Origin of the sequence: Corynebacterium sp. MSK041, from assembly GCF_030232265.1 — a bacterium.
Taxonomy (GTDB): Bacteria; Actinomycetota; Actinomycetes; order Mycobacteriales; family Mycobacteriaceae; genus Corynebacterium.
On the sequence record NZ_JASPJK010000007.1, the window covers coordinates 57,672 to 113,985 of the forward strand.

56 protein-coding genes and 1 tRNA gene (2 of these 57 only partly in view) are annotated in these 56,314 nt (G+C 61.6%); 30 read left to right on the forward strand and 27 right to left on the reverse strand.

Going from position 1 to position 56,314, the window contains the following annotated elements; genetic code table 11:
- Window positions 1-1,009 carry the 3' portion of an aspartate aminotransferase type Ic gene (locus tag QP968_RS07065; RefSeq protein ID WP_284855712.1) on the forward strand. The gene continues 263 nt to the left of window position 1, outside the view, so the window shows 1,009 of its 1,272 coding nt (coding positions 264-1,272); its start codon lies beyond the left edge, outside the window; it ends in the stop codon at window positions 1,007-1,009.
- On the forward strand, window positions 1,009-1,554 hold the full coding sequence (locus tag QP968_RS07070) for a suppressor of fused domain protein (RefSeq protein ID WP_284855714.1): 546 nt from the start codon (window positions 1,009-1,011) through the stop codon (window positions 1,552-1,554). The genes QP968_RS07065 and QP968_RS07070 overlap by 1 nt, the downstream gene beginning before the upstream one ends.
- 14 nt (window positions 1,555-1,568) lie before the next feature.
- On the opposite strand, the gene QP968_RS07075 is transcribed toward QP968_RS07070, so the two are convergent.
- A complete protein-coding gene (locus QP968_RS07075; protein WP_284855715.1) occupies window positions 1,569-2,213 on the reverse strand; it encodes a response regulator transcription factor in 645 nt (214 codons plus the stop codon).
- Complete coding sequence (locus QP968_RS07080; RefSeq protein ID WP_284855716.1) at window positions 2,210-2,887, reverse strand: sensor histidine kinase; 678 nt, start codon at window positions 2,885-2,887, stop codon at window positions 2,210-2,212. Before QP968_RS07080 ends, QP968_RS07075 begins: the two co-directional genes overlap by 4 nt.
- A 91-nt stretch (window positions 2,888-2,978) precedes the next feature.
- On the opposite strand from QP968_RS07080, the gene QP968_RS07085 reads away from it, so the two are divergent.
- Together QP968_RS07085 and QP968_RS07090 are read left to right on the forward strand one after the other, a co-directional pair.
- Window positions 2,979-3,659: an ABC transporter ATP-binding protein gene (locus QP968_RS07085; protein ID WP_284855717.1), complete on the forward strand. Its 681-nt coding sequence runs from the start codon at window positions 2,979-2,981 to the stop codon at window positions 3,657-3,659.
- Window positions 3,656-5,047 carry an FtsX-like permease family protein gene (locus QP968_RS07090; RefSeq protein ID WP_284855718.1) on the forward strand — a complete coding sequence of 464 codons (1,392 nt, stop codon included), beginning with the start codon at window positions 3,656-3,658 and terminating at the stop codon, window positions 5,045-5,047. The genes QP968_RS07085 and QP968_RS07090 overlap by 4 nt, the downstream gene beginning before the upstream one ends.
- A gap of 340 nt (window positions 5,048-5,387) precedes the next feature.
- Here QP968_RS07090 and QP968_RS07100 read toward each other — a convergent pair whose 3' ends face one another.
- Window positions 5,388-5,633 carry a ribbon-helix-helix domain-containing protein gene (locus QP968_RS07100; RefSeq protein ID WP_034665859.1) on the reverse strand — a complete coding sequence of 82 codons (246 nt, stop codon included), beginning with the start codon at window positions 5,631-5,633 and terminating at the stop codon, window positions 5,388-5,390.
- A gap of 93 nt (window positions 5,634-5,726) precedes the next feature.
- On the opposite strand from QP968_RS07100, the gene QP968_RS07105 reads away from it, so the two are divergent.
- The 3 genes from QP968_RS07105 to recR are packed head-to-tail and all read left to right on the forward strand — an operon-like array spanning window position 5,727 to window position 8,993.
- Window positions 5,727-7,880, forward strand: coding sequence for a DNA polymerase III subunit gamma and tau (locus QP968_RS07105; RefSeq protein ID WP_284855720.1), 2,154 nt, complete (start codon window positions 5,727-5,729; stop codon window positions 7,878-7,880).
- Window positions 7,881-7,937: 57 nt separating this feature from the next.
- Complete coding sequence (locus tag QP968_RS07110) at window positions 7,938-8,297, forward strand: YbaB/EbfC family nucleoid-associated protein (protein ID WP_284855721.1); 360 nt, start codon at window positions 7,938-7,940, stop codon at window positions 8,295-8,297.
- A 60-nt stretch (window positions 8,298-8,357) separates the two neighbouring features.
- Complete coding sequence (gene recR, locus QP968_RS07115) at window positions 8,358-8,993, forward strand: recombination mediator RecR (RefSeq protein ID WP_284855722.1); 636 nt, start codon at window positions 8,358-8,360, stop codon at window positions 8,991-8,993.
- A gap of 356 nt (window positions 8,994-9,349) precedes the next feature.
- Here the strand turns inward: recR and QP968_RS07120 are convergent, their stop codons facing one another.
- The 5 genes from QP968_RS07120 to leuA all read right to left on the reverse strand — a co-directional run bounded on the left by QP968_RS07120 (window position 9,350) and on the right by leuA (window position 15,302).
- Complete coding sequence (locus QP968_RS07120) at window positions 9,350-10,072, reverse strand: type 1 glutamine amidotransferase (protein WP_284855723.1); 723 nt, start codon at window positions 10,070-10,072, stop codon at window positions 9,350-9,352.
- Window positions 10,065-11,357 (reverse strand): Mur ligase family protein, encoded by a 1,293-nt coding sequence (locus tag QP968_RS07125; RefSeq protein WP_284855724.1) that lies wholly within the window; start codon window positions 11,355-11,357, stop codon window positions 10,065-10,067. The genes QP968_RS07120 and QP968_RS07125 overlap by 8 nt, the downstream gene beginning before the upstream one ends.
- Window positions 11,358-11,403: 46 nt before the next feature.
- A complete protein-coding gene (locus QP968_RS07130; protein WP_284855725.1) occupies window positions 11,404-12,426 on the reverse strand; it encodes a DNA polymerase III subunit epsilon in 1,023 nt (340 codons plus the stop codon).
- A complete protein-coding gene (locus tag QP968_RS07135) occupies window positions 12,420-13,397 on the reverse strand; it encodes a hypothetical protein (RefSeq protein ID WP_284855726.1) in 978 nt (325 codons plus the stop codon). The genes QP968_RS07130 and QP968_RS07135 overlap by 7 nt, the downstream gene beginning before the upstream one ends.
- Before the next feature lie 66 nt (window positions 13,398-13,463).
- Complete coding sequence (gene leuA, locus QP968_RS07140) at window positions 13,464-15,302, reverse strand: 2-isopropylmalate synthase (RefSeq protein ID WP_284855727.1); 1,839 nt, start codon at window positions 15,300-15,302, stop codon at window positions 13,464-13,466.
- Window positions 15,303-15,668: 366 nt separating this feature from the next.
- On the opposite strand from leuA, the gene QP968_RS07145 reads away from it, so the two are divergent.
- The gene (locus tag QP968_RS07145) at window positions 15,669-16,097 is read left to right on the forward strand and encodes a DUF2871 domain-containing protein (protein ID WP_284855728.1); all 429 of its coding nucleotides are present in this window, start codon (window positions 15,669-15,671) and stop codon (window positions 16,095-16,097) included.
- Window positions 16,098-16,100: 3 nt separating this feature from the next.
- On the opposite strand, the gene QP968_RS07150 is transcribed toward QP968_RS07145, so the two are convergent.
- A complete protein-coding gene (locus tag QP968_RS07150) occupies window positions 16,101-16,958 on the reverse strand; it encodes a DMT family transporter (protein WP_284855770.1) in 858 nt (285 codons plus the stop codon).
- 111 nt (window positions 16,959-17,069) lie between these two features.
- Between QP968_RS07150 and QP968_RS07155 the strand changes: the two genes are divergently transcribed.
- Complete coding sequence (locus QP968_RS07155) at window positions 17,070-18,335, forward strand: aspartate kinase (RefSeq protein WP_284855729.1); 1,266 nt, start codon at window positions 17,070-17,072, stop codon at window positions 18,333-18,335.
- A 40-nt stretch (window positions 18,336-18,375) separates the two neighbouring features.
- Entirely contained in the window at window positions 18,376-19,407 is a 1,032-nt protein-coding gene (locus QP968_RS07160) for an aspartate-semialdehyde dehydrogenase (protein ID WP_284855730.1), read from the forward strand.
- Here the strand turns inward: QP968_RS07160 and QP968_RS07165 are convergent.
- Window positions 19,404-19,946: an RNA polymerase sigma factor gene (locus QP968_RS07165; RefSeq protein WP_284855731.1), complete on the reverse strand. Its 543-nt coding sequence runs from the start codon at window positions 19,944-19,946 to the stop codon at window positions 19,404-19,406. The two genes, QP968_RS07160 and QP968_RS07165, sit on opposite strands and share 4 nt — an antisense overlap.
- 174 nt (window positions 19,947-20,120) lie before the next feature.
- On the opposite strand from QP968_RS07165, the gene QP968_RS07170 reads away from it, so the two are divergent.
- Window positions 20,121-21,683 (forward strand): catalase, encoded by a 1,563-nt coding sequence (locus tag QP968_RS07170; protein WP_284855732.1) that lies wholly within the window; start codon window positions 20,121-20,123, stop codon window positions 21,681-21,683.
- Between the two features lie 279 nt (window positions 21,684-21,962).
- Here QP968_RS07170 and QP968_RS07175 read toward each other — a convergent pair whose 3' ends face one another.
- From QP968_RS07175 to QP968_RS07205, 7 genes are all read right to left on the reverse strand, one after another.
- Window positions 21,963-23,015, reverse strand: a complete 1,053-nt coding sequence (locus tag QP968_RS07175) for an HNH endonuclease signature motif containing protein (protein ID WP_284855733.1) — start codon at window positions 23,013-23,015, stop codon at window positions 21,963-21,965.
- A 188-nt stretch (window positions 23,016-23,203) separates the two neighbouring features.
- Window positions 23,204-23,524, reverse strand: coding sequence for a Na+/H+ antiporter subunit G (locus tag QP968_RS07180; protein ID WP_284855734.1), 321 nt, complete (start codon window positions 23,522-23,524; stop codon window positions 23,204-23,206).
- Window positions 23,524-23,790 (reverse strand): cation:proton antiporter, encoded by a 267-nt coding sequence (locus QP968_RS07185; protein ID WP_284855735.1) that lies wholly within the window; start codon window positions 23,788-23,790, stop codon window positions 23,524-23,526. Before QP968_RS07185 ends, QP968_RS07180 begins: the two co-directional genes overlap by 1 nt.
- A gap of 9 nt (window positions 23,791-23,799) precedes the next feature.
- The gene (locus QP968_RS07190) at window positions 23,800-24,291 is read right to left on the reverse strand and encodes a monovalent cation/H+ antiporter subunit E (RefSeq protein ID WP_284855736.1); all 492 of its coding nucleotides are present in this window, start codon (window positions 24,289-24,291) and stop codon (window positions 23,800-23,802) included.
- Window positions 24,291-25,820, reverse strand: a complete 1,530-nt coding sequence (locus QP968_RS07195) for a monovalent cation/H+ antiporter subunit D family protein (RefSeq protein WP_284855737.1) — start codon at window positions 25,818-25,820, stop codon at window positions 24,291-24,293. Before QP968_RS07195 ends, QP968_RS07190 begins: the two co-directional genes overlap by 1 nt.
- Entirely contained in the window at window positions 25,820-26,209 is a 390-nt protein-coding gene (locus QP968_RS07200) for a cation:proton antiporter subunit C (protein ID WP_284855738.1), read from the reverse strand. Before QP968_RS07200 ends, QP968_RS07195 begins: the two co-directional genes overlap by 1 nt.
- Window positions 26,206-29,139 carry a DUF4040 family protein gene (locus QP968_RS07205; protein WP_284855771.1) on the reverse strand — a complete coding sequence of 978 codons (2,934 nt, stop codon included), beginning with the start codon at window positions 29,137-29,139 and terminating at the stop codon, window positions 26,206-26,208. Before QP968_RS07205 ends, QP968_RS07200 begins: the two co-directional genes overlap by 4 nt.
- A 167-nt stretch (window positions 29,140-29,306) precedes the next feature.
- On the opposite strand from QP968_RS07205, the gene QP968_RS07210 reads away from it, so the two are divergent.
- Entirely contained in the window at window positions 29,307-30,740 is a 1,434-nt protein-coding gene (locus QP968_RS07210; RefSeq protein WP_284855739.1) for a hypothetical protein, read from the forward strand.
- A 303-nt stretch (window positions 30,741-31,043) separates the two neighbouring features.
- On the opposite strand, the gene QP968_RS07215 is transcribed toward QP968_RS07210, so the two are convergent.
- Both QP968_RS07215 and QP968_RS07220 read right to left on the reverse strand, forming a co-directional pair.
- Window positions 31,044-31,120 (reverse strand) — tRNA-Pro (locus QP968_RS07215).
- 88 nt (window positions 31,121-31,208) lie between these two features.
- Window positions 31,209-32,141, reverse strand: a complete 933-nt coding sequence (locus QP968_RS07220) for a metallophosphoesterase (RefSeq protein WP_284855740.1) — start codon at window positions 32,139-32,141, stop codon at window positions 31,209-31,211.
- A gap of 34 nt (window positions 32,142-32,175) precedes the next feature.
- Here QP968_RS07220 and QP968_RS07225 point away from each other — a divergent pair, with 34 nt between their 5' ends.
- Window positions 32,176-32,625, forward strand: a complete 450-nt coding sequence (locus tag QP968_RS07225; protein ID WP_284855741.1) for a GatB/YqeY domain-containing protein — start codon at window positions 32,176-32,178, stop codon at window positions 32,623-32,625.
- Between the two features lie 15 nt (window positions 32,626-32,640).
- Here the strand turns inward: QP968_RS07225 and QP968_RS07230 are convergent, their stop codons facing one another.
- Entirely contained in the window at window positions 32,641-35,019 is a 2,379-nt protein-coding gene (locus QP968_RS07230) for a transglycosylase domain-containing protein (RefSeq protein WP_284855742.1), read from the reverse strand.
- Between the two features lie 307 nt (window positions 35,020-35,326).
- On the opposite strand from QP968_RS07230, the gene QP968_RS07235 reads away from it, so the two are divergent.
- Complete coding sequence (locus QP968_RS07235; RefSeq protein ID WP_284855772.1) at window positions 35,327-35,611, forward strand: WhiB family transcriptional regulator; 285 nt, start codon at window positions 35,327-35,329, stop codon at window positions 35,609-35,611.
- Between the two features lie 10 nt (window positions 35,612-35,621).
- On the opposite strand, the gene QP968_RS07240 is transcribed toward QP968_RS07235, so the two are convergent.
- On the reverse strand, window positions 35,622-37,574 hold the full coding sequence (locus QP968_RS07240; RefSeq protein ID WP_284855743.1) for an exonuclease domain-containing protein: 1,953 nt from the start codon (window positions 37,572-37,574) through the stop codon (window positions 35,622-35,624).
- Between the two features lie 133 nt (window positions 37,575-37,707).
- Between QP968_RS07240 and sp36 the strand changes: the two genes are divergently transcribed.
- Genes sp36 through QP968_RS07255 form a run of 3 tightly spaced genes read left to right on the forward strand, consistent with a single transcriptional unit; the run spans window position 37,708 to window position 39,188 of the window.
- On the forward strand, window positions 37,708-37,860 hold the full coding sequence (gene sp36 / locus QP968_RS07245; RefSeq protein ID WP_170253116.1) for a Sp36 family protein: 153 nt from the start codon (window positions 37,708-37,710) through the stop codon (window positions 37,858-37,860).
- Window positions 37,861-37,863: 3 nt separating this feature from the next.
- Window positions 37,864-38,319, forward strand: coding sequence for a RidA family protein (locus QP968_RS07250; protein WP_284855744.1), 456 nt, complete (start codon window positions 37,864-37,866; stop codon window positions 38,317-38,319).
- Between the two features lie 47 nt (window positions 38,320-38,366).
- Window positions 38,367-39,188: an MBL fold metallo-hydrolase gene (locus QP968_RS07255; RefSeq protein ID WP_284855745.1), complete on the forward strand. Its 822-nt coding sequence runs from the start codon at window positions 38,367-38,369 to the stop codon at window positions 39,186-39,188.
- Between the two features lie 101 nt (window positions 39,189-39,289).
- Here QP968_RS07255 and glxR read toward each other — a convergent pair whose 3' ends face one another.
- Entirely contained in the window at window positions 39,290-39,973 is a 684-nt protein-coding gene (glxR, locus tag QP968_RS07260) for a CRP-like cAMP-activated global transcriptional regulator GlxR (RefSeq protein ID WP_284855746.1), read from the reverse strand.
- 396 nt (window positions 39,974-40,369) lie between these two features.
- Here glxR and nth point away from each other — a divergent pair, with 396 nt between their 5' ends.
- The 4 genes from nth (at window position 40,370) to QP968_RS07280 (ending at window position 43,688) form a co-directional block, all read left to right on the forward strand.
- On the forward strand, window positions 40,370-41,182 hold the full coding sequence (gene nth, locus QP968_RS07265; RefSeq protein WP_284855747.1) for an endonuclease III: 813 nt from the start codon (window positions 40,370-40,372) through the stop codon (window positions 41,180-41,182).
- Window positions 41,179-41,784 (forward strand): TlpA family protein disulfide reductase, encoded by a 606-nt coding sequence (locus tag QP968_RS07270; RefSeq protein WP_284855748.1) that lies wholly within the window; start codon window positions 41,179-41,181, stop codon window positions 41,782-41,784. Before nth ends, QP968_RS07270 begins: the two co-directional genes overlap by 4 nt.
- 107 nt (window positions 41,785-41,891) lie before the next feature.
- On the forward strand, window positions 41,892-42,497 hold the full coding sequence (locus QP968_RS07275) for an NUDIX hydrolase (protein WP_284855749.1): 606 nt from the start codon (window positions 41,892-41,894) through the stop codon (window positions 42,495-42,497).
- The gene (locus QP968_RS07280) at window positions 42,498-43,688 is read left to right on the forward strand and encodes a MarP family serine protease (protein ID WP_284855750.1); all 1,191 of its coding nucleotides are present in this window, start codon (window positions 42,498-42,500) and stop codon (window positions 43,686-43,688) included.
- Here QP968_RS07280 and QP968_RS07285 read toward each other — a convergent pair.
- The 3 genes from QP968_RS07285 to QP968_RS07295 all read right to left on the reverse strand — a co-directional run bounded on the left by QP968_RS07285 (window position 43,685) and on the right by QP968_RS07295 (window position 46,259).
- Window positions 43,685-44,656, reverse strand: coding sequence for an alpha/beta fold hydrolase (locus QP968_RS07285; protein WP_284855751.1), 972 nt, complete (start codon window positions 44,654-44,656; stop codon window positions 43,685-43,687). The two genes, QP968_RS07280 and QP968_RS07285, sit on opposite strands and share 4 nt — an antisense overlap.
- A gap of 87 nt (window positions 44,657-44,743) precedes the next feature.
- Window positions 44,744-45,283 (reverse strand): phage holin family protein, encoded by a 540-nt coding sequence (locus QP968_RS07290; RefSeq protein ID WP_284855752.1) that lies wholly within the window; start codon window positions 45,281-45,283, stop codon window positions 44,744-44,746.
- A gap of 181 nt (window positions 45,284-45,464) precedes the next feature.
- Entirely contained in the window at window positions 45,465-46,259 is a 795-nt protein-coding gene (locus QP968_RS07295) for an HAD family hydrolase (RefSeq protein WP_284855753.1), read from the reverse strand.
- Between the two features lie 465 nt (window positions 46,260-46,724).
- Between QP968_RS07295 and QP968_RS07300 the strand changes: the two genes are divergently transcribed.
- The 7 genes from QP968_RS07300 to QP968_RS07330 all read left to right on the forward strand — a co-directional run bounded on the left by QP968_RS07300 (window position 46,725) and on the right by QP968_RS07330 (window position 51,358).
- A complete protein-coding gene (locus QP968_RS07300) occupies window positions 46,725-47,846 on the forward strand; it encodes a CpaE-like family protein (protein WP_284855754.1) in 1,122 nt (373 codons plus the stop codon).
- Entirely contained in the window at window positions 47,846-49,009 is a 1,164-nt protein-coding gene (locus tag QP968_RS07305; RefSeq protein ID WP_284855755.1) for a TadA family conjugal transfer-associated ATPase, read from the forward strand. Before QP968_RS07300 ends, QP968_RS07305 begins: the two co-directional genes overlap by 1 nt.
- Window positions 49,006-49,779: a type II secretion system F family protein gene (locus QP968_RS07310; RefSeq protein ID WP_284855756.1), complete on the forward strand. Its 774-nt coding sequence runs from the start codon at window positions 49,006-49,008 to the stop codon at window positions 49,777-49,779. The genes QP968_RS07305 and QP968_RS07310 overlap by 4 nt, the downstream gene beginning before the upstream one ends.
- Window positions 49,776-50,408 carry a type II secretion system F family protein gene (locus QP968_RS07315; RefSeq protein WP_284855757.1) on the forward strand — a complete coding sequence of 211 codons (633 nt, stop codon included), beginning with the start codon at window positions 49,776-49,778 and terminating at the stop codon, window positions 50,406-50,408. Before QP968_RS07310 ends, QP968_RS07315 begins: the two co-directional genes overlap by 4 nt.
- 161 nt (window positions 50,409-50,569) lie before the next feature.
- Window positions 50,570-50,737: a DUF4244 domain-containing protein gene (locus QP968_RS07320; RefSeq protein WP_084576506.1), complete on the forward strand. Its 168-nt coding sequence runs from the start codon at window positions 50,570-50,572 to the stop codon at window positions 50,735-50,737.
- A gap of 4 nt (window positions 50,738-50,741) precedes the next feature.
- The gene (locus QP968_RS07325) at window positions 50,742-51,035 is read left to right on the forward strand and encodes a hypothetical protein (protein ID WP_284855758.1); all 294 of its coding nucleotides are present in this window, start codon (window positions 50,742-50,744) and stop codon (window positions 51,033-51,035) included.
- Window positions 51,032-51,358, forward strand: a complete 327-nt coding sequence (locus tag QP968_RS07330) for an Rv3654c family TadE-like protein (RefSeq protein ID WP_284855759.1) — start codon at window positions 51,032-51,034, stop codon at window positions 51,356-51,358. The genes QP968_RS07325 and QP968_RS07330 overlap by 4 nt, the downstream gene beginning before the upstream one ends.
- Window positions 51,359-51,370: 12 nt before the next feature.
- Here QP968_RS07330 and QP968_RS07335 read toward each other — a convergent pair whose 3' ends face one another.
- Complete coding sequence (locus tag QP968_RS07335) at window positions 51,371-53,758, reverse strand: DEAD/DEAH box helicase (protein WP_284855760.1); 2,388 nt, start codon at window positions 53,756-53,758, stop codon at window positions 51,371-51,373.
- A gap of 163 nt (window positions 53,759-53,921) precedes the next feature.
- Here QP968_RS07335 and QP968_RS07340 point away from each other — a divergent pair, with 163 nt between their 5' ends.
- Window positions 53,922-54,125 (forward strand): cold-shock protein, encoded by a 204-nt coding sequence (locus tag QP968_RS07340; protein WP_284855761.1) that lies wholly within the window; start codon window positions 53,922-53,924, stop codon window positions 54,123-54,125.
- A gap of 71 nt (window positions 54,126-54,196) precedes the next feature.
- Here the strand turns inward: QP968_RS07340 and QP968_RS07345 are convergent, their stop codons facing one another.
- Window positions 54,197-54,832 (reverse strand): DedA family protein, encoded by a 636-nt coding sequence (locus QP968_RS07345; protein ID WP_350309334.1) that lies wholly within the window; start codon window positions 54,830-54,832, stop codon window positions 54,197-54,199.
- A gap of 230 nt (window positions 54,833-55,062) precedes the next feature.
- Here QP968_RS07345 and topA point away from each other — a divergent pair, with 230 nt between their 5' ends.
- Window positions 55,063-56,314, forward strand: partial view of a type I DNA topoisomerase gene (gene topA, locus QP968_RS07350; RefSeq protein WP_284855762.1) — the beginning only. The gene runs 1,685 nt beyond the window's last position; only the first 1,252 of its 2,937 coding nucleotides appear in the window; its start codon is at window positions 55,063-55,065; the stop codon falls past the right edge of the window.

Here is a 56,314-nt window from a genome sequence, read left to right on the forward strand (position 1 = left end):
TGTGCCGGCGGAGAACCTGTATGCGGGTGATGCTTCCTCGCTGAATATCATGTTTGACCTGATCAGCTGGTCTTACGCTTTTGGCAACAATGACTCGCAGCGCCCGTGGAGCGCAGAGGAGACCGTGAAGTGGATCTGCCCAGTGCCGGGGTATGACCGCCACTTTGCCATCACCGAGAAGTTCGGATTTGAGATGATCACGGTGCCCATGCTCGAGGACGGCCCGGATGCGGATGCCGTCGCGGAGCTAGTCAAGGACCCGGCAGTCAAGGGCATGTGGGTTGTGCCGATGTTTGCTAATCCGACGGGTGCCACCGTGTCCGAGGAGGTTGTGCGCAAGCTCGCCTCGATGGAGACAGCAGCGCCAGACTTCCGCATCGTGTGGGATAACGCGTATGCCGTGCACACCTTCACAGAGGATTTCCCGCCGATTATCGACGTCCTTTCGGCCTCCGCCGAAGCCGGCAACCCGAACCGCTTCTGGGTGATGAGCTCCACATCCAAGATCACCCACGCTGGTGCCGGTGTGGCTTTCTTCGCCGCCTCCAAGGAGGACCTGGACTGGTACGCCTCCGTCGCGGGTATTCGCGGCATTGGTCCGAACAAGATCAACCAGCTGGCACACGCGAAGTTCTTTGGCAGCGCGGATGGTGTGCGCGCTCTCATGCAGAAGCATGCGCAGATCCTTGCCCCCAAGTTTGAGGCAGTGCTCGAGATCCTCGAACGTCGCCTGGGCGAGTACAACGTCGCGCGATGGACCACCCCGACTGGCGGCTACTTCATCTCCCTCGACGTCATTGACGGCACCGCCACCCGCGTGTGGGAACTCGCCCGCGAAGCCGGCATCACGCTGACCAAGGCCGGCTCCGCCTTCCCGAAGGGGGAGGACCCGAATGATCGCAACATTCGCCTTGCGCCCTCGCTTCCGCCTATCGACGAAGTCCGCACCGCCATGGACGGCGTAGCCACCTGCGTCCTGCTCGCCGCACTGGAGAAGCTCGAAGCCTAATGGCACCCGAAGAAAGACTCGAGTGGCTCACCAGTGTGCTGGGCCCACTCGACGTGGCAGATGCCGGCGGTGGTTTCCTCATCGGCGTGTCTACCGATGTCCCCGCTGCCGTAAGCGTGGGCTTTAGCGATGTGGACAGTGGCCTGATAGTGGACGGGCCGGATGCTGATTCTGAGCACCCGACGGACGTGCGCTGTGAGATCATTTGTGCCGCGTCCGGCGCCAGCCCTGAACAGCGCGCCATCGCGGTAGCAAGAGCATGGCACGCACTAGTGGATACCAACACACCCGCCCAGCCGGAGACATTCCTGCCGGGGCTAGTAGATGACCCGGCACTGGCCATCCACCACGGCCTGTTGCGTGAACCGCAGATCTTCGACCGCGGCACGCCGATGGTGACTGAGCCCGGTCGTATGACGCTGCTCTTGGAACTGGTGCTGCTCACCGATGGGGAGTACTCCATCGCCGCTGAACAGGGCCTTGACGTGCTAGAGCGCCGCTTACGCCGCCGCAGCACGGACCTGGGGGACTGGAACCGCGATTAGGCCATCTGACGCTACTAGCTGATCCCTCGTTCAGACAGGTACATGAGGATCGCGCGGACGCGGCGGTTCTCCTCATCCGGTGTGAGACCGAGTTTGGCGAAAATACTGGACACATGCTTGGCCACCGCGGCGCCAGAGAAATAGAGCTTCCCGGCGATCTCGGCATTGGACAGGCCTTCGGCCATGAGCTCGAGGACCTCGCGCTCGCGTGGGGTGAGCGTGGTCAGCCAACGTGAGCTGGCGGCCATGAGCTCACTGGCGACATCGGGGTCGATGACCACGCCACCGCTGGCGACGGTCTCGCATGCCTGGACGAAGTCTTTCACCTCGGCAACGCGGTCTTTGAGCAGGTAGCCGGTCCCGCCGTCGCCACCGGAGAACAATTCGCGCGCATAAGCAGGCGCGACATATTGGGATAAGACGAGCACATTGACAGGGCCCTGCTCGCGCAGCGCGAGGGCTGCTTGGAGTCCATCGTCGCGCATGGTGGGTGGCATGCGGACATCAGTGATGACCAAATCGGGGGAGTGCGCCGCCACGGCGTCCGGTAGAGCCGCGGCATCCCCAACCTGCTCAACGACCTCGTGGGCGCGCCGAGTCAGCAGACCCGCGACACCTTCGCGTAGCAGAGCGGAATCATCAGCGATCACGATCTTCATGGTGCAAGTCCACTTTCTCCTCGGTACAGCAGCAACGGTATCCGTGCGGTGATGGTGGTAGGTCCACCGTGGGGTGAATTCACCTCTACGGACCCGCCGAATGCAGCGATGCGTTCTCTCATGCCGTCGAGTCCGCCACCATGGACAATGCGAGCGCCACCGTCGCCGGAGTCAGTGACTGCCACATTCAACGTGTGATCGCAGGTGATCAGCACGCTGACGGACGCGCCAGGGGCATGCTTTGCGGCATTGGTCAGGGCCTCGGAAGTGAAGAAATAGGCGGCGGCGAGGACGGAGTCGTCGATAAGCGGAAGAGGGTGCGGAGCACGGACGGTGACGTGCGGGCCGTATTTGGCAGCGGCGGTTTCGACGGCTTCGATAAGTCCGCGGTCCGTCAGTTCGCGCGGGTGAATCCCGTGCACGGTGCGGCGCAGGGCATCGAGGCCGTTTTTGAGGTCGCGGGCGGCGGCGTCGAGAAGCGGGGAGTCGGTCTCAAGCTGTGCTTCGCCGAGCTTCATGGCAGCGGCCACGAAATATTGCTGCGCGCCATCGTGCAGGTCGCGCTCAATGCGCAGGCGCTCGATCTCGTACGCTTCCGCAATTTTGCGCCGGGACGCCGTGAGCTGGTGAATTGCTCGCGCCGCCTCGCGCTCGTGGTTCTTCTTCCGCCACATGCACACGAGGGTAGCGGGGTAGTGCTAGCACTACCCGTATTTGGGAGCCTGCGCCATGGTGGCGACGCGCAGCAGGCGGTGAAATGGAACCATGCTTGAACTGAACGACATCACTAAATCATTCACCCAGCAACGGGTCCTCCAAGGCATCAGCCTGAACATCGCGCCCGGCGAATCTGTCGCCATCATGGGCCCGTCCGGCTCCGGCAAGTCGACGCTGTTGCACTGCATGTCGGGGGTGCTCGTGCCCGACCACGGTGAGGTCCGCTTCACCGGGCGCGATATCGCACAGCTTAACGACGCAGACCGGTCCCAACTCCGCCTCGACCACTTCGGCTTCATCTTCCAGGACGGGCAGCTCATGCCTGAGCTGACTGCGAAAGAGAATGTGGCGCTGCCGCAGATCATGCGTGGTGAATCCCGCGCGAAGGCTCACGCGGAGGCTACAGACATGCTCACCCGCCTGGGCTTGGGGGACTATGTGAATCGCTTCCCAGGCCAGCTCTCCGGCGGGCAGAGCCAGCGCGTCGCCATTGCGCGTGCCCTGGCTGGTCCGCCATCCGTGGTCTTTGCCGACGAGCCGACCGCCGCTCTCGACCAGGCCACCGGCCACGAGGTGATGCAGCAGATCACTGCTGTTGCACAAAAATTCGGAGTGACGCTCGTGCTGGTCACCCACGACCCGAAGATCGCCCAATGGTGCGACCGCCGGATCGAAATCCGCGATGGCCTCATCCACTCCGAAGGCGCCACGAAGGCGGTGCAGGCATGAGCGCAATGACACTGATGACCGCTGCGCAGTCCTCCTCCAGTGAGGGCCGCGCACAACGCCAGACCGGCGAACGTTGGGTCCGTGCCTTGGCGCTCGTGGCATTCTCGGTGTCCACCTGGATCCTGTGCACCCTGGCTGCCGGAACATGGATGTTCGCGCAACGCATGTGGCACCCGCATGAAGCGGTGAAAGCCATCGAAGCAGACCTCGGCGGTCCAATTACATTGAGCTACGTCTTCCTCGCTCTCTTCGCATCACTACTGGTGGTACCAACCTTGCTCGGCCTGCTTACTCAGGCTGCGCGTGCGAATCTCGGCGGCCGCGAAGGGCAGTTGGCGATCCTGCGCCTGATCGGTGCGACCTCCGGCCAAGTGCGCGGAATGATGATTCTCGATGCGTTGCGCCAGGCACTTGTCGGCCTCGGGGTTGGCACTGTGCTGTACCTGGTCAGCGTTCCGGCGTGGTCGCTGCTCACCTTCCAGGAAAAGCAGATCAGTACCTGGGAGATGTTCACCTGGTGGGTCGTGCCTGTCGCCTGGATCGTGGTGCTCGCTTTAGCCGCCGCGTCCGTGTGGCTGGCTCTACGCCGCGTGGCCGTTACCCCACTGGGCGTGACCAAGAAGACTCCGCCAAAGGGACAAAGCTTGATCACCCTGGTCAGCTCTGTCGTGGCCATGATTGTCTTGTACCGTTACTTGAGCGCGCTAACGCTCGCCCCGGGGGCCGATGCCGCCGAATTCATCATGGTGCTCGTCATCGTTGCCGGTGTGTTGACGGTCAACGCTCTCATCGCCGTCGGCGTGATCCAGTTGATCGCCCGATTCAGCTACCTGCTTCCTGGCTCCGCCAACTACGTGGCCACTCGTCGTGTCGGACGTGGTGCAAAGACAACGTGGAAGCGTGTCGCGGCGTTGTACTTCCTTGCATTCACCGCTGGCTTCTGTAGCTGGATTTCTGCCCTTCCAGAAGTGGAAGAGGATCCGGCCCTAAAGATGATCACCGTCGATATTCCCGCTGGTGTGGCCCTCACCGCGATCTTCGGTGCCATTCTTCTCGTCGCCTCTACACTGCTTACTCAGGCATTGGCAGTGGTGGAGCAGAAACATTTGACCAAGTCCCTCTACTTCATTGGTGCGCCCGCGAAATACCACACCTCCGTGGCCATCCGGGAGATCGGCGTACCGATGGCCCTGGTCACCCTATTGGGCTTCGGCATGGGCAACCTGCTGGGCTCCGTCATGGTCGCCGTTCCCGTCGACGTGTTACCCCAGCTCACCCTCTTCGCAGCGCTGATCTTGCTTGTGCTCGCAGGCTGCATTGCCGCCGTCGCCGCCACGGGCAAGCTCCGCGAGCGGGTGCTGGCCGAGACCGGTCGCCTCAACGACTAGTGCCTCGCTGCTGTGTATGAACTGATCTGCATGAACTAGACCGCATGAACTGAGCAAATCTAGAGTGCTTTGGCCTTGAGCCAAGAGTCGGGCGAGTATTCCTATTCGAGGAGACGTGAATATTGTGGACGGGCTTTCATAGAGTGGATGAGCAGCTCGTCCCCGTCTTCTGCGACTACAACGACCGTCTCAAGGAGCCTGGCATGTGTGTCAAAGCCGAGTCTCAGTTCTCTCCATTGGGTCGTTTCATCGTCGAGTGGCTAGACCCATATGGGGTTCGAGGCCGCCTGAATGCCATCAGATTCTGTGATGCCATGTTTGGTGGCGGACTTCGCACATCTCATGCTGCGGTGAAAGCTTCGATTGCTTGGCGGATGAGCTCGGACCGGGTCAGGTTCTTCTTGGTGGCGAGATCATCGAGTGCTTTCAGCTCATCGTCAGTAAGGCGAACAGCAACGACCTGTGCTGGGGTCATTCCCCGTCCCGGGCGTCCGCGGCCGCGCTTCTTTAGAAGCTCTGGGTCGTAACCGATTTCGGCCTCCGCAACCCAAGCGTCGATTTGTTCTTGGCTGGCGTTCACAGGCATAGGAATACTGTATAACGAAAATATCTGCGTAGGCAATGCCCGTTTACGGACAGGCCCACGTTGCGTGTCCTAGGTGCCTAGTAGGGTGAGACCGTGGCTTTGTACCGGAAGTATCGCCCAGCCTCGTTCGCCGAGATGATTGGGCAGGAGCAGGTGACCCGCCCGCTGTCCACAGCGCTGGACAATGGGCGTGTTAATCACGCTTATTTGTTCTCGGGGCCGAGGGGCACGGGCAAGACGTCGTCGGCACGCATTTTGGCGCGTTCATTGAACTGTGCGGAAGGCCCGACATCAACGCCGTGTGGCGTGTGCCCGTCGTGTGTGTCGCTCGCGCCGGGTGGGCCGGGCAACCTTGATGTGACGGAGATGGACGCCGCCTCGAACGGTGGCGTGGATGAGATGCGTGAGCTGCGCGAACGCGCCTATTTCGCTCCGGCGGAATCGCGCTACCGCGTGTTTATTATCGACGAGGCCCACATGATCACCGGCGCGGGCGCGAACGCCCTGCTCAAGATCGTGGAGGAGCCGCCGGAGCACCTCGTGTTCATTTTTGCCACGACGGAGCCGGAGAAAATCATCGGCACCATCCGTTCGCGCACCCACCATTACCCGTTCCGCCTGCTCACGCCGCAAGCGATGCGCCAACTCGTGGAGCGCACGGTCGCCGCGGAAGGCGTCACCGTCGACGAAAATGTCTACCCGCTGGTCATCCGCGCCGGTGGCGGGTCGCCGCGTGACACGCTGTCCATCCTCGACCAACTCCTCGCCGGAGCGGGCCCCGAGGGGCTCACGTATGAGCTCGCCTTACCGCTCCTTGGGGTCACTGACCTCTCGCTTATCGACGCCACCGTGGACGCCCTCGCCTCCCACAACGCCGCCGCCCTCTTCCAGACCGTCGACGATGTCATTGAGGCCGGCCACGAACCCCGCCGCTTCGCCATCGATCTGCTGGATCGCCTGCGTGACCTGATGATCATTCACGCCGTCCCGGACGCCTTTGGTCAGGGCCTCGTGGATGCACCCACCGACCGCGCCCAGATCCTCGCCGCCGAAGCCGACAAATTCCCCGGCAACCAGCTCGCCGCCCTGGCCACCGAGGTCAACGAGCGCATCACCTCCCTCCGCGGCGCCACCTCCCCGCGCCTGCTCCTAGAGATCATGATGGCGCACCTCCTCGGCGTCGCCGCCGGTACGCAAGCCCCAGCAGCAATCACCGGCCTGGAGGAAATCCGCGACGCCTCCGCCGCCGCCACCGGTGTGGGCGACCAGCCCCGCGGTGCCGCCGCTGCCTTGGCCGCCGCAGCCGCCGTCCAAGCCACCGTAAAGCCGGCATCCCAGTCCACCCCCGCCCCGCGCGAGGCGCCCAAACCGGCACCTGCGCGGACGCCTGAACCTGAGCCCGCGCCATCGCCTGAACCTGCGCCTGCGCCGTCGCCTGAGCCTGCACCTCAGTCGGCGCCCGTCTCCGCTCCAACTCCGGAGCCGACACCCGAGCCCACATCTGCACCCCAGGCAGAACCGTCCCAGCCTGAGGCCGATCCAGGTGAGGACTTGATGCAGCGCATCCACAAGGAATGGATCACCCTGCGACAGTTTGTGGGTGAGCGGAACAAGGTCGCTGAGATCATGCTTGCCGAAGCCAAGCCCTTAGGTCTGGACGGCACCACCTTGGTGGTGGGCCACAACACCGGCGCGTTGGCAGAACGCATTAACTCCGAGCACAACAACAAGGACATCGTCGCTGCGCTGAGCGAGAAGCTCGGCACCACTATCGCTGTGCGTTGTGTGGTGGGTACGGACCCAAAAGCAGAGGGCTTCAGTCCGGCAAAGGATGAGCCGGCGGCATGGAATCCGTTGGCTTCCCCGGCTGAAGCAGAAGTAGCGGAATCGCCTCAGAAGCAGGAGCCAGCACCCAGCCCAGTACCCGCTGAAACGGGTGCCGCGGCCGCCGCTGCGGCTGCAGCTGATGCCGCCAAATCCACACCGGCCGATCGATGGTCCCGCCCACCGCGCCCGATTGGTGGGGACGAGCTGACGCCAGCCCATTTCAGCGATGGTGCGCCGCTGCCCCCAGAGCCCACGGACCCGGATGAGCCGAGCGAGGCGCCGGAACCCGAGTACACCCGGGAAGACGAAGAGCGCGACATGGTGGACCAGTCGATGGAAGCCGGGGAGCTTGACCGGCGCAACCCGACCGAGGTTGCTATGGACTTGCTGGCGGAGGAACTCGGCGCGCGGCCACTGTAAAACAGCCGGTACACTAGTGCGCAGATCAAATAAAAGTTGCGAAGAAAGGTACACACTATGACGCAGCCAGAGCAGTCCGGAATGCCCGACATGCAGGAACTCATCCGCCAGGCGGCTGAGGTTCAGGCACAGATCCAGCGCGCACAGGAGGAGATCCTTGCTGCTGTGGTCCAGGGCACCGCGGGTGGCGGCCTTGTCAGTGTCACCATGACCGGTGGCGCCGAGATCACGGACCTGACCATTAGCCCGGAGGCAGTGGATCCCAACGATGTGGAGACCCTGCAGGACCTCATCCTCGCTGCTTACCGCGATGCACACACCAAGGCTGGCCAGCTCGCACAGGAGAAGATTGGTCCGCTGACCCAGCCACAGACCGATGGTGGCAATGACTTTGCCAAGATGTTCGGTGGCAACTAGTCCCAGTTAAAAGCTAGGGTGACGGGGCCTTAGGGCCCCGTTTTTCTGTGAGGAGGAACCATGTTTGAAGGCCCGCTCCAGGACCTTATCGACGAGTTTTCCCGCCTACCCGGCGTCGGCCCCAAAAGCGCACAGCGTATTGCGTTCCACCTCCTGAAGACAGATCCGGATGACATCGATAGATTGCGAGCAGCCCTGGCCGCCGTCCGTGACGGTGTTGCCTTCTGCCGGATCTGCAACAACGTCTCCCGCGAAGAGATCTGCCGCGTGTGTGCCGACAGTGGCCGAGATGCCGGCCTGATCTGCGTGGTGGAAGACGCTAAGGACATCCAAGTCATTGAGCGGACGGGGGAGTACACCGGCCGCTACCACGTGCTCGGTGGGGCACTGGACCCCTTGGCCAACGTGGGGCCGAAGGACCTGGCCATCTCCACCTTGCTACAGCGCATTGGTGGTGTCCTGCCGGACCGTGACGGTGTTGCCCCCGAGGATAACCCGGTGATCCATGAGGTCATCCTGGCTACCGACCCAGACACCGAGGGGGAGGCCACAGCCTCCTACCTGGCACGATTACTGAAGGACTTCCCCGACCTCACCGTCTCCCGCCTGGCCTCAGGTATGCCTTTGGGCGGGGATTTGGAGTTCGTGGACGAGCTCACCCTGTCGCGCGCCCTCACCGGTCGTCTGAAGCTGTAGCACCCGCGCGACCGGTAGCCCCCGCCCCCGCGCCCGCCCGGCTGCGCCAGCTTGCCCGCCTGCGCGAGCTTGCCCGCCTACGCCAGCTTGCCCGTACCCGCGGCACCAGTAGCGCGTTCCCAGCGCGAAGTTAGTCCCGTCCGCGAATCAAGTCTCTCCAGCCACATGGGCAACATCTGACCTGGGGTTTCAGGAAGCTGTTTCGGACGGGACTGACTTCCCCGAAGAATGGAGCGAAAAGGGGCGGGAAGAGAAGGGGAAGTGCGGAACGAGTAACCGGGGGAAGCGGGGAAGGAGTAAGCGGGAAAGGGGAAGAGGGGAGGCAGGAAAGGGAAAGGAAGGGCAGTGGGGAAGGCTTAGTGCATGCGCTCGGCGCGGAGGCGGTCCACCTCGGGAAGCTCGAGGGGTTCGAGATCGGCGAGGGGGATGCCGAGGGCGCGGGCGAGGATCAGGTCAGCCAGCTCTGGGTTACGGGCCAAAGCGGGACCGTGCATGTAGGTAGCGATGACGCTGCCCTGCACGGCGCCTTCACCATTGGTGCCGCCGGCGGCATTGCCGTTACCAGTGCGGACGGCACCCAGGGGCTGGGCGTTGGGGCCGAGGACGGTGCCGCCGAGGTGGTTTTCAAAGCCGGTGAGGGGCTGCGACAACTCTTTGGTGATTCCGGCGTGGGTGGGGGTGGATACGACTTCGCCGATGGAGCGGGAGGGGAGGGGGGAGGTGGTGGCGTCGATAAGCGAGAGGCCGTCGACGAGCTGGCCGTGCGCACGGAAGGAAACGCCGAGAATCTGCAGGCCAGCGCACACGGCGAAGATGGGGCGCTGGTTGGCCGCGGCGCGGGCGAGGCCACCATCGGCGATGAGGTGTGAGGCCGCGAGGACCTGTGCGGAGTCTTCGCCGCCGCCGAGGGTGTATGCGGAGAGGTCGTCGGGGACGGGCTCGCCGAGTTTGATGGGGATGATTTCGGCGTTGATGTCGCGCATACGGGCGCGGCCGCGGAGGACGAGGGCGTTGCCGTCATCGCCATAGGTGCCCAGGATGTCGGGCAGGATGAGGCCGATAGTCAGTTTCTCAGCCATGGGAAACCTCCTTGAGCAGCGCATTCTTCAGGTTGAGTAGCGCGGTGTAGTTGGCCAGGACCTCGATCTTGCCCGGTGGGCAGGCTTGGATGGCCTTTAGTGGGTCGTGGATGAGTTCGTGTGCAATGCCGGCGTACAGCAGGCGCACTGCGAGGTCAGTGCCGCGTTCACCGGAGGCTTTCACGGCGATGTCGTCGAATTCTTCGAACTTGACGTCCCAAAGCCAGGAGAGATCCTCACCATCGCCTTGCTGGCCGTTGACGGCGATGACTAGGCCGTCGGCATCCCGGTTCACCATGGACAGAGCCTCCTGCCAGCCGGCTGGGTTCTTGGCTAAGAGGAGGTGGATGTCGCGGCCGTCCCAGGTGATGGTGGTGTAGCGGCCGGCGACGTCGTCGACCTGCTCCGTTGCTGCGATTGCGGCGGCGGTGTCCACGCCGTACACGTCCACGGCGGCGGCCACGGCTTGGGCGGCGTTGCCACGGTTGGCGCGACCTGGTAGGGCCAGGTTGAGCGGGTGGTTGGTGCCGTTGGGGGAGGTCAGGCCCTCATCGGTCACGGTCCACTGCGGGGTGGGGCGGCGGAACTCGCGGCCGTCCTTGAGAGGTGTGGTGGCGTACCAGTCCTCCTCGGTGCGCACGATGTGTCCGCCACCGCGGGGGTTGGATACGGAATCCCCCAACCAGCCGGCGCCGGCGGAGACCCAGACAACGCGTGGGGCGTCGTAGGCCACGGAGGTCATCAGCACATCATCGCAGTTGGCCACCACGGTCATGTTCGGGTGGAGCTCCACGGTTTTACGCAGGGCGCGTTCGATGGAGTTGATCTCCCCCACGCGGTCAAGCTGGTCGCGCGTGAGGTTGAGCAACACGAGGGCTTCCGGTTTGAGGCGGTGTGCGATGGCGGGGACGTGCAGCTCATCGACCTCCAGTACCACGTGGGATGCAGAGGTGTCGGCGAGTAGGGCAGAGATGATGCCCGCATCCATGTTGTCGCCGCCATCATTGGAGGCCACGCTGAACTTGGTGCGCAGGGCACCCACCAGCATGCGAGTGGTGGTGGATTTACCATTCGTGCCGGTGACCAGGATGGTGGGACGACCGGCGAGTTGGTCCAAGATGTTCGGGTCAATCGTGCCGGCGACCAGGCCGCCGATCATGCCGCCGGCACCGCGTCCAGTTGCGCGGGAGGCGGTGGTTGCAAGCTTCGCTGCGGTCACTGCGACTGTGGAACGCAAGCGTTGAAACGGCCCTGTTTTCCCAGTGTCGGGGGTGCTCGAACTCATGGGATAGAACTCTAGACGATCACGGGAAAGCACCGTGGGGGCGCGCTTATTGGTTGCGGAGGATGGTGAAAAATTCGTCGTCCGTAAGCAGTGGAATATTCTTGCGCTCCGCGTGCATTGCCTTGCCGCGCAGTTGGGAGGCTGGGCCGGTGATGTTGCTGATCACCAGCGATGTTTCACGCGAGAGCTTCTCCGTGTACACCATGCCCGCATCCAGGATGGCTTGCACGATCTCATCATGATCCGCGGCCACATCATCTGTGACCACCACTTCCATGCCGGGGCGCAAGCCAGATTTCGCGGTGTATACGCCCGGGTTACCCTTCGTTGGCTCGGCCTTCTCCGCCTGGATGCGAATGCGGGAGCGTTGCAGCCCAAAGCGGTCGTTGGTCAACTCATCGGGTGTGCGCTTGGCCACGTCGCCGGCCTCACGTTGGTGCAGGTAGAGCTGCATTAAAGCGAGGCTGCGTGCACGTGAGGTTGTCTCCTCGGGCTCCGCAGCACGCGCCACACTCGCCTCCGCAGACGGCAGGTCAATGCCGGCCTTCGCGGCCACAGCATCAAGGCGCGCATCCGTGCCTACGGTTCCCTGTTTCCGCGCAGTCGCAAGCGTATCGACGATCCCAATCGGCGTTGGCACATGCCCCACCCGCTGCCGCCGTCGGCCTTGCCTGCGGTTCCGGGAACGGTTTGCGCGCGCGGCCGCATTCATGGCGCGGCGGGATTCGGACACGATGAACCCCCACGCAAACGGCGCATCGTGGACGATGAGCGTGCGCCCATCGATGAAGCGATCCAGGGTGCGCAGGTGGCGGCCGAATTTCGGCGCTCGGTCAAACAAGCTGTAGTCGACGCCGTGCATATGGCGCGGACCGGGATCCCCGCCAGTGTTGAAGATGGCGTGGAACTCATCGCCAACCTCACCCGCATCATTGAAGGCCACACCGTCAAGGGTGACTAGGCGTCCGGTGTTCGGGTGGATGTTCGTGGCCTGCGGATACAGGGCAACGTATGGGTAAAGCTCCGTGAGGTTCGGCTTAGCGACGGGGGCGTCGTTGTTGTTTACCACTGCAACTCCAAAATGGGTACGGGTGCAGGCGCATTCGGGTTCTGGCGCGGAGCAGGGGCTGGTGCTGGCGCCGGTGCAGGGGCTGGTGCTGGCGCCGGTGGTGCTGGGGCTGGTGCTGGCGCCGGTGGTGCTGGGGCTACGGGCGCCCGCGGAGGAGCAGGGGCAGGAATGTAGTTCTGCGGGGCAGGGGCCGGGTTCGGGTTCACCGGCGCAGGCTCCGGTGCAGGCGACTCAGTTTCGGGGGTCGTGGATTCCTCCGTGGACGTCGTCGGCTCTGACGAAGCAGCAGAACTCGTGGTGTGCGACGTGCTGGAGGTGTTGGAGTCGCTCACGTAGGCATTGATTTCCCGGGCGCGCTCATCAACACCGGTGGAATACGCGATCAACCCCACCACGCCCAACGCGATGGCAGCGCACAACACGGCTGCGGTCTGAATGTTGAGGAAGGCGGACAGGTCAATCCGGCGGCCAGCACCCCGCTGTGCAGTGCCCTCTGCATCCGCTTCCTGCGCTGCCTCTTCCGCCACCGCATCGGCGACGAAGGCTTCATTGTGGGGGAGAGGGGCAGGAGTGACTGGCTCCACCTCGGCGGGCAGATCCTCAGGGACGGGGCCGAGGGGGTTGGCGTGGATGGTGAGGACTGGGGTGTCGTCGATAAGCGAAAAAACGCCGTGCGCAAGCGCGATCAACCCGCGACTTTCCAGCATGCGCAAGGACGGGCTGAGCTCAATGCCTGCGGCCCCATCCAGCTCACCCACGATCGTGCCGTCCATCCGGGCGACAACCTCACCGGCGGCATCGAAACCGATTTCCACCGCGACGCGCGCCCCATCAGTCTGCACACCGGTGGCAGAAGCCCCAGCTTCATCGAGGTAAATCACGCGGGGAGTGCCCGTGGGCAACCACACACTTTGCGTGTGCGGGGACAGGTCAGCGCGACTACTACCTGCATTGGCAGCATCGTTGCTCATGTCCACCTCCCATCCGCGTGAAACAAACAGCTAAAGCTCTTGTGAAAGAGCCTAGTCGCGCCGAGGTTACTGGCCCAAAGGCTGCCTGATATTCAGGCTGCGGTTGGCTGCGGAAACCATGGCCTTGATGGACGCGCGGGTGGTGGAACCAGCAATGCCCACGCCCCACGCATCCGAACCGGCGACAGAGGAACGGATGAAGCACACCGCATCCGCATCCCGGCCAGCGGTGCGTGCCTGCTGGCTGTAGTCCGTCACCTCATAGTCCAAGCCAAGCCCACGCAGCGCGTCGGCGAAAGCGGCAATCGGCCCGTTGCCGGAACCCGTGATCGTGGTGGTCTCACCGTTGTAGACCACGCCGGCCTTCACGGTTGCCTCATCCTCATCCGTCTCAGCCGCATCGACGTGGAGGCTGATCAGCTCAAGCGGGGTCTCCACGTCCAGGTACTCGCCGGCGAAGACATCCCACATGTTCTTGGAATTGACCTCTCCACCCTCCGAGTCCGTGATGGCCTGCACAACGGAGGAGAACTCTGCCTGCATTGGCTTAGGCATATTGATGCCGTGGTCCGTCTTCATGATGTAGGCCACGCCACCCTTGCCGGACTGGGAGTTCACGCGAATCACTGCCTCGTAATCGCGGCCCACATCCTTCGGGTCGATGGGCAGGTACGGGACCTCCCACACGGTTTCGCGCAGCTCCTCCCACGCAACATCCGTGGAGGACGCATCCGGGCGGACCTTCTGTGCCAACGCGTCGAGGCCCTTGTTGATCGCGTCCTGGTGCGAACCGGAGAACGCCGTGAACACCAGATCGCCGCCGTACGGGTGGCGCTCGGGGACGCGCAGCTGGTTGCAGTACTCCACCGTCTCGCGGATGCCGGCGATGTCAGAGAAATCAATCTGCGGGTCAACGCCCTGGGTCAGCATATTCAGGCCCAAGGTGACCAAGTCGACGTTGCCGGTGCGCTCACCGTTGCCGAAGAGGCAGCCCTCAATGCGGTCCGCGCCAGCCAAGTAGCCCAGCTCTGCTGCTGCCACGCCCTCGCCGCGGTCATTGTGGGGGTGGAGCGACAAGATGATGGAATCGCGCTTCTTCAAATTGCGGTGCATCCACTCGATGGAGTCGGCGTACACATTCGGCGTGATCATTTCCACCGTGGCCGGCAGGTTGATGATCATGGGGTTCTCCGGGGTGGCTTCCATGACGTCCACCACTGCGTCGCACACCTCAGCGGCGAAGTCCAGCTCCGTGCCGGTGAAGGATTCCGGTGAGTACTCCCAACGCCAGTGAGTGTCTGGGTAGTCCTTCGCAATATTCTTGATCAGCTCGGCCGCATCCGTGGCCAACTGCTTGATCGCTGCGCGGTCCTTGCGGAACACCACTTCACGCTGCAGCTTCGACGTGGAGTTGTAGAAGTGGACGATCACACGCGGTGCACCGGCACACGCCTCGAAGGTGCGGCGGATGAGGTGCTCGCGCGCCTGGACGAGAACCTGAATGGTCACGTCCTCCGGGATCATGTCCTCTTCGATGATCTCGCGCACAAAGTTGAAGTCCGTCTGGGAAGCGGAGGGGAAACCGACCTCTATTTCCTTGTAGCCCATCTCCACAAGCAGCTTGAACATGCGGCGCTTGCGCTCCGGGCTCATCGGATCAATCAATGCCTGGTTGCCGTCGCGAAGATCCACCGCGCACCACTGAGGCGCTACGGTGATCTTCTTGTCCGGCCAGGTGCGGTCTGGCAGGGCGATGTCTTCTACTTCCTTGGCAAAAGGCAAGTAGCGCTCGAACGGCATTGAGGAGCCACGCTGGGTGTTCCACGCCGGCTGGCCGGGGTTACGTGGACCGTTAGGCTTGCGGGTTTCAGCGGGCGGTGCGATGTGGGAATCAGAAGGGGTCATGGCTAGATCCTTAAAAGCTAGGTCCTTGAAAATCAGGAGTGAAAAGTGGGGCACGGCCGGCATGACTTACTCCGCGACGGGGTGCCGGCCGTGAAGTGATGGCCTAGAACCCGCCGCGGCTTAGAAGTAGGGCAGCTCCTCGGTGGTGAGCCGCCACATGCGGTGCGGTAGCCGATGACATGGTTCACATCGTAGCCAAGAAGAGAGCGCGCGCAAGCATTACGTGAGTATTAGGTGTGCTTTACGTGCACGTTAGGGCACCCTACATCTTTTGAACGATGCCCTTTTGGCGGTTAGGGTGGGACTTGCATTTACAAGTTTGCCTTTTTATCACCAGCCGGTATGCCGGCTGGGAAGGAGTTTTCCATGAAGTCCCTGTTCCAATCCGCTGTTGTTTATTTGATCCTGGGCTTGTGTGCTGGCCTTTACTACCGTGAGTTCACCAAGATCCAGGACTTCCCGGCAGGGGAGTTCACCCAGCTCGGCGTGACCCACACGCACCTGCTCATGCTGGGCTTCTTCGCTTTCCTCATCTTCCTGGCGCTGGAGAAGGCCTTCGCCGTATCGCGCGCCGGGAAGCTGTTCACCACATTTTTCTGGACGTACAACCTCGGCGTCATTATCACCACCGGCATGATGGTCTGGCACGGCAGCCTCACGGTGCTGGGACAGGAGGGCAACGCGATGATCTCCGGTATCGCTGGTCTTGGCCACATCTTCCTCACCATTGGCTTGACCTGCTTCATGGTTGCCCTGGGTCGTGCGATCAAGGGCCCCGCTCCAGTTAAGGCCTAAACGCTAAACCGATTTCCGCGACAGGAAGTACGTCGCGGTGAACATCGCCACTACCGCCACTGCCATGAGGGCCCAGCCCGACATGGTGGTGACGGTAAATTTTTCGCCCAACAGCGCCATGCCAAGGGTGTAGGCCAGTAGTGGCTCAAAGATTTTCATCGCGGGCAGGGATTGTGACAGGTTGCCTGCCCCGAATGCGTATTGCTGCACGATCGTGCCCACAACAGCAGCCGCGAGCAGCGCGTACAAAGGCCAGGTCGTGGCCATTTCCGTCAGGCCGCCACGCACGAACGCATCGACGGTGGTCTTGGAAAAGACCGCCAGGTAGCCAAAGATCGCACCGCACACCGCGCCCAAAAGAAAGGCGCGAAAGACAGAGGTTTGTCGCTTTGCGACGATCACCGTGACCACCATCGCCACCACCCCCAACCCCACGGCCAGGAGCCATTCTTTCCCCGATGCCATGCGGGTACCCGGTGTTGGCCGGCCAAGGATGATCAGAACACCCACGGCAATGGTGAGCACCGTTGCCCAGAAGGATTCGTCCAGTTCCATCCGCCGTTTTTCTACTCGGGCGGACAGAATCAAGGTCATGAGCAGCGATAACACCAGTACTGGCTGCACCACCAGTAGTGCGCCGAAGCTCAACGCCACCGCCTGGAAGCCATAAGCCAGCCACGCTAAGGACAAAGAGAGCCACCAAACGGGGCGCTTCATGGCGCCGATTGCGCCAACCGAGTTTTCGTGTTCCGCGTTGTGGCGAAGAACAATTTGGTGGCGCCACACCGTTCCAATGGCGATCGTCAGCGCCGATAGAAGCGCGAAGACGACGGCGAGGGTGTTGTTATGCACGCACAGCATGGTAGTCAACCGGTCAGTGAATGTATGACAACAAAACTTGGGGCGCGTACCCGTAAAGTAGGTACCGCACATTGGTCGGGTGGATGGCCCGGGATAGAAGAAAGGCGAACTGTGGCACTGATCGTCCAAAAGTACGGCGGGTCCTCTCTCGAGAGTGCGGAGAGGATTCGTGCGGTGGCGAAACGGATCGTCGATACGCAAAAAGCGGGCAATGATGTTGTGGTTGTCTGTTCCGCGATGGGCGACACGACGGATGAGCTGCTTGATTTAGCGGCGCAGGTCAACCCCACGCCACCGCCGCGTGAGATGGACATGCTGTTGACTGCGGGTGAGCGCATCTCAAACTCCCTGGTGGCAATGGCCATCGCGTCCTACGGTGCGCCTGTGCAGTCCTTCACCGGTTCGCAGGCCGGCGTGATCACCACCGAGCGCCACGGCAATGCCCGCATCCTTGAGGTGACCCCGGGGCGCGTGCAGGATGCTATCGACGAAGGCAAGATCGCCATCGTCGCCGGCTTCCAAGGCGTCAACCGTGACACCCGTGACGTGACCACCCTTGGCCGCGGCGGTTCAGACACAACAGCAGTGGCACTGGCAGCAGCGTTGGAAGCTGACGTGTGCGAGATCTACTCCGACGTCGACGGTGTGTACAGCGCTGACCCACGCATCGTGTCTGATGCGAAGAAGCTTGATCACATCTGCTTCGAGGAGATGCTCGAGCTTGCCGCGTCCGGCTCAAAAATTCTGGTTCTGCGCAGCGTCGAATACGCCCGCGCATTCAATGTTCCCATGCGAGTACGCTCGTCTTACAGCAACGACCCCGGCACGCTGGTGTCCGGAGCGATGGAGGATATCCCCGTGGAAGAAGCAGTTCTGGTTGGTGTGGCCACCGACGATTCTGAGGCAAAGATCACCGTCCTTGGTATCCCGGACGTGCCGGGTGAGGCCGCGAAGGTGTTCCGCGTGCTCGCTGATGCAGAGATCAACATTGACATGGTCCTGCAAAACACCTCATCGCTGCATGACAACACCACCGACATCACCTTCACCCTCCCCATCGCTGATGGCCCGCGCGGCATGAAGCTGCTCGAAGACCTGGTGCAGCGTGAGGGGTGGCAAAACGTTACCTACAACGATGAGATTGCCAAGGTCTCCCTCGTCGGCGCTGGCATGAAGTCCCACCCGGGCGTCACCGCTGACTTCACGGAGGCACTGCGCGACAAGGGCATCAACATCGGGATGCTCAACACCTCTGAAATCCGTATCACCGCCGTTGTTCGCCGCGCGGACATGGAGGATGCTGCGCGCGAGATCCACGAGAAGTTCGACCTCGGTGGCGACGAGCCAGCCGTGGTGTACGCAGGGACCGGGCGCTAAAGCCCATCCTTGAAACGCGAAAGCAGATTGGAGTAATTCATTGACTACGGTCGCAGTCGTCGGCGCAACTGGCCAGGTCGGCCAGGTCATGCGCGATATTTTGGCGCAGCGTAACTTCCCCGCGGACAAGGTCCGTTTCTTCGCGTCCCCGCGCTCAGCCGGTAAGGAGCTTGAGTTCCGCGGCGAGCAGATCGTGGTGGAGGACCTCACCCAGGTCACGCCCGAATCCGTGCAGGACGTGGACATTGCCCTGTTTTCTGCTGGTGGTTCAACCTCCAAGGAGTGGGCTCCGGTTTTCGCCGCGGCGGGTGCCACCGTGGTGGACAACTCCTCCGCATGGCGCAAGGATGATGAGGTCCCGCTCATCGTCTCCGAGGTCAACCCGGACGAGGTTACGGGCCTGAAGAAGGGGATCATTGCTAACCCCAACTGCACAACGATGGCTGTCATGCCCGTAGCCAAAGCGCTTCACGACGCAGCCGGGCTCACCACCATGCGCGTCGCCTCCTACCAGGCAGTCTCGGGTTCCGGCCTGGCCGGTGTGGAAACGCTGGCGAAGCAGGTTGCTGAGGTGGGCGACCACAACGTGGACCTCACCCACGACGGTTCAGTGTTGGCGCCAGCTGACTGCGGCCCCTACGTCGCGCCGATCGCCTTCAACGCACTGCCGATGGCCGGCAACTTTGTGGACGACGGCACCTTTGAAACCGACGAAGAGCAGAAGCTCCGCAACGAATCCCGCAAGATTCTCGGCCTGCCGGACCTGAAGGTCTCCGGCACCTGCGTGCGCATCCCGGTGTTCACCGGCCACACCATGGTCGTGCACGCTGAGTTCGAGCGTGAGATCACCCCGGAAGACGCCAAGCGCGTTCTCGAGGCTGCGCCGGGTGTCACCGTCGTTGATGTGCCTACCCCGCTCGAAGCGGCAGGCAAGGATGATTCCCTCGTCGGTCGCATCCGTCAGGATCAGGTCGTGGACGGTAACCGTGGTCTCATCTTCGTCGTCTCCGGCGACAACCTGCGCAAGGGTGCTGCGCTCAACACGGTTCAGATTGCTGAGCTGCTGGTTTAATCCCCCGCGCCCGCCACAAGATCCCGGCGGGCGCGGGCTACTCGTGAACGGATCGTGCCCACGCGCACGTTAGCGATCTTGGCTGCCTCCTCATACGTATAACCCAGCACCTGGGTGAGGATGAGGGCTTCGCGGCGTTCGGTGGGGAGATCGTCGAGAAGCGAACGTGCATCCAACACTTCGCTCCACGTATTCGAATTATCGGGGCTTGGCTGCTGTCCCGCGACATCGTCATACTCGACCGCAGCCTTACGCGGGCGCGCCATGTCGTGCCGCACCGAATCCACCCACGTGCGGCGAGCGAGGGAGAGCAACCACGTGCGCGCACTCGACCGTGCCGCAAACCGCGGCAGCGAACCCATCACACGCAGATACGTCTCCTGCGTCAGATCATCCGCGTGCTCCCGACCCGCCAGATGCGCGAGCAGCCGCCACACATCCTCCTGCGTTGCACGAATGAACTCAGACAACGCCTGCTTATCGCCACGGCCGGCGCGCAGCGCCAACTCCGTCACGTAGGCATCGTCCCTCTTTATCACGAGAATTGACGTTACCAGCAGGAAGCCCGCCGCTAACGTGGGTGCTTCGCAGCGGACATTCAGGTAGCGATCAGGGATAAGCCAGGACAATTTCTTAGAAGGCTCAGAATGCCTCCGTACCTTCGGGAACATCCTGATAACGCAATAACTCGGAGAACCAAGGAGGACTTCTCAATGGCTGACAACAAACCTGCAGAAGACATTGTGAAGAAGGGCGAGCGCCCCGCCGGTGACGGCAAGACCACCCGCCTGGGTGGCCAGCCCGTTGCATCGGAGAACATTTCCATCACCGCCGGCCCGCAGGGACCGAATCTGCTGGATGACATCCACCTCGTGGAAAAGCTTGCGCACTTCAACCGTGAGAACGTCCCTGAGCGCATCCCACACGCCAAGGGCCACGGCGCTTTTGGTGAGCTGCACATCACCGAGGACGTGTCCAAATACACCAAGGCCAAGCTGTTACAGCCGGGCACCGTTACTCCGATGGCGGCTCGTTTTTCCACCGTCGCTGGTGAAGCCGGCTCCCCGGACACCTGGCGCGACGTCCACGGCTTCGCCCTGCGTTTCTGGACGGAGGACGGCAACTACGACATCGTGGGCAACAACACCCCGACCTTCTTCCTGCGCGACCCGGTTAAGTTCCCGGATTTCATCCACTCCCAGAAGCGCGAGCCAGCATCCGGCCTGCGTAACGACGAAATGCAGTGGGATTTCTGGACCCGCACCCCGGAATCCGCCCACCAGGTGACCTACCTCCTCGGTGACCGCGGTACCCCGAAGACCTCCCGCCACCAGGACGGCTTCGGCTCCCACACCTTCCAGTGGGTCAACGCCGAAGGCCACGCGGTGTGGATCAAGTACCACTTCAAGACCCGTCAGGGCTGGGAGTGCTTCACCGACGAAGAAGCCGCCAAGGTCGCCGGCGAGAACGCTGACTTCCACCGCCAGGACCTTTTCGAGGCCATCGAGCGTGGCGATTACCCGATCTGGGACGTCAAGGTCCAGATCATGCCGTTCGAGGACGCGGAGAACTACCGCTTCAACCCCTTCGACCTGACCAAGACCTGGTCGCAGAAGGACTACCCGCTTGTCGACGTCGGCTACTTCGTCCTCAACCGCAACCCCAAGAACTACCACGCTCAGATCGAGCAGCTGGCCCTCGACCCATCCAACATCGTGCCTGGTGTTGGCCTGTCCCCGGACCGCATGCTGCAGGGCCGCGTCTTCGCCTACGCTGACCAGCACCGCTACCGCATCGGGCCGAACTACAAGGACCTGCCGGTCAACCAGCCGATTGTGCCGGTGAACACCTACGCTGAGCGTGGCCCAATGGCATACTTCTTCAACAATGAGGGCGAGCCGAACTACTCCCCGAACCGCACCGACAAGGGTGCTGGCTACCTGGACAACGGTGAGGATTCCTCCTCCAACCACACCACTTACGGCCAGGCTGAGGACCTCTACGTCAACCCGGATCCGCACGGCACCGACCTGGTCCGCGCCGCCTACGTCAAACATGCCGAGGACGACGACTTCGGCCAGGCAGGCACCCTCTACCGCGAGGTCTTCGACGACGCTGAGCGCGAGCGCTTCATCCACAACGTGACCAACAAGATGTTGCCCATCAAGGACAAGGACGTTGAGGAGCGCACCTTCGCCTACTGGGGAAACGTGGACGCTGACCTGGAGACCAAGCTCCGCGAGGTGCTGGCACAGAAGCGCGCCGAGCAGAGCTAGAAGGCTAGAAGGCTAGAAGGTCCTAGCGCCTTCTAAGGCACGCCCGCTGCCCAAGCCCATAGCGCAGAACCCGCTTTCTACAACCCGCTATATCGGCCAAACATTGGTGATTAGCTGGTGCTAGAGAGCGGGTTTTCCTTTTGCGAAACTGGGGGCCGGTTTGACTATCGCACTGTGCAGCGTTCGGCGACCTGCGGTTATGCCGTGCGTGATTCGCCATAGTCAAACCAACCGATTTTGGGCACACCAAATGGCCGGACATGCCGGCTACTTGGTGGGTTACCGCCCGTAGAGCAGTGTCATGGCTCCAAAGGGGTGGACGGTATTCGGGACGATGTGTCCGCGGGGTGATCTCCACATTGGTGCGCCCCGGATGTTGTCCACCCGGCCGTGGTAGCTGCGTTCTGGGTCGTCGTCGTTGGTGCGGTTGTGATACCGGCACAGCATGGCCAGGTTATCCATGTTGGTTAACCCACCCTTCGACCAGGCTTTGATGTGGTGGACCTGACAGTTATCCGCCGCATGCCGACAATCCGGTACCGGACACATTGGTGATAGTGCCCGGGCTAGGTCGCGTTGTTTCTGGTTAGCGAACCGTTGTGTGTCATACAGGTTGACCGCACCTTGTTGTGGATGGAATACCGCTACTTCGAGTACGTCCCCAAAATTCTGGGCCAAGTATTCCGCACCGGTCATGGTGGTGCCATCGGTTAGCCCCAGGATGACATCGTCGCCGGCACCACTGATGATCTTGGTGTGCTCTTCTAGTGGGATGAGGATCAGTGGACGGGGGACAGCAGGAGCAATACCCTGGGTTGGTGCGTCCTTAGCATTGGGGCGAAGGCCCAGGATGGTCATGAATGCTTCATACATCTGTGGGCCTGCAGGCCCATCACCGGTGACTTTTTGGCGTAGTGCGTACTCGATGGCTGCCATGTCGTGTTCTGGGCCCATAATGTTCATAGGGCGGGATGCTTTACGTGAGCGACCAAACCGGATTGTTGGCTCCGGGGCAGGTTTATCCACCTCAGGCACGATGTCCTGAGCGCGACGCTGCAGCGTCTTGTAGTTTCCCTTGACCGACAACAGGGCAAGACATGATTCGATGTAGGCAAGCTGATCCAAGGACTTTTGCGTCGAGCGTGCCACTGTGATCGCGTTGGCTTGTTTGCGGGTGAACTTTGTTTTCCCGTAGTAGACCTTGTGGACTTTGGTCCATTCGCGTACAAGGGCGGGTTTGCAGCCAGCGTCGAGGAGCACCTTGGCATCAAAGGATGCCAGGGTCTCGATCGGGTTGGTTAAACCCGTAACTAGTGCTGCAAAAGTGTTCATGCCACGCACACTAAACCGAAAATCAGAAACGTGCAGCTAAGGGCCAAAAAGCCTGTGGATAACCCAAAAACTATCCACAGGGGGTGCGCGCGGTAGCGCGCACCGGAGAGTGCGGAACATAGCCTTCACCAGCGGGAACAGGACGAGTTCCCAAACCGGCAAAAAAGTTTCAGACACTTACCATGGAATTAACCAGTGGCGCGCGGGTCCACCACGGTCACGCCGTGGATGGAGCGGCCCATGATGAAAGAGCCGACGGAACCGACGATCCATACGCCGAAGATGGCGATGACAGCGCGGATGGTGTCCGCAGCGTTGAAACCATCGGTGGCCCAGTCCGCGGTGAGTTTGGCCAGGATGAGCGCCGGGAAGGCGACGCAGACCAGGGGTCCCATGAGGTTCACGCGGGTCAGTGCGTTGGGGGCGCGGAGTTGCAGGATGAGGGTGGCCACCGTCATGAACACGGCGACGGCGACGAAGAAGAGAACGATGTACTGCCAGAGAGCCATTAGCGGCGCCCCCTCGAGATGATGCGGGACATGGACAGGGTTGGGATGGCGCCGCAGACGAGTGCGGCGAGGATGGCGATTTCGTAGCCGATGAAGGTGTCGTTGAAGATCGTCCATACGAAGTAAAGGCAGACACCGCCGTAGAAGATGTAGTCCGCCAGCACGGCGCGGCTGAGTTCATCTTTGTCGCGCAGGATGGCTACCAGCCCGATGATCACGCACGCCACTATGATCACGATGGCGCCGATGAGGATTCCTTCAAACATGTGCGAGGGTCACTTCCTTCCATTCCGGGCACGACGCGCACGCCGGGCACGACGCGCACGCCGTGCCTGGTCAGCAGCATCCACTGGGTCAGCGGCGTCGGGGTTGGTGGCGTCGCGTAGGTCTTCGTAGGGTTCCCACAGGACCTGGGCGGGGTCGACGGGGGTGTCGGCAACCCGCGGCGCGACGTGTTCTTCCATGTCGGCTAGGCCGGCGATGACGTCTTCGGGGTTGGAGCCGAAGGCGGCTTGGACGAGCATGATGCGTGGCTGGTCGGCGCCGGTGTCGCGGAAGCCCATGGCCAGCGTGGATGGGGTGGCGGTGACGGAGGTGGAGAACCAGAACAGTTCCCATTCGCTGTCCACGCGCAGGGGGTAGTAGATGACAATGGGTTGGATGCCGGAGTCAGCGCGGAACGCCGCGAGAGCGGTGGCGAATCCGGCGACCATGATTTCTTTGACTATCCAGAAGAAGTAGCGGATGCCGTGGAGGATGGTTTTCATTAGTGGCCTCCTTGCAGGGTTGCGGCGTCAGGGACACCGATGGGGTCGGTGCCGAGGACAGCGTTGGAATAGGCGTCCACATCGAGCAGCGCATCCACGGAGTCCGTCACGGCGCCCCACAGTGGGCCGGCTGCGATGAACATGCCGAGCGAAATGAGCATAAGGCTTATCGACGGCGCCACCAGCGCCCCCCGCACCCTCAAGGTTTCCGGGAACCGGTCCATCGGGCGACCCCAGAACACTTCGCGCCAGACGCGGAACATGGCCAGCATCGCGCCGAAGGAGGCGACGATGATCGCGCTGATGACTACCCAGGAGGCGAGGTCGCTGGGGCGCGCGGCGGCGAAGACGAGGGAGAGTTTGCCCCACAGGCCGGAAAATGGCGGGAAGCCGATGACGGAGAATGCGCCGGCGGCGAAGACGGTTGCGGTGAGGGGGTCGCGTCGCGCCAGGCCGGAGAGTTTGGACAGGGTGCCGGTGCCGTAGGTTTCTTCGATGGCGCCGGAGTTCAGTGTCAGCGCGCCGATGGTGATCATGTGGTGCAGGGTGTACATCAGGCCGGCGGCGAGTGCGTAGCGGGCGTCTTCCTGCGTGAATGCCAGCATGATGAGGATGAATGGCATGCCGTTGATCATCTGGTAGCCGAGCACCTGCCGGATGGTGGATTCTGCAAGACCGGCGAAGGCACCGACAAGCATGGACACGATCATCACGCCGATGATCAGCCAGTTCCAGCGTGTATCCATGTCAAAAATGACCACCCAGATGCGGAAGAGCATGTACACCGCGACCTTCGTGTGCAGGCCGGAGAAGAGGCCCATCACTGCAGCGCTTGTCGACGTATACGTGCGCGGCAACCACGTATGCAGCGGGAACACAGCGGCCTTCGCGCAGATGGCGGCGACCACGATGGCCATGGCGACGGTAACGGGGCCGTTGCCGGCGGCAGCACCTTGGAGTGCGCCGATGTTCACAGCGCCGGTGACGGCGTAGACATAGCCCACGCCCATGACCAGGAAGGTCGATGCGGCGAGGTTCACCAGCACGAAGAGGCGTGCGGACTGGAGGCGATGACGCGTGCCCGACATGGCGATGAGGCCGTAGGAGGGCAGCAGCATGACCTCGATCATGACGAAGAAGTTGAACAGGTCTGCCGTCAGCAGCGCACCGGACACACCGGTGATGAGCACCAGCGTCAGCGGTGTGTAATAGCGCGCGCGGGTTTCACCAGAGACGATGGCGAACCAGTTGGAAATCAGTGCCACCAGCATGGTGGTGATGATCATGATCGCGGAGAACTGGTCCCCGGCAAAGGCGATTCCCGCTCCGCCCTGGTAGAGGCCAATGATGTGGCCAATAGTGCCGTGCTGCGCGGTGTAAAGGTACAGCCACATGCCGCCGGCGAGGTTGATGGTGGGGATGAGGAGGGACAAGGCGTCGTTAAGCATGCGCCACGGCGAGAGCGCCGTGACTGCCGCAACGATGAGTGGCAGAGCAACGAAGACAGGAAGTAATGCGTCAGGTGCCATTAGCCACGCACCCCCTTGTGGGCAGTGCGGCCCATGGTGGTGAGGGCATCCGGGTCGAGCTTGGCAGCCTGGTCAGCGTCGAGGATGTTCGCGATCGTGTCATCATCGCGCCCCAACGCAGCAAGCAGCAGCAAGATGGTCGTGGTGGCCATGGCGATGACAATCGCGGTAAGCACGAAAGCCTGTGGCAGGGGATCCGCCATCTGGTCCATGGAGGTTTGGGAGGGGAAGGCCTCCCCACGCCACGCACCGTTGCCGGCGGCAAGGAGCGTCAGGTTGCTGGCATGCCCAAACAAGGACATGCCGAAGATGATGCGCACCATGCCACGCTGCATGATCAGGTACACCGCCCCGGCGATGAGGATTCCAACTGTGATTGCGTAAATCATTTCGCGCCTCCCTTCGGGGTCTTCCGCGATCCAGCGGCGATGGCGCTGGCCAAATCCAGTGGTTTCGCGGCCGGGTTGATGGGCTTCGGGTGGGACTCCGTGGCACCTTCCGGCGTGGAAATCTCGGGAACACCCGGCAGGGGATTGGCCCCTTCGCGGTGGTAGTCCAACTGTTCGCGGTTCGCGCCGGGGCGCAGGTAACCGCCCATGCCGTTGATGGCCATGGTGAGCATGCCCAGCACCGCAAGGTAAATACCGGCGTCGAAGATCAGGGACGTAGTCATGTGTTGCCCGGCGATCTCACCGTGGATGGCATACATGAAGCCACCTTCGATGAAGCCGAGGAAGCCAGAGGAGATGGCCACGATGATGCCAATACCGGTGAGATAAATCGGGGTCTTCGGGCCCACGGCGTTGCGGTCAGAGCCTTGGGAAAGGTAGCTGAGCACGAACGCGGTTGCCAGGACGAGCGCGGCGATGAAGCCACCACCCGGTGCGGTGTGGCCACGGAAGAAGATGAGAACGGACAGCACAACGAGGATCGGTGTGATCAGCTTGGCTACCTTCCGCAGCGGCAGCGTGTTCAGGCGCGACTGACCGAACGGTGCTGGGCGGGTGCCTTCCTGGAAATCATGACGCGGTACCGAGGCGGTCACAGCGGCGATAACCACTGCGGCCATGCCCAGGACAGAAAGTTCGCCTAAGGTATCAAAGCCACGGAATTCCACGATGATCACGGCCACGATGTTGTCCGCACCCGTGAGCTTTCCACCCTCGGACAGGTACCACATGGCCAGGTCAGAGCGTTCCCGACGTCCCGTGAGCGCATACACGCCCAAGAATGCCACGATGCCGGACACAGCCGCGAAGAGCATCGACCACGTCTTGCGCTTCGCAGGTGTTTCCGGGAAAAGGCGGGGCTGGTAGCGCAACACCATCATGATCACCACGATGGTGAGTGCTTCCACCGTGAACTGAGTCAGTGCCACGTCAGGAGCACCGAGCAGTAGCATCTGCAAACTCATGCCCACACCGGCGGTGCCCAGCAAGATGGCTGCGGTCATGCGCTTCTTCGTGGCCATCAGACCAAAGACAGACACGCCGATGATGGTCAGCGGGATGAGATCCCAGTAGTTACCCAGATCGTCTGTGCGTGGTGCTGGGGCCACGCCGTCAACACCCGTAGTGAACAGGGCGGTGACAGCCCCCATGCCCACAATCACGGCCACCAACCAGACCAGGTGGCGCGAGGGGTTGAAGCTATTCGCCATGGCGCCGGCTGCACGACCAATACGTTCGGAGCCTTTCACCACACCAGCCAAGACGTCATTGCCGGTAAACGGCAGCAACGCCTTGTTCTCCAGTGCTGCAAAGACCGGCTTGCGCACGAAGAGGAACCCGATGCCAGCCACCAGGACCACCATGGACACGATGAATGGCCAGGTCACGCCGTGCCAGAGAGCCAAATGCGACTCGAAGGCGGAAGTGGGGGCGATGGAGGTGACGGCGGTGGTCACGGGGGCGTCGATAAGCGAGAGTGCAAAAACCGCGGGCACAGACATGAGGCCGGGCAGCGCGGCTGGAAGCCACAGGGACACCGGCGCTTCGTGGACGTCGGACATGTCGCGCGGGCCGTCGATGAACGCGCCGAAGACGATCTTGGCGGAGTAGACGAAGGTGCACAGCGCGGCGAGGCCACCGAGTGCGAGCAGTAGCGGGCCGTACGCGGTGGAGTGGAACGCATCCAGGATGGATTCCTTGGACACGAAGCCGAACAGTGGCGGGATCGCGGCCATCGATGCGGCGGCGATGACAAGGGAGCCGAACGTGAACGGCATCTTGTCCCACATGCGGCCCAGGCGGCGGATATCGCGTGAGCCGGCCTCATGGTCAATCACACCGATGAGCATGAACAGGGAGGATTTGAACAGTGCGTGGGCGAGCGTGTGCACGAGCGCTGCGGCGAGCGCGAACGGAGTGCCCACGCCCACGGCCGCCACGATCCAACCCAGGTGCGAGACCGTGGAGTAAGCGGTGAGCTGCTTCAGGTCCGTCTTCGTGATGGCAAAGATCGCGGACATGAGCGCCGTGCCCAGACCCGCCGTAACCAAGAGGACATTCCACGTGGGATTGCCGGCGAAGATGGTGGAGAAGCGCAGCAGCAGGTAGATACCCGCCTTGACCACCGCGGCGGCGTGCAGGAACGCGGAAACCGGGGTGGCGGCGGCCATGGCTTCCGGCAGCCAGAAATGGAAGGGGAACTGCGCGGCTTTGGTGAAGCCGGAGATAGCAATGAGCACGGCCACGCCGGTGACGATCTTGCTGTCCTGCTGCCACACATCCGCGGCGAGGATCCCGCTCAAACGGGTAGTGCCCGTGGTCACCGCAGCGATAGCCAGGCCCGCCAGCAGCGTAAGACCACCGAAGAACGTCAGCGCGAGAGTACGGAAGGAACCCGCCTCACCCGACGAGCCTGAACGGGCGATGAGCAGGAAGGACGCGATGGACACGAGCTCCCAGCCGATGAAGAGCAGCACCACATCGTCGGCAAGCACGAGCAACAGCACCGACAGCGTGAACGCCGTCATGATGGTGTAAAAACTCGTATTGCCATCATTTTTGGGCAGATACGCCGCCGAATAAATAAGCACGATGCCACCGATGCACAACGCAAGCAGCGCGAAGAACGCACTCAGCCCATCAGCGCGTAATGCAAGATCAACGGTGGTTCCGGGGCCGAGCAAATCCTCAGCCCACGTTGTTTCAAACACGAGGGGACCATCGCCGTTGAGGGCGCGCGTGAGAACACCGGCGGCGATGAGCATGACGGGACCCAGGACCCAACCAGCCCTGCGATCCGCCGCGCGCACCAGCACCGGGGACGCAACCACAGAAGCGGCAACGATCCCTAGAACAATGAGAAGAGCCATAGGCACGGGGTATTTCTGGTTGCGGGTGCGCGGGCAGCCCACCCATGGGACGTAGTCCACGGTATCAGGTGGGCGCGTGGTCGGCGCAGTTGCTTTTTGCTTATCGACGCCCTCCCTCGCGGTGTGTCTCACCAGAAACAACCGTCACATTCGTTACATTTTGCGCTATGAAGTGGAACGTTGTCCTTGCGTTTGTCGTGTTCGTCGTCGCGGCAATCTCCCCCATGAACCCCGCCGCCACGTGGACGAGCCCCAACTCCGATGAAACAACTGGCGCCCCCGCTACCTATGCCGGGCCAGACCAATTCGTAGGTGCGCGCCGGGCCGCCGGTGATGCCGCAGCGCAAGCCAGCTTCCTCGTCCAGGGCACGCAGAAACTCGTTGATGGCACTGACCAGCTCAAGGACGGCTCAGGTGAACTGGCCGATGGCATCAAAGCTGCCCGCGATGGAGCGGACCAACTGTCCAAGGGCATGGTCGATCTGCAGAACGGCACCGGAGCACTCGCTGATGGCGCCACCCGCCTCGCCGATTCCGTTGGTGGTGCAGTTGACCAAGTCGTCGGGTTTGATGCCATTCGCGGCCAAGTGCTCTCCGCCATTGACAGCACCCTGCGCACCACCAAAAACTCCCGCGACCCCCAGGTGGTAGATCTTCGCACCCAGCTCGAGGACCTGCGCCGCCAGGTGGAAACCGCCGAGATCCCCCAAGATATGACCACCCAGCTCAATGAGCTTAAGGACGGCTCCCGCGAACTGGCCAACCAGCTCTCGGTTCCTGGCTACGCCTACCACGACGGCATTTACACAGCCACCAACGGCGCCCGCGACCTAGCCAACGGCCTGAATGAGATGAACAACAAGGTCGATGACGCTACCGGTGGAATCGATGAACTTGTCGACGGCGCATACAAAATCGACGATATGGCCACCACCACCCAGGACCGCATCAGCGACGTGCAGCGCGCCATGCCGGCACCCGCGCCCGTGGCCGCCGGCTCGGGCACGGAGTCTGAAGGGCCATCTTCTGCTCTTGCTCCGCTGGCCGCCATGCTGGTGAGCGCCCTAGCCGTCATCGCCGGTATCGCTCTCGCCTTGGCCGCCTACGCTGCGCGCGGCCGTAACCGCTGGCTCACGCTCGGAATTGGTACTGCATTTATCACTGCCGCCGGCCTCATCCTCGTTGGCATCCTGGGCACCAATCTGAGCCCCTTTGCCCTGGCAGTGAGTGGTCTTGCCCTGGCGCTGGTCACCCTCGCCTCCGCCGGCTTCACCTGGATTGTTCGTTCCTCCTTTGGCCGCACTGGTGGCACCGCCGTGGCCGGAATCTTCGGGCTGGTGCAAATGGCCATCGTCGGCTGGGTCTGGTCCACCGCCGCCACCGGCAACGTTGACCTGGTGTGGCGCACCGCCTCCTCCGCGCTGCCCATGCACTGGTCCACCGCCGCCATCTCCGCCGCTGGCAACCAGGGCTCCGCTACCGCCATGTGGACCGGCGTGGCGCTGAGCGCCTTCCTCGCCTTGTTGGGTGCCGCCGCCGTGGCCATGACCACGCGCGCGGTGGATGAGGATGAGTACGAGGACTACTACGAGGAGCAGTAAGACACCACGTAGCATCGCCACCCGCGAATCACGGCCAGGCCCGCCGATACATTCCAATAACGTATTGCCGTACCTGGCAATCGGGTAAAGGTTTCAGGACAGGGTGAGATGAAGGGCATCGCTGCCCCCAGCGGTGCCCTTCAGTGCATTTTCGTGTAAAAGTTTACATTGCTCCGGTAACTACCAAGCAGCAGAAAATTTCTACCTGGGATTTCATCCGAGCCGATTTTTCGCAATGTAACTTCCTACACGCACCCGGGGCAGAGAAAAGCAAAACCCCCTCGTCTGAGGGGGTTTGATGTGTGGTCGGGATAACAGGATTTGAACCTGCGACCTCTTCGTCCCGAACGAAGCGCGCTACCAAGCTGCGCCATATCCCGGTGTATCAAAACCATGGCCGGGGCCGTGGTGTGGTACTCGGGATACTTTAGTCCACGCTGCGAAGACTGCCAAAACGCCAGCTCGGGGCTATTCCGGGCGTTCGGTGATCCGGATGAGGCTGGCGGACGGGCGACAGAACAGGCGTACCGGGGCGAACTTGGATGTGCCTAGGCCGTTGGACACTTCGAGCCACATTTTGCCGTAGCGGTGGAGGCCGGAGGCGCGCCCCCGGTCAATGTCGGCGTTGGTCACTAGGGCGTGGCCACCGGGGAGGCAGATTTGTCCGCCGTGGGTGTGGCCGGCCAGAACTAGGTCGTAGCCGTCAGCCTCAAAGCGGTCGAGGACGCGACGGTAGGGGGCGTGGGTGACACCGATGGCTAGGTCGGCGGCGGGGTTGGGGGCGCCGGCGACAAAGTCGTAATCGTCGAAGTCGTGGTGGGCATCGTCAGTGCCAGTCACAGCGAGTTTCAGGCCACCAGCTTTGAATTCCAAGCGGGCGTGTGTGGCGTCCTGCCAGCCGCGTTCGATGAAGGCGGCGCGCATGCCCTTCCACGGCAGGTCCACGTACGAGGGTTCGCGCTTCTGGTCCAGCAGGTATTTCAGCGGATTAACCATGCGTGGGGCCCAGTAGTCGTTGGTGCCAAAGACGAAGACGCCGGGGCGATCCAGCAGCGGGCCGAGGGCGTTAAGGACATCGGGGACGGCGCGCTCATCGGAGAGGTTGTCGCCGGTGTTCACCACCAGATCCGGGTTCAACGCGTCAAGGGCGCTGACCCACGCCACCTTCGTTTTCTGCCCCGGGATCATGTGGAGGTCGGAGACGTGGAGGAGGGTGAAGGAGGGGGGCCGGGAGGCGTCGATAAGCGGATTGTGTGGCAACGTGCCGGGCGGAAGAATGGGCAGCTCGTATGTTTTGAGCTGGAATTTTGTTAACTCACTCACGCCGAACGCGAACGCTGCCGCGCCGAGACCTGCGAGTCCTGCGCCCACGCGGGCTACTTGTGCCAAACGCTTCCTCATTCGCCCAAGACTACCCTCGACTACGCTCGGGACCATGAGTGAACTGAAAGTGAAGATCGCCTACGACCTCAAAGAAGCAATGAAGGCGAAGGATAAGACCCGCCTTGGTGCGATTCGCATGCTGCTCGCCGCGATTCAGACTGAGGAAACGGAAGGCACGAAGCACGAGCTCACGGATGATGAGGTGCTGAAGATCATCGCGCGCGAGATCAAGAAACGCCGCGAATCCGCCGAGATCTACACGCAAAATGGACGCCAGGATCTTGCGGATACGGAGCTCGCCGAGGTTGCTGTGCTCGAGGATTACCAGCCGGAGCAGCTCAGCGATGAAGAGGTGGCCAAGCTTATCGACGAAGCCGTGGCCGAAACCGGCGCCACCTCCATGAAGGAGATGGGCCAAGTGATGAAGCTGGCTACGGAGAAGGCCGCTGGTCGTGCAGACGGCAAGCGCCTGTCCACCGCGGTGCGGGAGCGTCTGGCTTAGGCGCTTTGCGGGGGCTTAACCGAAGAGGTCCGTGAGGCTATCGGCGAAGCGGTCTAGCTCCCGCTCAAAGTCCTCGCGGCTGTAGGTGGGGGAATCCCCGTCGTCCTGCCTGTTGCGGTCGCGGGAGTCCTCGCGGGCGGGGGAGCCATCGGACAGGACCAGCGTGATCGTTGAGTTCGGTCCAGCGTCCGAGGCGGAGCGGGTGTTCACCACCTCGTCGCGGGGTTTACCCGTGCCTGACGTGGTGGTCTCACGCACCCGGAAGCCAGCGTCCTCCAACATGGTGCGGGCTTCATCCTTGTGCATGCCCACCGCGCGCTTGAGCAATTCCTTGCGTGCCGACGGGTCAAACAGCGCACTCGGTGCAGGTAGTCCAGCATCTTGTGCGCCGACGCGGGTGGCCATGGCGAACCAGGATCGAGCCGCTTCGTGGCCACCGAACAGGCTGCCGCTGGAGCACTGGCGCACCGGGCCGGTGCACAGCGGGGTGGTTTGTGTGCCGTCGTTATAGATGTAGGTGGCGGCAGCGAAACCGTTGTTGAAACCGAGGAAGGCGGAGGACTGGTGTGATTCCGTCGTACCCGTCTTGGCGGCCACCGGCCCGCGCCAGCCGTTTGCACCAGCAGCGTCCTTGGCTGTGCCGGAGACGGCGTCCTCGGCCATGCCACCGGCAAGACCGGCGGCGAGGTCTTCGGATACTGCCTGCTGGCACTGAGGGCGCTCGATGAATACTTCTTCCCCGTGGCGGTCCACGACCTTTTCCACTGGGTTCGGCTCACACCACATGCCCTTGGATGCCAGCGTTGCCCCCACATTGGACAACTCCAGCGGATTCACCGGGGTGGGGCCCAAGGTGAAGGAGCCCAGGTTGTTCTGGCGGAAGTAGTCCGCGATGGAGCTCTCACCGTCAAAGGTGCCAGCATCCTCGTAGGAGCGAAGACCAAGGCGGACGGCCATGTCCACGGTTTCTTCCACGCCCACGTCCTCAATGAGCTCCACAAAAGATGTGTTCGGCGACTGCGCCAACGCATCCCGCAGCGTCATCTTGGGGGCGTAGGAACCGGCGTTTTCCACACAGTAGGCACCCGCCGGACAGTTGCGGGCGCCACCTTCACCCATGCCGTACACCACAGCACGGTTAGGAACATCGAGCTCAGACTCAAGGTTGTAGCCCTTCTCCAATGCGGCGGCTGCAGTGAAGATCTTGAACACGGACCCAGCACCATTGCCCACCAGAGTGGAGGTTTGGGGCAGCACTGTCTCGCCTGCTTCTTGGTTGAGGCCGTAGCCACGGGAGGAGGTCATGGCCAGGATGCGGCGGGAATCCTCGCCGGGTTCAACCACGTTGATCACCTCGGCCACACCCTGCTGGGTGGGATTGACCGCTCCGGCCGCAGCCTCGTGGGCGATGGTTTGGACCTCTGGGTCGAGGGTGGTGGTGATGGTGTAGCCACCACCCTCGAGTTCTTCCATGGACAAGCCTTTGCTCTCCAGATAGCGCAACGCGTAATCGCACAGGAAGCCTGCATCGCCAGCGGCGATGCAGCCACGGGGGAGGAGAGCGGGTTCCTCCAAGATCCCTAGGGGTTCCTCTGCAAAACGGTTAGCCTCCGCCTGGGCAAGGTAACCCGAGCTCACCATGGCCTGCAGCACCGTGTTGCGGCGATTCGTTGCACCCTCTGGGTTGGTGTACGGGTTGAGCAGCTCGGAGGATTGCAGCATGCCCACGAGCATCGCTGCCTGCGGAACCGTCAATTCAGCCGCCGAGGTATCAAAGTAGGTGCGTGCAGCAGCCTCAATGCCAAATGCATGATTGCCAAAAGAAACCAGGTTTAGGTAGCGCGCCAGGATGTCCTCTTTGGATAGCTTCTTGTCCAGATCAGACGCCATGCGCATCTCGCGCAGTTTGCGGGGGAGGGATTGCTCGACGGCGGCGCTTTGTTCTTCGGGATTCTCGGCGTCGACAAGCAGAAGATAGTTCTTCACATACTGCTGATTGATTGTAGAGGCGCCCTCAGCTACCCCACCTGCGAGGATGTTGGTCACAATTGCGCGGGCAAAGCCCTGCATGTCTACGCCCTCGTGTTCGTAAAAGCGTCTGTCCTCAATGGCAACGAGGGCGTCCTTAGCGGCCTGGCTGATCTCATCTGGCGCGACCTCGTAGCGGCGCTGGGTGAACATCCACGCCATTGGGTCACCGTTCTTATCGGTGATGGTGGTGACCCCGGGGGCGGACCCATCGGTGAGCTCCGCGAGGTTGGATTGCATCGTCGAATTCACACGGTTGACGGCGGCGCCGCTGATCCCCGCAATGGGGGCAAGGGTGAGCACAGTGGCGAGACCCGCGGCAACGACGCCGACAAGAACTTTTCCTAGCGAACCTAGTGATGACACCCCTCATACACTACGGCTTGAGTTTGCGAAGCGGAATCATCACCTACCCCCGTGTGTGTGATCTAGTCGACAGTTTTAAGACCGCGTGATTAGACTTACAAAACAACGTCACATAAATTTCGACGTACTGAAAACTATTGAAGTCTTTAAGACGTTTTGGAAGGAGACAGCTGTGACCACGACGATCAGTAACCGCACTCTTGGAGTTGCCACCGCGCCTCTCAAGGAGCGGACCAACCTAGTGCGTCCGGTCAAGCCGTCTTCTTTCACTGGTCTTCCTAAGCAGCAGCCACAGTCGAATGATTCGGTGGACACCTTCGAGCGTGGCGAATGGGTCACCCAGGCAGTCTGCCGTCAGGGTGACCCGGACGCGCTGTTCGTCCGTGGTGCGGAACAGCGCAAGGCAGCCGTTATCTGCCGCCGTTGCCCTGTTCTGATGGAATGCCGCGCCGACGCGCTGGACAACAAGGTTGAATTCGGCGTGTGGGGCGGCCTCACCGAACGTCAGCGCCGTGCTGTTCTGCGCAAGAACCCTGAGGTGACCAACTGGGCTGAGCACCTCAAGGCCGGCCGCGAGATCATCGGCCTGTAGGCGCCTCCGGTTACTTACCCAGGAGTTTCTGCACCAACGCGATCACGCCCGCGATGCAAGCGGTAATGCCGCTGAGGAGGAAGGCCCAGACTAATAGGTCTGTGGCGAAGGACGTGGCATCGGTGTCAACCGTTGCAATCAGGAGAATGGCCAACACGAAGGACGCCACGAAGACGATCGCCGACCACTTGAACACCGTGGGTGCGCGCTTCTTTGGCTGAGGCGCAGGGGCAGCCGTGTGCTTCACCATGTCCCCGCCATACACCCCCGCTGCAAACGGGTCATAGGGCGAACTCCATGCCTCTTGTAGCAATTCTTCGGGTGTTGGATCAGGCGTCGCTGGCTCCGGCTCAACCACTTGTGGCGCGGGTTCTTCTACAAGGGGCGCCGCAATGGGAGCTGCGACGGGTGTTTCTGGCACACCATCGATGGCTAGGCCCACCGCCAGTTCCACCAGCTTGAGTCGGCGCTTCTCACCCACACCGGGAAGGTCGAGCAAATCGTCCGCACTGGCGCTGAGCATCTCGTCGTGGTGCAAACTCCACACGGCCAAGTACCGGTCAATGCCAGCGCCAGTAGCCTCAGGGGCGTGGTGGGGGCGCAAGTCTTCGGAGAGTTCATGCAGCGGCCGCTCCGGGTAGGAGGAGACCCATGCGGCAGCCACCGCCGCGCTGTCAGAACCACCACGTAGTTGTTCCGCGGTCAGCCAGGGGAAGAGCGCCAGGACTGCGTGGTCAATGTCTTCGGCCCGGCCTACGTCGATAAGCTCAGGCGCCTGAGGGTTGGAGGCTTCCAGCGCACTGAGCAGCTGGGCGAATGCCGTCTCCCCGATGATGGGCACGCCCTTCTCGCGCGCCAACTGCGCTTTGCCGCTCATGGTGTCCGGGTTCGCGGCAACAAGGACTGCGCAGGTGCGCTTCACGCCCCCAACATCGAGGCCGGCAGCCGTCGCGCGCTGGGTCCAGACTTCGCGGGGGAGATCAAGGGTGCCGGTGAAGGCCACACGGTCGCCGGGGCAAAGAGTGAAGCTGGCCTGCACGTTACCCGTGAGTGGGTGTTCCATCAGGGACGCTGTGATTGCGGGGTCCACCCCTAACGCACCAGTGATGGCCAGCAATGTTGCGCGCTCACTATCCGTGATCACCCCGTCGGCCCAGGCCTCAACGACAAGCTGGCGAATGAATTCCTCATTGATCGCCTCCACATCGTCTGGTCCCAGACCCGACTGGACTGCCACCTGCTCTAGCTTCAGGATTTCACTGCGGGAAACCTCATGATCAATGAGCACGCGAGTCAGTTCCTCACGGTACGCAGCCTCGTTCTTATGCCCGCTCGCTGGAAGTGCCTGCGACAGTTTCTGCACCCACGCGCCTGCGTGAGAGGTGCCGCCACGGGGTAGCAGGTTCAGTGGGGAGGTGGGTGGTGTGGTGCACATAGCCCTAGAAAAGCCACCGATTGGTGCCGCATTGTGTGTGACGAAATGGGCGAAGAGCTCGGCTGTTGCCTGGGCATCGCCCAAAGCAGAGTGAGGGAAATCATTGTGGATCCCGGTGAGGGCCAGCGCCTCAGCCAGCTTTTTCACCCCCAAGTAGTGGGAGGCCAAATCCATCGTGTCAATCCACCGAGCCGGCAGATGGACATACACTCCTGCACGCTCAAAAGAATGCTCCAGGAAGCGCCGCTCAAAAGGCGCATTGTGCGCAACAAGCACGCGCCCATTCAGCACGCCGCCAAGGTGCGACGCCACATCATCAAAGGTAGGAGCATTAACGACGTCCGTTGCCGTGATCTTATGAATCTCCGAATTCGAAATATCCCGGAGCGGTTGGATGAGTGTTTCCCACGTGCCTTGAACCCCAAGATGGGAGTCCAGCAGCACCACTCCAATTTCAATGATCCGGTCATGGTTGGAAAACCCCGTGGTCTCCAAATCCACTACGGCGTATCCCGACTGATAATTCATATGAGCCCATCCTCAGGCCGATCCTTGTTCTTACAAGTTTCAAGGTATCCGAGGGGAGCGACACTTCATGCGAGCAATGGGATCAGTCGTTCGATTGGGATGCGGTGTGGAAGACCCCGGTAGTGTGGTGGCCATGAAGAAATGGGAATACGTCACCGTGCCACTGTTGTCTCACGCCACCAAGCAGATCTTGGATACGTGGGGTGAAGAAGGTTGGGAGCTTGTCACCGTGACTCCTGGCCCGAACCCGGAAAACATGGTTGCTTACATGAAGCGGGAGCTCTAGACCATGGGAGCGCTTGAGCGTATTGAGGAATTGGGTCTGAGCCTTCCCGCTGTTGCCGCACCAGTTGCGGCCTATGTGCCCGCCGCAAAAGTAGGCAACCAGGTGTGGACATCCGGCCAGCTGCCTTTCGTAGACGGCGCTTTGCCAGCCACCGGCAAGGTTGGTGCGGAGGTATCCGAGGAAGAGGCTTATGGCTTTGCACGCACCGCAGTGTTGAACGCGCTGGCAGCTGTTCATGCTGAGGTTGGCCTGGATCAAGTCGTGCGCGTGCTCAAGGTTGTGGGCTACGTGGCATCCGCCCCTGACTTCTATGGGCAGCCAGCCGTGGTCAACGGTGCTTCCGAGTTGATTGGGGAAATCTTCGGTGAAAGCGGCGCGCATGTCCGTTCCGCCGTGGGTGTTGCAGTGCTTCCTTTGAACGCTCCGGTTGAGGTTGAGCTGGTTGTTGAGGTGCGCTAGGCGCAGCTCTTCGCCGATTCTGCTAGTGAAGCGGTAGGGTGGACTGCATGAAGCATCCTGCTTATAGCCAGCTGCGCCCAGTGACTCCCTCCGCTGGTGTGGTCTTGGCACCGAACCCCAGCTATGCCGCGTTGGAGGGTACTAATACATGGGTGATCCGCGACCCGGAGGATGAATTCTCCATCGTGATCGATCCAGGCCCGGAAGATGAAGGACACCTCAATGTCGTGCAGGCGAAGGCCGACAAGGTTGCGCTCATCCTTCTGACTCACCGCCACCATGACCATGCGGACGGTGCTTCTCGCTTCCGTCAGCTCACCGGTGCACCAGTGCGTGCTTTTGATGAGCAGTACTGCTCCGACGGTGAAGAGCCTTTGGAAGACGGCGAGATCATCAAGGTTGACGGCGTCACCCCGCAGATCAAGGTGGTGCACACCCCAGGTCACACGGCCGACTGCGTGTGTTTCTACATCTACTCCGGTGATCCGAACAGCCCAGATTCAGTGCTCGAAGGCATTGTCACCGGTGACACGATCGCTGGCCGTCACACCACCATGATCTCGGAGACGGACGGTGACCTGGGTGATTACCTCGAGTCCCTGTCCCGGCTTGAGGAAGATGGTGCGGGTATCCCACTGCTGCCGGGCCATGGTCCGGATGGGGAAAACCTGGCCGAGTTTGCCCGCAAGTACATTGACCGTCGCGAGTACCGCCTCGATCAGATCCGCAAGGTCCGCGAAGAGAAGGGCAATGACCTGTCCATCACCGAATTGGTAGATGAGATGTACGACGACGTGGATCCGGTTCTCCGCGGTGCTGCTGAGCAGTCCACCCGCGTGGCTCTGCGTTACCTCGACGGTAAGAAGTAAGCCTCACCCCTCCCTCCGTCTGAATACGAAACTACAGTCGCCCGCTGCCCCTGACCTTGGGGTTTGTTGGGCGGCTGTAGTGTTTTCCGGAGTTGGTTGTGTTAGCGTGCGCGACGCGCGAGGTGCTCCGTGTCCACGATGACCACGGACTTGCCCTCGAGGCGGATCCAGGCGCGCTGGGCGAAAGTGGCTAGGGCCTTGTTCACGGTTTCGCGGGAGGCGCCAACGAGCTGTGCGATCTCTTCCTGTGTCAGGTCGTGGTTGACGCGCAGCGCGCCACCTTCTTGGACGCCGAATCGGTTGGCCAGCTGAAGCAGGGTCTTGGCCACGCGGCCAGGAACGTCCGTGAAGATGAGGTCTGCCAGCGATGCATTGGTGCGGCGCAGACGACGGGCAAGTACGCGGAGGAGCTGCTGGGAGATCTCCGGGTGGTCGGCGATCCACTGCTTGAGCATCTCCGAGTCCATGGTGGCGGTGGTTACCTCGGTCACGCACACGGCGGAGGAGGTGCGTGGGCCTGGGTCGAAGATGGACAGCTCGCCGAACATGTCGGAAGGGCCCATGACGGACAGGAGGTTTTCGCGACCATCAGGTGCGTGACGGGCAAGCTTCACTTTGCCGTCAACGATGATGTACAGGGTGTTTCCGGGTTCACCTTCATCGAAGATGGTGGTACCGCGGGGGAATGTTTCCGTTTGCATGTCGCTGATGAGGTTGACTACCGCATCAGGGTCGACGCCCTGGAAAATTCCGGCGCGTGCCAGTGTGTCCTGTACGCTTTCCATCGCTTCTCCTTCTTGGTCGCGTTGGCACTGGGGGATAAATGAGCGACTCCAGAGCGCTGTGGAGTTGGTCACCCATGACCTAGTTCGCGCCCTAAGTCACAATGGTCCCTAGATTAGCACGTCTGGATCTTTTGATACGTGCTTTTGCGAGAGTTCCTAGGGCTTTCCCAAAAAAGTTTTCATGCGAAAAGTAGCTACAGATTGAGGTAGCTCGGCCTTTAGTCGTGGGGGTTCACCACTGCGGATTCCAGCCGTTCCATCGCCACGATGAAAAGTGCGAGGAACAGCGGCGCGAAGAGGGCCGCAAGAAAAGTAACCATGTTGACCATCATAAGGCGCTGTCCTACTTCGGTGACTCCGGGCCACCGTGACGTCCTCACAGCTATAGTTAACGGCATGTCTGACGCCGTTTCGCCATCCCCGCACTTTGCGCGCCGGACCCGCCGCCCGGGCACGCATCCAGCAGCGAAGGGGAAAGAAACGGAATTGGGGCGTACCCGCCGTGGCCGGCGCATCAACCGGATGTTGGCGCAGGTCTACCCCGATGCGCATGCTGAGTTGGATTTCACTAACCTCCTCGAACTGCTCGTAGCCACGGTGTTGAGTGCCCAAACGACGGACGTGCGCGTCAACCAAGTCACCCCTGAACTCTTCCGGCGTTATCCCACAGCGGAGGCCTATGCCGCTGCGAATGTGGATGAGATCGGAGAGATTATCCGCCCCGTGGGTTTCTACCGGGCAAAGGCGGGGCATTTGAAGGGGTTGGGTGAAATGCTCGTCGATAAGCATGGCGGCGAGGTCCCCGAATCCCTCGATGACCTTGTGAAACTTCCTGGGGTTGGGCGAAAAACTGCGCATGTCGTGCGCGGTAATGCTTTTGATCACCCTGGGTTGACCGTGGATACGCACTTTCAGCGGCTCGTGCACCGTCTGGCGTTGACGGAGGAAAAAGACCCGGTGGCGATTGAGCATGCGATCGGCGCGATCATTGAGAAAAGTGAGTGGACGATGTTCTCGCACCGCATCATTTTTCATGGTCGTCGCGTGTGCCATGCGCGCAAACCAGCGTGCGGGGCGTGCCCGATCGCGTATGAGTGCCCGAGTTTCGGCGCCGGCCCGATCGAGTGGGATGAGGCCGCAGCATTGGTCACGGGCCCTGAGCGAGAGCACATTCTTGACTTGGCATCCGGCGAAGGGGAAGAGCGATGAACCGTAACTTCCTGCTCGGCGTGGGCGCCATCGTGCTCACCACAGTGCTTGTGATCATTGGGACGATGAAGCTTTTCGACGTCGCCCCGGGGCCAGACGCCACCCCCGAACCCACGGTGTCCACGGCAGCGTCGCAGGAAGCGACGCCGGAGCAAGCGGACAACGTTGCCCCCGGCTCCCGCCCGGATTGCCCGGTGCGCGCGATTGGCGGGGTGGAACTGCCGTGTCTCGGCGGCAATGAGGCGCAGGAATCTGCACCGGGCTCGAATGATGTGACGGTGGTGTCCCTGTGGGCGTGGTGGTGTGCGCCGTGCCGGGAGGAGTTGCCGTTGTTGGAGGAGTACGCGGCGGCGCACCCGGAGTTATCCGTCGTGGGTGTGCATGCGGACCAGAAGGCTGCAGCTGGTGTGGCGCTGCTGGATGAGCTCGGTGTGGATCTGCCGTCCTACCAGGACAGTACTGGCGCGTTTGCAGCGGCGCAGAACCTGCCACAGGTTGTACCAATTCTCATGGTGTTCCGCGGTGAGCAGCGCATTGGCATGTTTTCTAAACCTTTCACCAGTGTTGAGGAAATCGCGGCTGCTGTTGAGGAGGTGTTGTGATGGGAGTTCAGTTGAACCCTGACCATTCGCCACAGTGGTTGCGCGGTCTCACGGACGTGCTGGGTCAACCAGGAAGCGCGAGGTTGGTGCACAAAATGCAAGGCCACATGCGCTTTGCATCCCGCAAACCTAAACATGCGGCGGTGCTCATGTGTTTCACCGGTAGCGCGGATGCCCTCACCTTGCCTGAGGACGCCGAGATTCTCATCACGCACCGCACCCCGACGTTGCGGAACCACTCCGGCCAGATGGCGTTTCCTGGTGGACGGGTTGATCCGGGAGACACCGGCCCCGTTGGTGCAGCGTTGCGGGAGGCCAGAGAGGAAACTGGGCTGGATCCAGCGAGGGTCACGCCCCTGGCTGTGTTGGAGTCCATCGCGGTGGGGCCCTCCGGTAACCCGGTGAACCCAGTGTTGGCGTATGCGCAGGAGCCTGGCCCGGTGTGGGCGGCGAGCCCGGCAGAAAACGATGATGTTTTCTTTGCACCCCTGTCCCACTTCATCAACCCGGACAACCGCTTTCGTGTGTCACGTTTGGGGTGGTCAGGGCCCGCTTTTGAGTTGGATGGTTATGTGGTGTGGGGGTTTACAGCCTCATTGATTTCAGTGATGATCCGTGAAGCTGGATGGGAGGAGCCGTGGGAACACAAGGATGCGGTGGACCTGCGTCAAGCGCTCGGCGGATCCCGTAACGGGGAGGGGTACGGCTTCTAGATGGTTTCTGGGTTTCTCATCGTGGACATCTTTGTTGTGGTCCTATTGCTTGCCGCGCTGATCAGCGGTTGGCGCAGTGGCGCGCTATCAGCCGGGTTGGGTGCGCTCGGTATCGTTGCGGGGCTTGTTGTGGGACTTGGTGTCGCATCGGCTCTGGTTGGATTGTCAGAAGTGCCTGGTATGCGCGTTTTGCTTGTGCTGGCTACGGTCGTGCTGTTCGTCGGTGTGGGCAACATCGTGGGCGCCACAGTGGGTGCCACCTTGCGTGATCGCATGCGCACCAAGTCGTCCCAGCGGTGGGATTCAGGGTTCGGCGCGGCCTTCCAAACCATCGTTGCCGCGATGGTGATTTGGCTCGTGTCGCTGCCTGTCGCCGCAAATGTTGGAGGACCCGTGGGCGCCGCAGTGCGCGAATCGCGCATCCTCGGCGCGATGGACAGCACCGCGCCTACGTGGGGCAAGCAGGTGCCAGAGCAGATTGCAGCGCTTATCGACGTCACCGGGCTCCCACCCATGGTCTCCCCCTTCGAAACCAAGGGGGTAGAAGTCGCGGACCCTGATCCCGCGGATGTTGATCCGGCTGTGATTGAGGCTCTGCGCCCCAGCGTGGTGCACGTACTAGGGGATGCAGAGACCTGTCGCCGTCGCTTGTCTGGCTCTGGTTATGTTGCGGCCCAGGATTATGTGATTACGAACGCGCACGTGGTGGCCGGCACCAACGCCGTTGAGGTGGATACCGTGCTCGGAGTGAAGGATGCAGACGTTGTTCTGTATAACCCCGAGGTGGACCTCGCAGTGTTGCATGTTCCTTCACTCGGTATCGAACCTTTGACTCCAGCGAAGCACCCAGCACGCAGCGGTGATGGTGCTGTTGTGTTGGGTTTCCCAGCCTCGGGGCCGTTTACGGCCACACCGGCGCGGGTGCGCGACAGGGTGACCATCTCTGGGCCAAATATCTACGCCAACGGCCGCGCCGAAAGGGAGGCCTACACGTTGCGCGGACAGGTGCGTCAGGGCAATTCCGGTGGGCCGATGGTCACGCCAGACGGCAACGTTGTTGGCGTGATTTTTGGTACCGCTGTGGATGGCAGCAACACCGGCTATGCGCTCACGCTTGAGCAGGTCAATGCGGTGGTGGGGGAGATTGGAAGGCTGACGGAGAGCGTCGATACGCAAAACTGCATGGGCTAAAGGCGCGCGAGGAATGAATTGAGCGCTGCCACGAACGCGCCGGGCTTTTCAATGTGGGGCACATTCTTCGCCCCCTCAATGCTGTACTGCTGTGCCTGTGGCGCGCGGCGGAGTGAGTAGGCGATGATCCGGTCCCACACTTTTTGGCGCGGGTGAAGCAACAACACAGGAGCCTGCACCGGGCCGTCCAACGTGTACTTCGGGTGCGGGGACGGCAACTCGATGAGCTTCGGGGTGAGCAGACGTGAATTACGCACGATCCCGCGCAGCGCATTCCCAATGGTGGCGGCACGGATACGTAGCGCCAAGGCCTCCTCAAATTCAGGCGTACCAGTGAAGGATGGTGCGGTGTTAATAGTGAGTTCGTGGCGCCAGATGGTGGGCGTAAAACGCTGGCAAGCGCGAATGACACCGCGTGGCAACAACCCGACGAGCACGCGCACCATCATGTATGCGAGCTCCCACGGCCGACGGACCATGTGTGCACGCAGATCATGCGGATGTGCGGCGGACACCGAGGTCAACGAGGCCACACGCTGTGGATAGGCGGCCGCATAGACCCACGCCATCGCCCCACCCGTGTCATGGCCAACGAGATGAGCCGTGTCATGGCCAAGCGCCGTGATCATCCCATCAATATCACCCACAGCCAACAGCACATCGCTGCCCGCTTGCCTCGGTGGCTTATCCGACATGCCATAACCACGCATATCCACCGCTGCAACATGGAATCCGGCCTCGGCCAACGGTGCAATGACATGCTGGAAATCAATCCACGCGCCGAAGGTGCCATGAATGAGCAACACCAGCGGGTCCTGGGGGTTACCCGCCACAGCAGCATGCAGGCGAATCCCGCGGGTATGCAGCATCGTATGCCCAAAAGGGCCATCCACGGCAATCGTGTTCGGCGATATCGGCTGCCGCGGCACACGCGACCTCAGCCGAGGCAGCAAACGGCTGACCTTCATACGGCAGTGCACCCCCTTTACCTAACACAAACGCGCCCGTGATTATCTCACGAGCGCGTGCGGTGAATGCGTCTAGTTCACCGAGGACTACTTAGAACCGGAAGCAAACTCACCCGTGTTGCGGGAGGTGAAAAGCTCCGAGGTGTCCTTGGACAGGTTCTTCTGAGCCTTACCCGGAACCAAATTCTTCAGCTCCCCAACAGACTCAATGGTTTTCTCCGGCTTCTTCATGCCCTTGAAACGCTTCACACCCACCAGCGCCAACAGGCCAGCGGTAATGAGCATGAGCAAGAAGACCAGACCGAAGCCCCATGCCTCATTGGTCCAAATAGCAATCAACTTGGCCAGGAAGAAGAAAAAGAAGAAGGAAGAAAACAGTGCGATCACACCGGCTGCGATGAGCAGGCCACTGCCAATAGCAGCCTTCTTAGCCTCACCCACAACCTCAGTCTTAGCCAGCTCAATCTCGCTGCGCACCAGGCTGGACACCTGCTCAGTGGCGTTGGACACCAACGTGCCCAGCGAGTCCGCGCCCGGCTGGGTCACGTCTGTATCGCGCAGGGGAATCGAGTCGACCTTTGCGTTAAAGCTGGTCGAGCCACTGGTGTACATGCCTTTGTTGCTCACGTTGTAAAAAACCTTCCTTCGGTGGGCCGCGGCGGTGGCACGAACTCATACGAATTCGCGTTGAACGCACCTTTCAAAGTACCGAAAGTACCGTGACATTGCCTGAAAGATGCTTGAAATAAGCACAGATCCCTCATCCTAGCAGCCACGAAGCAGGTAGGTGCAGGTGGAGGCAGGTGGGCTAGGAAGCGTCACGTCCGCGTTGGGCCAGCCATACGCCCACCGCGGCGAGCGCGGTGACACCGGCGGCAATGCTCGCACCGATGCCGATCTCACGGGCGCCAGGGGAGGGGATGAGCGGTTCTGGGTGCTTGAACGTGAGGATCTCCCAGCCGTGTTCCGCGGCATGCTTGCGCAGACCACGCTCCGGGTTCACGGCAACAGGGTGACCAACAACGTCCAACATCGGGATGTCCGTTGTTGAATCCGAGTAGGCGTAACACTCCGGCAAGTTGTAACCGCGCTCCTCGGCTAGCTCACGCATCGCCTCGGCCTTCGCTGCGCCTTTGAGGTAGCGCGTGATGGTGCCAGTGAGCTTGCCATCCACTACCTCAGCCTCGGTGGCAACGATGGTGTCAATGCCCAGTTCTTTCGCAATGGGCTCCACCAGGATGCGGGCTGAAGCTGAAACGATGACTAAGTCATGCCCCTTTTCGCGGTGGTATTCAATGAGTTCTCGTGCCTCCGAATAAATGGCGGGGGTGACCACGGAGCCCATCGTGTCCGTGACAATCTGGGAAATTTCCTCAATGTCCCAGCCTGACACCATCTCCGCGAGGCGGTCTCGTGTGGCATCCATCTTGTTGCTGGACTGGCCCACAAACATGTACGAAGCTTTGCTGAGGTATAACTCCAGCGCTTCTTGCCGGGTGATCAAACCGTTCTCGAGGAAGCCACGGCCGAACGCGAAGGCAGAAGACGTGGCGATGATGGTCTTGTCCAAATCGAAGAACGCAGCCGTGGTCGTGGGCGACATGTTGATAGTTTAGCGCGCTCTGGCACGGGCAACATTTTTCGTGCTCATAGCGGGTTTACGTGGGGATTTAGCTGGTCTTCGAAAAAAATTTCGAAGATTGTATTGCAAAGTCTTGAATTTCTTTATGCCTATGTGCCACAATGGTGCTCGCACGGCCCCGATATACTGTGTGGCCGGCCCCGGTCCAACCCCCCCGTGACCGGGTTACCCGACGGCCCGCGCACCCCCCCCGATAGCGCGGGCCGTCCCCTATTTTCTGGATAGCTGCTTGTGCGGTGGGGCACTGTGCAGTGTGTTCGGCTTGCTGCCTGGCGTTCAGTTGAATGTCCACTTGAGTGTGCAGCGAGCGTGATTATGGGGAGGTTATCCACAACTTTTTGGTGATGCATCCACATAAAAGAGGGTTATCCACAGCCTGTAGGAACGCCTCTTGAGCATGCTGAATATGTGGTTCATCGTGGGGTCATGCGTAATGAAACAGCACCCATCGTCGTCGCCGTAGACGATGCGCTTCTCCACCCAGAGGCGATGCATCTCGCCGCGGTCACCGGTCGGCTTGTGATTGATGTTCGCGACCCAGCGGAGACAGCACGTCACATCGCGCGGGGCTTCGCCGTGCTTATCGACGACACTTTTTTAGCCGCTCTCGCCCCCTCCAGTGAAGCTGATGCGCTAGCGCATCCGGGAATGTTCCGGATTTGTGGGAATGCGGCTGCTGAGGCTGAGGCTGGGACTGGGAAAGCTAGCGAGGGATCTGGCTTGGTGCGGGACTCATTCATGCTCCCAGCAGAGGCAGCCTCTTTGTTGAAAGCTCTCGGGGAATTGGAGCAGCGGTCACCGCACAGGAATGGTGGCCCGGCTCTTCCGGGATCTGGTGTGGTGCTCACCTTCGTCGGCGCAGCAGGCGGAGCAGGGACGTCAACTTTGGCTGGGGCGGTGGCGCGCACATTAGCGGGCAAGGTGGCAACTGGTTCTGGTGCGGGCCTCGACCCGGTGTTGGTGGATGGGCACCGATATTCCGGTGGGTTAGATCTTCTCCTGGGGGTGGAAGATTCCGTGGGTGCGCGGTGGGGTGATATTCAAATCGGGGATGGAAATGTGGACCGCGGGACCTTCGTCCGTGCGTTGCCGCGCACCTCCGATGGGATTGCGGTGCTGACCCACTCACGTTCAACGTTGCCGGCGCCGATAGAGGATGTGAGCACGGAACCAGCAGCATTGGAGCGGGCGGTGGCGGTGCTTGGTGGGGGCGGGGTGACCGTCGTGGATGCACCGCCGGGTAGACACATGGTGCGTAGTGATCACACTTTCATTGTCACCCCGGCGGAGGTGCGTGCTGCAGCGTCGGCTGCGCTCATTGCTGCAGAGTGCCGGGCAAAATCTGTGCCAGCCTCGGTTGTTCTCCGCCATCGCGCATGGTCAGGGATGACCGTAGAAGAGGTACACCACGTGACCAAAACGGAGGTCATCGCGGAGGTCCCCACGGTTCGGTCCCTGACCAAAGACACCGAAATCTTTGGGTTGCCAGCGCGCTTACCCCGTGGTTTGAGTGTGGCTACTGAATCGATCATTGGGGCGGTGACGTGATGGACCGCACCAAAATCATCACCGCGGTGCAACGTCGCTTGGTAGATGATCCACGCCTAGCACCCACACACGGCCGCGTCGATCCTGCTGAACTTGCCGCCGTCATTCGGGAGGAAGCGGTGGTGATCAGTGACCTAGACGTGCTGGACATCATGCGTGCCTTGCGCGATGAGACAGTGGGAATTGGTCCGCTTGAGCAGTTGCTTGCTATTGACGGCATTACCGACATCTGCGTCAACGGCCCCGATGACATCTTCATTGACCGGGGTGCAGGACTCGAACGTAGTGGGCTTACCCTGCCCGATGATGCGGATGTGCGCCGTCTAGCCACCCGACTGGCCACGACGTGTGGGCGCCGGCTTGATGATGCCCGGCCCTTCGCCGACGGACACCTAACGCGAGATGATGGCACCCTCGTACGCTTCCACGCCGTGCTGCCACCCACCTCCGCGGCAGGAACCTGCATTTCCCTGCGAGTACTGCGGAGCAAAACGGCCACGCTTGAGCAGTTGGAAGCCTCAGGGGCGGTGGATGAGGAAAGGGTGGGGGTGTTGCGGGGGATCGTCGATAAGCGAAAAGCTTTTCTCGTTGTCGGCGGAACCGGAACGGGAAAAACAACGTTGCTCGCTGCGATGTTGGCCCAAGTCGCGCCACATGAGCGGATTGTGGCGATTGAGGACACGGTGGAGCTTGTGCCCACCCACCCACACGTGGTCAACCTGACATCGCGTGGCGCAAATGCCGAAGGTGCGGGCGAAATCAGCATGTCTGACCTGCTGCAACAATCATTGCGTATGCGCCCGGACCGCATCGTGGTGGGGGAGATCCGCGGCCCTGAGGTGGTGGATCTTCTCGCCGCTTTGAACACGGGCCACGACGGCGGTGCCGGCACCGTGCACGCCAACTCGATTGAGGAAGTGCCCGCTCGGTTGGAAGCGCTCGCAGCGTTGGGTGGCCTTGACCGGGCAGCGCTGCATTCGCAGCTCGCCGCTGCGGTGGACGTGGTTGTAGTGATGAAGCGGCAGCCAGATGGCACGCGCATCGTCCACCAGATTGGCGTGCTACGAGGCAACCCCGTGGTGCCTGAGGTGGTGTGGGACTCCGATCGCGGACCGCAAGCAGGCTACGAAGACCTCCTTGCGGAACTGGGGGTGGCCGCATGATCCCGTTCATCCTCGTCGCTGCCGCGGTGTTCATACTGCCCATCAGTCCATCCGGCCGCGTCATGGAGCACTCCCAGCGCCGCATTCACCCCGTTGTCCTTCCGGTGGCCATGGTGCTTGTGGTCCCTGCAATCTTGGCTACGGACCGCTCAACGCTGCTGATCAGTGCCTGCATGGCTGGGTTCGTCGCTTTGCGCACCTTGTCCAAGGCCCGTGAAAGAAAAACACGGGAGATAGCTCTGGCCGCCACATCCACATTCCTCGGCCACGTTGTTGCCGCGGTACGCGCCGGGTCCGCGATGCCGGACGCATGCAGCCGGGCAGTGGAACAACTACCGGCGAACACCCCAGCAGAGCTGACAAAGGAGCTACGTCGCGTTGCCGCATTGAGCCGTGGCGGTGGGCAAGGTGCCACAGCGTTGACGTCTTCTGACATGCCCGAACTGCGTGAAGTGGGCAATGTGTGGGCGCTGTCTACCCAGCTGGGTATTCCGGCGGCGGATCTTCTCACCAGCGCCCGCACCCGCATTGACCACACGCTGCGCCACAGGAATGCAACCAAAGCTGCCCTTTCAGGCCCGCGTGCAACAGCCGCCATCCTCGCGGTCCTGCCACTGGCAGGAGTGCTCATGGGCGAAGCGATGGGTGCGCGACCCATCGCGCTGCTCACCAGTGGTGGGTTAGGCGGGATCTTGCTCGTCGGCGGAACAGCGCTGGTGTGTGCCGGATTCATAACATCCCAGACGATCATCGGGAGGGCAGCCGCATGAGTGGAACAGTTGTATTAAGCCTGGTCGCAGCAGTGATGTTCGGTGCCGGTGCGAGCGTGGCACCACCACCGCCACGGGGCAGATTGGATAGAGGCGACCCCGTGCCACGTGGCGCATTCACTCTATTGCTTCGCCGTGGCCCGAACCCTAAAACCCCGCGTGATGGCCCCGGTGTGCGCCACAGGATCGCCAGCGATATTGAGCTCTTTGCCGCCTGCTACCGCGCCGGGCTACCGGCCGCCACAGCAGCGGAAGCGGTTGCTGCCAGTTATGGCGGCGTTCAACCGGGGCAGGGCACCACAGCTGACATGTGGCGGCGAGTGGTTTCCTACCTCTCACTCGGGGTTGAACCTGACCGGGCCTGGGCCGTCATGGACGGAACCCCAGGGCTGGAAGAGCTCGCCTCGCTGGTCACCTTGTCTCACGCTTCGGGCACTGCCGTCGCGCAGGGGTGCGACCGCATTGTCACGGAACTCCGTGACGCGGCCGCCGATGATGCGACAGCAGCTGCCGAACGCGCAGGGGTGCTCATCAGCATTCCGCTCGCCGCGTTCTTCCTTCCCGCCTTCTTTGTCCTTGGCCTAGCCCCGGTGGTTATCGGGCTTGGCGCCGGGGTGCTCGGCGGGTGACACAAAAAACCTTTTACAACCACTGAATAAAGACTGAACTAAGACAACCAACAAACACATCAAGGAGAAGAACAATGAAAACACTGACGAACCTCAAGGATGCTTTTAGCCAGCCGATTGACCGGGCACTGACCCGCGCTTATGCCCATGCCACCGCGCGGATGCAGGTGGTGCGGAATGATGCCGGAATGTCCACCATTGAATACGCCATGGGGTCATTGGCAGCCGCGGCACTGGCCGCGGTGCTCTACATGGTGATCAACGGCAACGGCGTGGTCGATGCGATTGAAGGAATCATCACCGATGCGCTTAGCAACAAGCCGTCCTAAGGTGATGGATGATCGCGGTTCCGTCACCATTGAAGCCGCATTATCGCTGGCTGTGTTGGTGACGGTGGCCGCGGCGATCATCGCGGGTATCTCCACCATGGCGGCGTACGTGTCCGCGGTGGATGTGGCCGGTGCTGCCGCGCGTTCGCACGCGATCGGGGTGGAGTATTCCCCGCCGCGGGCCAACATCGATGTCACGATCTCGGAGAACGCAGAGATGGTTACCGTGACCGCTCGCGTGCCCGCTGTCGTGCGAGACATGCATGCCACAGCGGTCTATCCAGTGGAGGTGCGGTGAAGCACAAATTGCTTATCGGCGATCACGGGTACGCCACCATCCTCTCCGCCAGCATCGTGGCCGCGGTGGTGAGCCTGGCTGTTGTTGTTGCCGGAATAGTCAGCCAAGTGGTGAATTCCCACCGCGCCCAAGTCGCAGCGGACCTTTCCGCCGTGACAGCAGCAACTGCGTTGTATGCCGGGCATGATCCGTGCGGAAAAGCCACCTTGACCGCCGAGCTGAACAAAGCGCATGTACTGAGCTGTCAGGTGATCGAGTCCGACACCGTGCTCACAGTGAAGGTTGGGCGTGTTGAGGCTACAGCGCGGGCCGGACCGATCTAAACGCTCGGCGGGCTAAGAGCTTGGAGGGGCGACACGTGCGGAGAGCCCCGCCGTCATGGTCACCAACGCGCCCAGGAGCTTCAACGCCCCAGCCTTATCCAAAGGCTGGTTACCGTTGCCGCACTTGGGGGATTGCACGCATGACGGGCAGCCGGATGCACACCCGCAGGACTTGACCGCCTCATAGGTGGCCTCAATCCACTCGTGGAAGCGGGCGTAACCCTCATCGGCAAAACCCGCACCGCCCGGGTGCCCGTCATAGACAAACACCGTGGGTTGCATCGTGTCCGGATGCAGTGCAGTGGACACACCACCGATATCCCACCGGTCACAGGTGGCTAACAAAGGAAGGAGGCCAATGGCGGCGTGCTCCGCGGCATGCAGCGCGCCGGGGACATCCCCAGCAGCGATACCTAACTCATCGAGCACCAGCGGATCAATGGTGTACGCCACCGCACGGGTAACCAAGGTCTGTTCGGGTAGGTCGAGGGGGATGTGTTCGGAGACGGTGCCGTCCGCAAGCCGCACTACATAGCCCGTGACATGGTCGGTGACTTCGACGTCCACGTTGGCCACCCACAAACCTGGCGACGGATTGACCCGCGCGTGTGGTTCCCCAATGACCGCGATGTCGGTGGTGGAACGCGCCATGGTGGAATAGTCCGGCATCTCCGGGTGGGCGAGTGCAACGTAATTGTCCAAGTCCAGTTCATCGATGATGAAGTACTCGCCCTGGTGGATGTACACCGCGCCATCATGCACCTGCGCGGCGGCGCGGCCGGAATCGATGGTGCCCAGCAGGCGCCCATCGGTGGCATCCACGATCATTACTTCCTCTCCCGTGCCACCGCGCAGCGAGATCATCCCGTGGGCCGTCTCCGGGGTGATATCACCCGTGAGCTGTGGCACCGCAAACCACCCGCGCGGGCGACGGCGCAAAAAACCAGCGGATGTCAGTTCCGCGACGACATCGGCTGCACCAAACGCCACCACGTCCGCGTCCGTCAACGGGCGCTCCACCGCAGCGCAGTACACATGTCCCCGCAAAATGAAAGGATTCTGCGGATTGAACACACTGTTTTCCACCGGTTTGTCCAGCAACGCTTCGGGGTGGTGCACCAGGTAGGTATCCATCGGCTCATCCCGAGCCACCATCACCACCAAGGAGGACTGTCCTCGGCGGCCAGAGCGGCCTGCCTGCTGCCGGAAAGACGCAACCGTGCCAGGAAACCCTGCCATGACCACGGCATCGAGCCCGCCAACGTCAATGCCCAATTCCAGGGCATTCGTCGTGGCCATGCCTAGAAGATCGCCGTTGTCCAGTGCCTTCTCCAACGCGCGACGGTCCTCCGCCAAGTAACCAGCGCGGTAGGAGGCAATGCGGGACGCGAAGTCAGCTCGACCCTTGGCCACGAGGTCTTCCGCTGCACGCATGGCCACTGTTTCGGCCGCGCGCCGGGAACGCACGAAGGTGAGCGTGCGTGCGCCGGCAGCGACGAGTTCGGCCATCATCGCGGCTGCCTCCGTTGTGGCTGGATGCCGGACGGGTGCACCGTTTTCGCCCTCCGCGCCTTCGATGAAGCCGGGTTCCCACAGGGCGAAGGTTTTCTCACCGGTGGGGGCACCGTCGTCTGTCACGGCGGTGACTTGGCGGCCGGTGAGGTTACCGGCATGGGCGGCTGGGGCAGCGGAGGTGGCCGAGGCCAAGATGAACACCGGCTCCGCGCCGTAGGAACGGGCAAGACGATCAAGGCGTCGTAATACCAACGCCACGTTCGCACCAAAAACACCCCGGTAGGTGTGACACTCGTCCACGATCACGTACTTGAGATTGCGCAGTAGCCGCACCCACTTGGGGTGGCTGGACAAGATCCCGGCGTGCAGCATGTCGGGGTTGGTGAACACGAACCGGGTGGTTTCCCGGATGGTGGAGCGGGCTTCGGTGGGGGTGTCGCCGTCATAAGGCGCGGGATTGGCGGCAGTTTTGGTGCCGTTCCCCAACACTGGGTGTCCCTTGATCAGCGAGCTGACAGCCAGCAACTGGTCCGAGCCCAGTGCCTTCGTCGGAGTGAGGTACATCGCGCAGGCCGTTGGGTCAGTGGCCAAGGTGGTCAACACTGGCAGCTGGTATCCCAAGGACTTGCCGGAAGAAGTCCCTGTTGCCACCACAACGTCTGTGCCTTCCCACGCCAGCTGCGCGCATCGTGCCTGGTGGGTGTACAGCGCATGCACTCCTGATTCTTCCCACCGCCGGCGCAGTTCGGCATCTGCCCATCCCGGCCAGGGCGCGGTGCGGGCGTGTTGGGCAGGCAGTGTTCGCACATGTGTGAGGGTGCCGGCGGGGAGGGTGCGGGAGATGCTGTCAATGAGTTCGCTGGCGAATGAGCCGGGCGCAGTCATGGTGGCACCTCCTTGGAAAAACGAGTGAATAATGAACTTGTCCGACGTGAAAGCATAAATCATGGCAGACTTAGTGGCGGTTGCGGATAAGAAGATCCGCCGCCATGAAACCGGATAGGCCGGTTTTAGTTAGACAACCGGCATATACGGAAGGTTTTCAATAATGGCTACAGGTACTGTGAAGTGGTTTAACGCCGAAAAGGGTTTCGGCTTCATCGCTCCTGATGATGGTTCCGCGGACGTGTTCGTGCACTACTCCGAGATTCAGGGCAGCGGCTTCCGCACCCTCGAAGAGGATCAGAAGGTTGAGTTTGAGGTCGGCGAAGGTGCCAAGGGCCCGCAGGCTCAGCAGGTGCGCGCGCTCTAATTGCGCTGAGAGGCGCGCGACGCCCCTCAGTTTTCTAAACCGGTCTACCCAAAACGGGTGTGGCCGGTTTTTTAGATGCTGGATACCCCACGGCGGACGTCAAACCATTCCATTGCGGCGGCCTGCAGGCGCTGAATGGCCATACCGACGAGGCTGCCTAAGGTCACGCCCACGATCATGGCGAGGAGTGGGTAATCAGAGAAAAGAGTGCCGCCGAGGTAGCCGGTACCAACGCTGATGAGCACCCACAGGATGACGCCGATGGTGTCAAAGAAGAAGAACAGGAACCAGTTGTAGCGCACGGACCCCAACACGATGGTGGCCACCCAGCGGGCCCAGGGCAAGAAGCGGGCAACCATGATGGTCACCGGGCCATGCTCGTTCATGTTCGCGCGCACCCACGTGATTGCTTTACCAGCACGGGACTCCGGGTCGAGGCGGTTGACCAGGCCAATCAGGCGGCTGCCCAGCATGAAGCACAAATTGTCACCAATAATCGCGCCGATGCCGGCGGCGACCATCACCCACTTCACATCGGGGACACCTTGAGACGCAGAAAAAGCTCCCGCCAGGTTAAGCACCGTTTCAGATGGCACGACGGGGAACAGGGCATCAATGGTGATGAGGAGACCGACGAGGGGATAGAAAATAGGCATCGTCATCAATTGCTCAAGAAAGGCAATGAGCCCGTCGACGATCTCGGTCACGCGGTCGGCCTCCTTTCCATGACAGGTTCCCTCAGCACTTTTTTGGCAAGTTTACTCACGCTCGTTGGTCGGGCGAAGTGTTACGGTGCTAGAAAATGACGGTTGTAAAAAGGGGCCGTCGATAAGCAATTGCCTCCTAAAATTTGGAGCCGTAAGTTTCACGTGCTGCAAAATACGTGGTAGTTGTCTGTAGTGAGTTAATCAAGCACCGCATTAAGGAGTCACCCGGCGTGACGGAGAAGAACGCACAGGGCAAAACCCTGGTCATCGTGGAGTCGCAGACGAAAGCGAAGAAGATCCAGAAATACCTGGGTAACAACTACTTCGTTGAGGCTTCCGTGGGGCACATTCGCGACCTTCCCGGCCGCTCTGCTGACATTCCTGCGAAGTACAAGAAGGAGCCGTGGGCACGCCTAGGCGTGAACCCGGAGAACTCTTTCGAGCCGATTTACGTGGTCAGCGCGGATAAAAAGAAGAAGGTCACAGATCTGCGCGCGAAGCTGAAGCAGTCCGACAAGCTGCTGCTGGCAACAGACCCGGACCGTGAGGGCGAAGCGATCGCGTGGCACCTGCTTGAGGTGCTCAAGCCGAAGGTGCCGGTGGAGCGCATGGTGTTCAATGAGATCACCGAATCCGCCATCAAGGAAGCCGCGGAAAACACCCGTGAGCTGGACATGAACCTTGTGGACGCGCAGGAAACGCGCCGTATCCTGGACCGCCTGTACGGCTACGAAGTCTCCCCGGTGCTGTGGAAGAAGATCATGCCGCGCCTGTCCGCTGGCCGCGTGCAATCCGTGGCCACGCGTGTGATCGTCGAACGCGAGCGAGAACGCATGGCCTTTGTCTCCGCCGAATACTGGGATGTCACCGCCACCCTCAACGCGGGTGCCACGGGTGCAGGTCAGCCCGATGAATTCGACGCCAAGCTCATTGCTATCGACGGCTCCAAGATCGCCCAAGGCCGCGATTTTGACGACCGTGGCCGGCTGAAGAACGACTCCCTCGTGGTGGTGGACAAGCAGGACGCCGAGAACCTCGCCGAGAATCTCACTGGCCAGGCGATGGAAGTATCCAACGTGGAGTCCCGCCCGTACACCCGCAAGCCGTACGCGCCTTTCATGACGTCGACTCTGCAGCAGGCAGCCGGTGCGAAACTGCACTTCACCTCGGCCCGCACCATGCGCATCGCGCAACGCCTGTATGAAAACGGCCACATTACCTATATGCGTACGGACTCGACCTCGCTGTCCCAGCAGGGCGTGGCGGCTGCGCGCGCCGCCGCCACGGAGTTGTATGGAGCCAACTACGTCACCGATGCCCCGCGCCGCTACGACCGGAAGGTGAAGAACTCCCAGGAGGCACACGAGGCGATCCGCCCCGCCGGCGAGCGCTTTGCCACCCCCGGCGAGCTGGCTCAGTCTCTTGATGCTGAGGAATTCAAGCTTTACGAGCTCATCTGGCAGCGCACCGTCGCCTCCCAGA

Bases quoted from the DNA above. Each gene is read 5' to 3' on its own strand.
- QP968_RS07280 (WP_284855750.1), top strand. From the start codon at position 42,498: ATGGTTTCTGGGTTTCTCATCGTGGACATCTTTGTTGTGGTCCTATTG.
- QP968_RS07175 (WP_284855733.1), bottom strand. From the start codon at position 23,015: ATGAACACTTTTGCAGCACTAGTTACGGGTTTAACCAACCCGATCGAG.
- QP968_RS07190 (WP_284855736.1), bottom strand. From the start codon at position 24,291: ATGAAAACCATCCTCCACGGCATCCGCTACTTCTTCTGGATAGTCAAA.
- QP968_RS07200 (WP_284855738.1), bottom strand. From the start codon at position 26,209: ATGATTTACGCAATCACAGTTGGAATCCTCATCGCCGGGGCGGTGTAC.
- QP968_RS07295 (WP_284855753.1), bottom strand. From the start codon at position 46,259: ATGTCGCCCACGACCACGGCTGCGTTCTTCGATTTGGACAAGACCATC.
- QP968_RS07225 (WP_284855741.1), top strand. From the start codon at position 32,176: ATGAGTGAACTGAAAGTGAAGATCGCCTACGACCTCAAAGAAGCAATG.
- QP968_RS07120 (WP_284855723.1), bottom strand. From the start codon at position 10,072: ATGGCTGAGAAACTGACTATCGGCCTCATCCTGCCCGACATCCTGGGC.
- QP968_RS07185 (WP_284855735.1), bottom strand. From the start codon at position 23,790: ATGTTTGAAGGAATCCTCATCGGCGCCATCGTGATCATAGTGGCGTGC.
- QP968_RS07125 (WP_284855724.1), bottom strand. From the start codon at position 11,357: ATGAGTTCGAGCACCCCCGACACTGGGAAAACAGGGCCGTTTCAACGC.
- QP968_RS07320 (WP_084576506.1), top strand. From the start codon at position 50,570: ATGCAGGTGGTGCGGAATGATGCCGGAATGTCCACCATTGAATACGCC.
- QP968_RS07285 (WP_284855751.1), bottom strand. From the start codon at position 44,656: ATGAAGGTCAGCCGTTTGCTGCCTCGGCTGAGGTCGCGTGTGCCGCGG.
- QP968_RS07300 (WP_284855754.1), top strand. From the start codon at position 46,725: ATGCGTAATGAAACAGCACCCATCGTCGTCGCCGTAGACGATGCGCTT.
- QP968_RS07195 (WP_284855737.1), bottom strand. From the start codon at position 25,820: ATGGCACCTGACGCATTACTTCCTGTCTTCGTTGCTCTGCCACTCATC.
- QP968_RS07210 (WP_284855739.1), top strand. From the start codon at position 29,307: ATGAAGTGGAACGTTGTCCTTGCGTTTGTCGTGTTCGTCGTCGCGGCA.
- QP968_RS07305 (WP_284855755.1), top strand. From the start codon at position 47,846: ATGGACCGCACCAAAATCATCACCGCGGTGCAACGTCGCTTGGTAGAT.
- QP968_RS07310 (WP_284855756.1), top strand. From the start codon at position 49,006: ATGATCCCGTTCATCCTCGTCGCTGCCGCGGTGTTCATACTGCCCATC.
- QP968_RS07205 (WP_284855771.1), bottom strand. From the start codon at position 29,139: ATGGCTCTTCTCATTGTTCTAGGGATCGTTGCCGCTTCTGTGGTTGCG.
- QP968_RS07090 (WP_284855718.1), top strand. From the start codon at position 3,656: ATGAGCGCAATGACACTGATGACCGCTGCGCAGTCCTCCTCCAGTGAG.
- QP968_RS07275 (WP_284855749.1), top strand. From the start codon at position 41,892: ATGCGCTTTGCATCCCGCAAACCTAAACATGCGGCGGTGCTCATGTGT.
- QP968_RS07240 (WP_284855743.1), bottom strand. From the start codon at position 37,574: ATGAATTATCAGTCGGGATACGCCGTAGTGGATTTGGAGACCACGGGG.
- QP968_RS07270 (WP_284855748.1), top strand. From the start codon at position 41,179: ATGAACCGTAACTTCCTGCTCGGCGTGGGCGCCATCGTGCTCACCACA.
- QP968_RS07080 (WP_284855716.1), bottom strand. From the start codon at position 2,887: ATGTGGCGGAAGAAGAACCACGAGCGCGAGGCGGCGCGAGCAATTCAC.
- QP968_RS07335 (WP_284855760.1), bottom strand. From the start codon at position 53,758: ATGACTGCGCCCGGCTCATTCGCCAGCGAACTCATTGACAGCATCTCC.
- QP968_RS07170 (WP_284855732.1), top strand. From the start codon at position 20,121: ATGGCTGACAACAAACCTGCAGAAGACATTGTGAAGAAGGGCGAGCGC.
- QP968_RS07070 (WP_284855714.1), top strand. From the start codon at position 1,009: ATGGCACCCGAAGAAAGACTCGAGTGGCTCACCAGTGTGCTGGGCCCA.
- sp36 (WP_170253116.1), top strand. From the start codon at position 37,708: ATGAAGAAATGGGAATACGTCACCGTGCCACTGTTGTCTCACGCCACC.
- QP968_RS07145 (WP_284855728.1), top strand. From the start codon at position 15,669: ATGAAGTCCCTGTTCCAATCCGCTGTTGTTTATTTGATCCTGGGCTTG.
- QP968_RS07135 (WP_284855726.1), bottom strand. From the start codon at position 13,397: ATGAGCAACGATGCTGCCAATGCAGGTAGTAGTCGCGCTGACCTGTCC.
- nth (WP_284855747.1), top strand. From the start codon at position 40,370: ATGTCTGACGCCGTTTCGCCATCCCCGCACTTTGCGCGCCGGACCCGC.
- QP968_RS07315 (WP_284855757.1), top strand. From the start codon at position 49,776: ATGAGTGGAACAGTTGTATTAAGCCTGGTCGCAGCAGTGATGTTCGGT.
- QP968_RS07180 (WP_284855734.1), bottom strand. From the start codon at position 23,524: ATGGCTCTCTGGCAGTACATCGTTCTCTTCTTCGTCGCCGTCGCCGTG.
- QP968_RS07110 (WP_284855721.1), top strand. From the start codon at position 7,938: ATGACGCAGCCAGAGCAGTCCGGAATGCCCGACATGCAGGAACTCATC.
- QP968_RS07220 (WP_284855740.1), bottom strand. From the start codon at position 32,141: ATGAGGAAGCGTTTGGCACAAGTAGCCCGCGTGGGCGCAGGACTCGCA.
- QP968_RS07325 (WP_284855758.1), top strand. From the start codon at position 50,742: ATGGATGATCGCGGTTCCGTCACCATTGAAGCCGCATTATCGCTGGCT.
- QP968_RS07100 (WP_034665859.1), bottom strand. From the start codon at position 5,633: ATGCCTGTGAACGCCAGCCAAGAACAAATCGACGCTTGGGTTGCGGAG.
- recR (WP_284855722.1), top strand. From the start codon at position 8,358: ATGTTTGAAGGCCCGCTCCAGGACCTTATCGACGAGTTTTCCCGCCTA.
- QP968_RS07085 (WP_284855717.1), top strand. From the start codon at position 2,979: ATGCTTGAACTGAACGACATCACTAAATCATTCACCCAGCAACGGGTC.
- QP968_RS07340 (WP_284855761.1), top strand. From the start codon at position 53,922: ATGGCTACAGGTACTGTGAAGTGGTTTAACGCCGAAAAGGGTTTCGGC.
- QP968_RS07255 (WP_284855745.1), top strand. From the start codon at position 38,367: ATGAAGCATCCTGCTTATAGCCAGCTGCGCCCAGTGACTCCCTCCGCT.
- glxR (WP_284855746.1), bottom strand. From the start codon at position 39,973: ATGGAAAGCGTACAGGACACACTGGCACGCGCCGGAATTTTCCAGGGC.
- QP968_RS07075 (WP_284855715.1), bottom strand. From the start codon at position 2,213: ATGAAGATCGTGATCGCTGATGATTCCGCTCTGCTACGCGAAGGTGTC.
- QP968_RS07150 (WP_284855770.1), bottom strand. From the start codon at position 16,958: ATGCTGTGCGTGCATAACAACACCCTCGCCGTCGTCTTCGCGCTTCTA.
- QP968_RS07250 (WP_284855744.1), top strand. From the start codon at position 37,864: ATGGGAGCGCTTGAGCGTATTGAGGAATTGGGTCTGAGCCTTCCCGCT.
- leuA (WP_284855727.1), bottom strand. From the start codon at position 15,302: ATGACCCCTTCTGATTCCCACATCGCACCGCCCGCTGAAACCCGCAAG.